This window comes from Bacillus sp. PK3-067, from assembly GCF_056738645.1.
In genome coordinates, this window is the sequence record NZ_CP096490.1 from 12,501 (window position 1) to 70,171 (window position 57,671).

The 57,671-nt window shown below is 37.5% G+C and carries 54 protein-coding genes, 5 tRNA genes, 5 rRNA genes, 1 other RNA gene and 1 other annotated feature (2 of these 66 cut by a window edge); of the genes, 60 read left to right on the forward strand and 5 right to left on the reverse strand.

Translation table 11 applies throughout. The features are described from left to right. Positions 1-978, forward strand: a 23S ribosomal RNA gene (locus M1D73_RS00050); it begins 1,944 nt to the left of the window's first position. 49 nt (positions 979-1,027) lie between these two features. Next, positions 1,028-1,143: ribosomal RNA gene (rrf, locus tag M1D73_RS00055) — 5S ribosomal RNA — on the forward strand. 34 nt (positions 1,144-1,177) lie between these two features. Here rrf (M1D73_RS00055) and M1D73_RS00060 read toward each other — a convergent pair. Continuing rightward, complete coding sequence (locus M1D73_RS00060; protein WP_000554287.1) at positions 1,178-2,179, reverse strand: YaaC family protein; 1,002 nt, start codon at positions 2,177-2,179, stop codon at positions 1,178-1,180. A 115-nt stretch (positions 2,180-2,294) separates the two neighbouring features. On the opposite strand from M1D73_RS00060, the gene guaB reads away from it, so the two are divergent. From guaB to M1D73_RS00095, 7 genes are all read left to right on the forward strand, one after another. After that, the gene (gene guaB / locus M1D73_RS00065; protein ID WP_000264088.1) at positions 2,295-3,758 is read left to right on the forward strand and encodes an IMP dehydrogenase; all 1,464 of its coding nucleotides are present in this window, start codon (positions 2,295-2,297) and stop codon (positions 3,756-3,758) included. A gap of 113 nt (positions 3,759-3,871) precedes the next feature. After that, positions 3,872-5,179: a D-alanyl-D-alanine carboxypeptidase DacA gene (dacA, locus tag M1D73_RS00070; protein ID WP_124749816.1), complete on the forward strand. Its 1,308-nt coding sequence runs from the start codon at positions 3,872-3,874 to the stop codon at positions 5,177-5,179. Between the two features lie 160 nt (positions 5,180-5,339). Beyond that, entirely contained in the window at positions 5,340-6,227 is an 888-nt protein-coding gene (gene pdxS / locus M1D73_RS00075; protein WP_000186165.1) for a pyridoxal 5'-phosphate synthase lyase subunit PdxS, read from the forward strand. 18 nt (positions 6,228-6,245) lie between these two features. Next, positions 6,246-6,836, forward strand: a complete 591-nt coding sequence (gene pdxT, locus M1D73_RS00080; protein ID WP_000238787.1) for a pyridoxal 5'-phosphate synthase glutaminase subunit PdxT — start codon at positions 6,246-6,248, stop codon at positions 6,834-6,836. A 54-nt stretch (positions 6,837-6,890) separates the two neighbouring features. Further along, positions 6,891-7,112: a binding site (T-box leader), on the forward strand. A gap of 51 nt (positions 7,113-7,163) precedes the next feature. Beyond that, positions 7,164-8,438, forward strand: a complete 1,275-nt coding sequence (gene serS / locus M1D73_RS00085; protein ID WP_000884187.1) for a serine--tRNA ligase — start codon at positions 7,164-7,166, stop codon at positions 8,436-8,438. A 154-nt stretch (positions 8,439-8,592) separates the two neighbouring features. Continuing rightward, a tRNA-Ser gene (locus M1D73_RS00090) sits at positions 8,593-8,685 on the forward strand. Positions 8,686-8,851: 166 nt separating this feature from the next. Then, entirely contained in the window at positions 8,852-9,244 is a 393-nt protein-coding gene (locus M1D73_RS00095; protein WP_000364193.1) for a sigma factor-like helix-turn-helix DNA-binding protein, read from the forward strand. 35 nt (positions 9,245-9,279) lie between these two features. On the opposite strand, the gene M1D73_RS00100 is transcribed toward M1D73_RS00095, so the two are convergent. The 3 genes from M1D73_RS00100 to M1D73_RS00110 all read right to left on the reverse strand — a co-directional run bounded on the left by M1D73_RS00100 (position 9,280) and on the right by M1D73_RS00110 (position 11,251). Continuing rightward, positions 9,280-9,948 carry a deoxynucleoside kinase gene (locus tag M1D73_RS00100; protein WP_001053585.1) on the reverse strand — a complete coding sequence of 223 codons (669 nt, stop codon included), beginning with the start codon at positions 9,946-9,948 and terminating at the stop codon, positions 9,280-9,282. Positions 9,949-9,950: 2 nt separating this feature from the next. Continuing rightward, positions 9,951-10,586 (reverse strand): deoxynucleoside kinase, encoded by a 636-nt coding sequence (locus tag M1D73_RS00105; RefSeq protein WP_000148218.1) that lies wholly within the window; start codon positions 10,584-10,586, stop codon positions 9,951-9,953. Positions 10,587-10,711: 125 nt separating this feature from the next. Further along, positions 10,712-11,251, reverse strand: coding sequence for a cysteine hydrolase family protein (locus M1D73_RS00110; protein WP_000798724.1), 540 nt, complete (start codon positions 11,249-11,251; stop codon positions 10,712-10,714). 109 nt (positions 11,252-11,360) lie between these two features. On the opposite strand from M1D73_RS00110, the gene tadA reads away from it, so the two are divergent. The 21 genes from tadA (at position 11,361) to rsmI (ending at position 27,535) form a co-directional block, all read left to right on the forward strand. After that, positions 11,361-11,861 carry a tRNA adenosine(34) deaminase TadA gene (tadA, locus tag M1D73_RS00115; RefSeq protein ID WP_000434329.1) on the forward strand — a complete coding sequence of 167 codons (501 nt, stop codon included), beginning with the start codon at positions 11,361-11,363 and terminating at the stop codon, positions 11,859-11,861. Positions 11,862-11,940: 79 nt separating this feature from the next. After that, an RNA gene (gene ffs / locus M1D73_RS00120) (signal recognition particle sRNA large type) lies at positions 11,941-12,205 on the forward strand. Positions 12,206-12,337: 132 nt separating this feature from the next. Beyond that, complete coding sequence (gene dnaX, locus M1D73_RS00125; protein ID WP_098213267.1) at positions 12,338-14,026, forward strand: DNA polymerase III subunit gamma/tau; 1,689 nt, start codon at positions 12,338-12,340, stop codon at positions 14,024-14,026. 25 nt (positions 14,027-14,051) lie between these two features. After that, positions 14,052-14,378 (forward strand): YbaB/EbfC family nucleoid-associated protein, encoded by a 327-nt coding sequence (locus M1D73_RS00130; protein WP_014894853.1) that lies wholly within the window; start codon positions 14,052-14,054, stop codon positions 14,376-14,378. A gap of 14 nt (positions 14,379-14,392) precedes the next feature. After that, positions 14,393-14,989 carry a recombination protein RecR gene (gene recR / locus M1D73_RS00135; protein WP_481157982.1) on the forward strand — a complete coding sequence of 199 codons (597 nt, stop codon included), beginning with the start codon at positions 14,393-14,395 and terminating at the stop codon, positions 14,987-14,989. Between the two features lie 14 nt (positions 14,990-15,003). Beyond that, a complete protein-coding gene (locus M1D73_RS00140; RefSeq protein ID WP_000466019.1) occupies positions 15,004-15,225 on the forward strand; it encodes a YaaL family protein in 222 nt (73 codons plus the stop codon). 161 nt (positions 15,226-15,386) lie between these two features. Next, positions 15,387-15,656 carry a pro-sigmaK processing inhibitor BofA family protein gene (locus tag M1D73_RS00145; protein ID WP_001089273.1) on the forward strand — a complete coding sequence of 90 codons (270 nt, stop codon included), beginning with the start codon at positions 15,387-15,389 and terminating at the stop codon, positions 15,654-15,656. Between the two features lie 218 nt (positions 15,657-15,874). After that, a 16S ribosomal RNA gene (locus M1D73_RS00150) occupies positions 15,875-17,426 on the forward strand. 130 nt (positions 17,427-17,556) lie between these two features. After that, positions 17,557-17,633 (forward strand) — tRNA-Ile (locus M1D73_RS00155). Positions 17,634-17,641: 8 nt separating this feature from the next. Then, positions 17,642-17,717 (forward strand) — tRNA-Ala (locus M1D73_RS00160). A gap of 80 nt (positions 17,718-17,797) precedes the next feature. Continuing rightward, positions 17,798-20,719: ribosomal RNA gene (locus tag M1D73_RS00165) — 23S ribosomal RNA — on the forward strand. Between the two features lie 49 nt (positions 20,720-20,768). Further along, positions 20,769-20,884 (forward strand): 5S ribosomal RNA (gene rrf, locus M1D73_RS00170). The 16S, 23S and 5S rRNA genes sit together here with 2 tRNA genes alongside, the layout of an rRNA operon. Before the next feature lie 189 nt (positions 20,885-21,073). Then, positions 21,074-21,253 (forward strand): sigma factor G inhibitor Gin, encoded by a 180-nt coding sequence (locus M1D73_RS00175; RefSeq protein ID WP_000776278.1) that lies wholly within the window; start codon positions 21,074-21,076, stop codon positions 21,251-21,253. 71 nt (positions 21,254-21,324) lie between these two features. Then, positions 21,325-22,746: an aminotransferase class I/II-fold pyridoxal phosphate-dependent enzyme gene (locus M1D73_RS00180; RefSeq protein WP_098213263.1), complete on the forward strand. Its 1,422-nt coding sequence runs from the start codon at positions 21,325-21,327 to the stop codon at positions 22,744-22,746. 1 nt (position 22,747) lies between these two features. Further along, complete coding sequence (gene tmk / locus M1D73_RS00185; protein WP_000677221.1) at positions 22,748-23,374, forward strand: dTMP kinase; 627 nt, start codon at positions 22,748-22,750, stop codon at positions 23,372-23,374. A gap of 35 nt (positions 23,375-23,409) precedes the next feature. Further along, positions 23,410-24,393, forward strand: coding sequence for a DNA polymerase III subunit delta' (holB, locus tag M1D73_RS00190; RefSeq protein ID WP_000169561.1), 984 nt, complete (start codon positions 23,410-23,412; stop codon positions 24,391-24,393). A 5-nt stretch (positions 24,394-24,398) separates the two neighbouring features. Beyond that, on the forward strand, positions 24,399-25,226 hold the full coding sequence (locus tag M1D73_RS00195) for a PSP1 domain-containing protein (protein ID WP_000272429.1): 828 nt from the start codon (positions 24,399-24,401) through the stop codon (positions 25,224-25,226). Between the two features lie 14 nt (positions 25,227-25,240). Next, positions 25,241-25,591 carry a DNA replication initiation control protein YabA gene (gene yabA / locus M1D73_RS00200; RefSeq protein ID WP_000412063.1) on the forward strand — a complete coding sequence of 117 codons (351 nt, stop codon included), beginning with the start codon at positions 25,241-25,243 and terminating at the stop codon, positions 25,589-25,591. 82 nt (positions 25,592-25,673) lie between these two features. Then, on the forward strand, positions 25,674-26,414 hold the full coding sequence (locus M1D73_RS00205; RefSeq protein ID WP_001055366.1) for a tRNA1(Val) (adenine(37)-N6)-methyltransferase: 741 nt from the start codon (positions 25,674-25,676) through the stop codon (positions 26,412-26,414). After that, complete coding sequence (locus M1D73_RS00210; RefSeq protein ID WP_000414350.1) at positions 26,401-26,691, forward strand: GIY-YIG nuclease family protein; 291 nt, start codon at positions 26,401-26,403, stop codon at positions 26,689-26,691. The genes M1D73_RS00205 and M1D73_RS00210 overlap by 14 nt, the downstream gene beginning before the upstream one ends. Then, entirely contained in the window at positions 26,660-27,535 is an 876-nt protein-coding gene (gene rsmI, locus M1D73_RS00215; RefSeq protein WP_000267821.1) for a 16S rRNA (cytidine(1402)-2'-O)-methyltransferase, read from the forward strand. The genes M1D73_RS00210 and rsmI overlap by 32 nt, the downstream gene beginning before the upstream one ends. Before the next feature lie 20 nt (positions 27,536-27,555). Here the strand turns inward: rsmI and M1D73_RS00220 are convergent, their stop codons facing one another. Then, the gene (locus M1D73_RS00220) at positions 27,556-27,840 is read right to left on the reverse strand and encodes an AbrB/MazE/SpoVT family DNA-binding domain-containing protein (protein WP_000843036.1); all 285 of its coding nucleotides are present in this window, start codon (positions 27,838-27,840) and stop codon (positions 27,556-27,558) included. Between the two features lie 485 nt (positions 27,841-28,325). Here M1D73_RS00220 and metG point away from each other — a divergent pair, with 485 nt between their 5' ends. The 30 genes from metG to ftsH all read left to right on the forward strand — a co-directional run. Then, a complete protein-coding gene (gene metG, locus M1D73_RS00225) occupies positions 28,326-30,308 on the forward strand; it encodes a methionine--tRNA ligase (RefSeq protein WP_000134132.1) in 1,983 nt (660 codons plus the stop codon). A 166-nt stretch (positions 30,309-30,474) separates the two neighbouring features. Next, the gene (locus M1D73_RS00230) at positions 30,475-31,242 is read left to right on the forward strand and encodes a TatD family hydrolase (RefSeq protein ID WP_000895851.1); all 768 of its coding nucleotides are present in this window, start codon (positions 30,475-30,477) and stop codon (positions 31,240-31,242) included. Between the two features lie 214 nt (positions 31,243-31,456). Continuing rightward, entirely contained in the window at positions 31,457-32,014 is a 558-nt protein-coding gene (gene rnmV, locus M1D73_RS00235; protein ID WP_000692835.1) for a ribonuclease M5, read from the forward strand. Then, complete coding sequence (gene rsmA, locus M1D73_RS00240; RefSeq protein ID WP_000651548.1) at positions 32,011-32,889, forward strand: 16S rRNA (adenine(1518)-N(6)/adenine(1519)-N(6))-dimethyltransferase RsmA; 879 nt, start codon at positions 32,011-32,013, stop codon at positions 32,887-32,889. Before rnmV ends, rsmA begins: the two co-directional genes overlap by 4 nt. Positions 32,890-32,999: 110 nt before the next feature. After that, entirely contained in the window at positions 33,000-33,863 is an 864-nt protein-coding gene (gene yabG, locus M1D73_RS00245) for a sporulation peptidase YabG (RefSeq protein WP_000242868.1), read from the forward strand. Positions 33,864-34,089: 226 nt separating this feature from the next. Continuing rightward, positions 34,090-34,350 (forward strand): biofilm formation stimulator Veg, encoded by a 261-nt coding sequence (veg, locus tag M1D73_RS00250; protein ID WP_000044347.1) that lies wholly within the window; start codon positions 34,090-34,092, stop codon positions 34,348-34,350. A 91-nt stretch (positions 34,351-34,441) separates the two neighbouring features. Then, on the forward strand, positions 34,442-34,621 hold the full coding sequence (gene sspF / locus M1D73_RS00255) for an acid-soluble spore protein SspF (protein ID WP_002094215.1): 180 nt from the start codon (positions 34,442-34,444) through the stop codon (positions 34,619-34,621). A 196-nt stretch (positions 34,622-34,817) separates the two neighbouring features. Then, positions 34,818-35,687 (forward strand): 4-(cytidine 5'-diphospho)-2-C-methyl-D-erythritol kinase, encoded by an 870-nt coding sequence (ispE, locus tag M1D73_RS00260; RefSeq protein WP_000772104.1) that lies wholly within the window; start codon positions 34,818-34,820, stop codon positions 35,685-35,687. Between the two features lie 54 nt (positions 35,688-35,741). Then, positions 35,742-36,590, forward strand: coding sequence for a pur operon repressor (purR, locus tag M1D73_RS00265; RefSeq protein WP_086409621.1), 849 nt, complete (start codon positions 35,742-35,744; stop codon positions 36,588-36,590). A gap of 120 nt (positions 36,591-36,710) precedes the next feature. Then, positions 36,711-37,085, forward strand: a complete 375-nt coding sequence (locus tag M1D73_RS00270) for a RidA family protein (RefSeq protein WP_000869815.1) — start codon at positions 36,711-36,713, stop codon at positions 37,083-37,085. A 153-nt stretch (positions 37,086-37,238) separates the two neighbouring features. Beyond that, on the forward strand, positions 37,239-37,532 hold the full coding sequence (gene spoVG / locus M1D73_RS00275) for a septation regulator SpoVG (protein WP_000454041.1): 294 nt from the start codon (positions 37,239-37,241) through the stop codon (positions 37,530-37,532). A gap of 312 nt (positions 37,533-37,844) precedes the next feature. After that, positions 37,845-39,224, forward strand: coding sequence for a bifunctional UDP-N-acetylglucosamine diphosphorylase/glucosamine-1-phosphate N-acetyltransferase GlmU (gene glmU, locus M1D73_RS00280; protein ID WP_000071041.1), 1,380 nt, complete (start codon positions 37,845-37,847; stop codon positions 39,222-39,224). A gap of 18 nt (positions 39,225-39,242) precedes the next feature. Further along, positions 39,243-40,196, forward strand: a complete 954-nt coding sequence (locus M1D73_RS00285) for a ribose-phosphate diphosphokinase (RefSeq protein ID WP_000107420.1) — start codon at positions 39,243-39,245, stop codon at positions 40,194-40,196. A 72-nt stretch (positions 40,197-40,268) separates the two neighbouring features. Continuing rightward, positions 40,269-40,829, forward strand: coding sequence for an aminoacyl-tRNA hydrolase (gene pth / locus M1D73_RS00290; RefSeq protein WP_000767702.1), 561 nt, complete (start codon positions 40,269-40,271; stop codon positions 40,827-40,829). Positions 40,830-40,899: 70 nt separating this feature from the next. Continuing rightward, a complete protein-coding gene (locus M1D73_RS00295; RefSeq protein WP_000399438.1) occupies positions 40,900-41,124 on the forward strand; it encodes an anti-sigma-F factor Fin family protein in 225 nt (74 codons plus the stop codon). Between the two features lie 105 nt (positions 41,125-41,229). Then, complete coding sequence (gene mfd / locus M1D73_RS00300; protein WP_481157983.1) at positions 41,230-44,760, forward strand: transcription-repair coupling factor; 3,531 nt, start codon at positions 41,230-41,232, stop codon at positions 44,758-44,760. A 136-nt stretch (positions 44,761-44,896) separates the two neighbouring features. Continuing rightward, positions 44,897-45,433 carry a stage V sporulation protein T gene (spoVT, locus tag M1D73_RS00305; RefSeq protein ID WP_000648302.1) on the forward strand — a complete coding sequence of 179 codons (537 nt, stop codon included), beginning with the start codon at positions 44,897-44,899 and terminating at the stop codon, positions 45,431-45,433. 230 nt (positions 45,434-45,663) lie between these two features. Beyond that, the gene (locus tag M1D73_RS00310; protein WP_000387586.1) at positions 45,664-47,265 is read left to right on the forward strand and encodes a putative polysaccharide biosynthesis protein; all 1,602 of its coding nucleotides are present in this window, start codon (positions 45,664-45,666) and stop codon (positions 47,263-47,265) included. Between the two features lie 12 nt (positions 47,266-47,277). Further along, positions 47,278-48,738, forward strand: a complete 1,461-nt coding sequence (gene yabN, locus M1D73_RS00315) for a bifunctional methyltransferase/pyrophosphohydrolase YabN (protein WP_098213262.1) — start codon at positions 47,278-47,280, stop codon at positions 48,736-48,738. A 14-nt stretch (positions 48,739-48,752) separates the two neighbouring features. After that, positions 48,753-49,028 carry an RNA-binding S4 domain-containing protein gene (locus M1D73_RS00320; protein WP_001234876.1) on the forward strand — a complete coding sequence of 92 codons (276 nt, stop codon included), beginning with the start codon at positions 48,753-48,755 and terminating at the stop codon, positions 49,026-49,028. A 58-nt stretch (positions 49,029-49,086) separates the two neighbouring features. Further along, on the forward strand, positions 49,087-49,395 hold the full coding sequence (gene yabP, locus M1D73_RS00325; RefSeq protein WP_001059104.1) for a sporulation protein YabP: 309 nt from the start codon (positions 49,087-49,089) through the stop codon (positions 49,393-49,395). Further along, entirely contained in the window at positions 49,392-50,045 is a 654-nt protein-coding gene (yabQ, locus tag M1D73_RS00330; protein WP_000059772.1) for a spore cortex biosynthesis protein YabQ, read from the forward strand. Before yabP ends, yabQ begins: the two co-directional genes overlap by 4 nt. Further along, entirely contained in the window at positions 50,042-50,401 is a 360-nt protein-coding gene (gene divIC, locus M1D73_RS00335; RefSeq protein WP_001208739.1) for a cell division protein DivIC, read from the forward strand. Before yabQ ends, divIC begins: the two co-directional genes overlap by 4 nt. Positions 50,402-50,488: 87 nt before the next feature. After that, the gene (locus M1D73_RS00340) at positions 50,489-50,974 is read left to right on the forward strand and encodes a S1 domain-containing RNA-binding protein (protein ID WP_000021451.1); all 486 of its coding nucleotides are present in this window, start codon (positions 50,489-50,491) and stop codon (positions 50,972-50,974) included. Positions 50,975-51,133: 159 nt separating this feature from the next. After that, positions 51,134-51,207: transfer RNA gene (locus M1D73_RS00345), tRNA-Met, on the forward strand. Between the two features lie 13 nt (positions 51,208-51,220). Beyond that, positions 51,221-51,292 (forward strand) — tRNA-Glu (locus M1D73_RS00350). A gap of 259 nt (positions 51,293-51,551) precedes the next feature. Beyond that, positions 51,552-54,023, forward strand: a complete 2,472-nt coding sequence (spoIIE, locus tag M1D73_RS00355; RefSeq protein WP_001123540.1) for a stage II sporulation protein E — start codon at positions 51,552-51,554, stop codon at positions 54,021-54,023. 230 nt (positions 54,024-54,253) lie between these two features. Then, a complete protein-coding gene (gene tilS, locus M1D73_RS00360) occupies positions 54,254-55,684 on the forward strand; it encodes a tRNA lysidine(34) synthetase TilS (protein WP_000655465.1) in 1,431 nt (476 codons plus the stop codon). Then, positions 55,681-56,223, forward strand: coding sequence for a hypoxanthine phosphoribosyltransferase (hpt, locus tag M1D73_RS00365; RefSeq protein WP_000981842.1), 543 nt, complete (start codon positions 55,681-55,683; stop codon positions 56,221-56,223). The genes tilS and hpt overlap by 4 nt, the downstream gene beginning before the upstream one ends. 85 nt (positions 56,224-56,308) lie before the next feature. Then, a protein-coding gene (gene ftsH / locus M1D73_RS00370) for an ATP-dependent zinc metalloprotease FtsH (RefSeq protein WP_001079674.1) crosses the window boundary here: on the forward strand, positions 56,309-57,671 show its 5' portion. 539 nt of this gene lie beyond the right edge of the window; only the first 1,363 of its 1,902 coding nucleotides appear in the window; its start codon is at positions 56,309-56,311; its stop codon lies off the right edge, out of view.

Genomic DNA, 57,671 nt, shown 5'->3' on the forward strand with positions numbered 1-57,671 from the left:
GTCCTAAGGTAGCGAAATTCCTTGTCGGGTAAGTTCCGACCCGCACGAAAGGTGTAACGATTTGGGCACTGTCTCAACCAGAGACTCGGTGAAATTATAGTACCTGTGAAGATGCAGGTTACCCGCGACAGGACGGAAAGACCCCGTGGAGCTTTACTGTAGCCTGATATTGAATTTTGGTACAGTTTGTACAGGATAGGCGGGAGCCATTGAAACCGGAGCGCTAGCTTCGGTGGAGGCGCTGGTGGGATACCGCCCTGACTGTATTGAAATTCTAACCTACGGGTCTTATCGACCCGGGAGACAGTGTCAGGTGGGCAGTTTGACTGGGGCGGTCGCCTCCTAAAGTGTAACGGAGGCGCCCAAAGGTTCCCTCAGAATGGTTGGAAATCATTCGTAGAGTGCAAAGGCATAAGGGAGCTTGACTGCGAGACCTACAAGTCGAGCAGGGACGAAAGTCGGGCTTAGTGATCCGGTGGTTCCGCATGGAAGGGCCATCGCTCAACGGATAAAAGCTACCCCGGGGATAACAGGCTTATCTCCCCCAAGAGTCCACATCGACGGGGAGGTTTGGCACCTCGATGTCGGCTCATCGCATCCTGGGGCTGTAGTCGGTCCCAAGGGTTGGGCTGTTCGCCCATTAAAGCGGTACGCGAGCTGGGTTCAGAACGTCGTGAGACAGTTCGGTCCCTATCCGTCGTGGGCGTAGGAAATTTGAGAGGAGCTGTCCTTAGTACGAGAGGACCGGGATGGACGCACCGCTGGTGTACCAGTTGTTCTGCCAAGGGCATAGCTGGGTAGCTATGTGCGGAAGGGATAAGTGCTGAAAGCATCTAAGCATGAAGCCCCCCTCAAGATGAGATTTCCCATAGCGTAAGCTAGTAAGATCCCTGAAAGATGATCAGGTTGATAGGTTCGAGGTGGAAGCATGGTGACATGTGGAGCTGACGAATACTAATAGATCGAGGACTTAACCATATAATATGTAGCAAATGTTATCTAGTTTTGAAGGAATATGCCTTCATAGTTTGGTGATGATGGCAGAGAGGTCACACCCGTTCCCATACCGAACACGGAAGTTAAGCTCTCTAGCGCCGATGGTAGTTGGGACCTTGTCCCTGTGAGAGTAGGACGTCGCCAAGCAACTAAAAACACAAGTCATTTGACTTGTGTTTTTTTATTTCCCATGAAATAGATTTGGTTCCATTAATAAAAAATTTGAAATATAGTAAGGGATTTTTTGAGCAGAAATACTTAGAAATTGATAAATAAATGGATAATCTTCAGAACCATAACTTCCAAGTAAGTCATACCACCAATCTGTTTCATATCTAGAAATCATGCTTAAATTATAGAGCAATAAATAATGAATGAGGAGTTCAGGTAATATTGGCTTAGGATTTCTAGGGTCAGTCGTAAGTGGCAAATAATAAGTATTAGTAAGATGTTCATAGTATAAAGGAGTACTGTACATAGGATTCCATGATTGAATAGGCGCTGTAAAAAGTAAATTCGATTCATTAGTCTTCTCAGGTACGTGTTGTATTGATAAATGCTTACAAGATGTTTCAATGTAACGAGAAAATCTCTCTTTAGTCATATGTAATCGATCTAGTAGGTTGACTGAAAAGGAGAGCTCATTTTTAATTGTTGAATCAATTTTATATAAAGTTGATCCTTTTTGACTATAACGAAATAAATTTTGTAATTCTGGAATATTTCCCATTAGTTCTAACATGTTAAATTTTTCTGCTTCTAAGTGTTTCATGTGAAACAGTTGTTCTGCAACATGAGTAAACAATCCGTTTTTTTGTACCTTCACCTCATCTTCTAAAAATTGATACCCTTGTTTTTTTCGTTTGCGAGTTGTAACGCCATGAGCTAAAACAGTAGTGGATTCAGGATAGTTAGGGTCAATAGTTAGTAGGCATGCTTTAAACAGTTGACTGATTCCATAAAATAACAACATTGGTTGAATGGAAAATGGAGCTGTCTTATATAATTCATAATAATTTTTACCGTGTTCTAAGTAATAAATAAAGGGATAACAATTTTCAAAACTTTTTTTTTCTGCATCCTGAATAGAGGATTTTTCATAACAACGGGCAAGATAACGTTGTACGTTTTGAGATGAAAAAAAGAAACTTAACTGCTGCCAAGTACAAGATGTTTGATGCATATATTACGCTCCTTTTATTGTCTAAAAATTCTAACATATATATACGTCCTTGACAGTATTTTAACCAATTGATAAGCTACTAATAATAATTTCTGGTATCATAGGGGGAACAATTATGTGGGAATCTAAATTTGTTAAAGAAGGTTTGACTTTTGATGATGTATTACTTGTACCAGCTAGGTCAGATATATTACCAAGAGAAGTAAGTGTTAAAACAGTTTTATCTGAAAGCTTACAGCTAAACATCCCGTTAATTAGTGCAGGAATGGATACAGTAACAGAAGCTGACATGGCTATTGCAATGGCTCGCCAAGGTGGTTTAGGAATTATTCATAAGAATATGTCTATTGAGCAACAAGCAGAGCAAGTTGATAAAGTAAAGCGCTCTGAAAGCGGCGTTATTTCAGATCCTTTCTTCTTAACTCCAGAACATCAAGTATATGATGCAGAACATCTTATGGGAAAATATCGTATCTCAGGTGTACCGGTTGTAAATAATTTAGATGAGCGAAAATTAGTTGGTATTATTACAAACCGTGATATGCGCTTCATCCAAGACTACTCAATCAAAATTTCTGACGTAATGACAAAAGAACAATTAATTACAGCTCCAGTTGGTACTACACTGGAAGAAGCTGAAAAGATCCTACAAAAGTATAAAATTGAAAAACTCCCTCTTGTTGATAATAACGGTGTATTACAAGGGCTTATTACAATAAAAGATATTGAAAAAGTAATTGAATTCCCAAACTCTGCTAAGGATAAGCAAGGACGCTTATTAGTTGGAGCAGCAGTTGGTGTAACAGCGGATGCTATGCTTCGCATCGATGCATTAGTAAAAGCTAGTGTAGATGCAATTGTACTTGATACAGCACATGGACATTCTAAAGGTGTTATTGATAAGGTAAAAGAAGTTCGTGCTAAATACCCATCACTAAATATTATCGCTGGAAATGTTGCTACTGCTGAAGCAACGAAAGCATTAATTGAAGCTGGTGCAAACGTAGTTAAAGTTGGTATTGGACCAGGTTCTATTTGTACAACACGCGTTGTAGCCGGTGTTGGTGTACCACAATTAACTGCAGTTTATGATTGTGCAACAGAAGCTCGTAAACACGGTATTCCAGTTATTGCTGATGGTGGTATTAAGTACTCTGGTGATATGGTGAAAGCTTTAGCGGCAGGAGCACATGTTGTTATGCTAGGTAGCATGTTTGCAGGTGTTGCAGAAAGCCCTGGAGAAACTGAAATTTACCAAGGTCGTCAATTTAAAGTGTATCGTGGTATGGGTTCTGTCGGTGCGATGGAAAAAGGAAGTAAAGATCGTTACTTCCAAGAAGGTAATAAAAAGCTTGTCCCAGAAGGTATTGAAGGACGAGTGCCATATAAAGGACCTTTAGCAGATACAGTTCACCAATTAGTTGGTGGCTTACGTGCAGGTATGGGATATTGCGGAGCACAGGATTTAGAATTCTTACGCGAAAATGCACAATTCATTCGTATGTCAGGTGCTGGCTTACGTGAAAGTCATCCTCATCACGTACAAATTACAAAAGAGGCTCCAAACTACTCATTATAATGTCTTATATACAAATAGACAGAGATTTGATATCTCTGTCTATTTTTTTTTGATTATGTTAGAATAACGGTTATGTGAGTACATAGATATTGGGGGTAGCAAAAGTGAAAGGTATGTTTTGCAAAAGATTCATTGCTTTGGTAACAGTGCTTACACTAGCTTGTAGCATTTTTATGCCATATAGCAATGCATCAGCTGAAACAGGAGCCGCTTTAAACATTGAAGCAGGTGCGGCAATTTTAGTAGAAGCGAATTCTGGGAAAATTTTATATCAAAAGAATGCAGATGAATTATTATCCATTGCTAGTATGACAAAGATGATGAGTGAATATTTAGTTCACGAAGCAGTGGATAAAGGAAAACTTAAGTGGGACCAGAAAATTAAGGTTTCTGAATATGCATATAAGGTTTCACAAGATGCTTCATTATCAAATGTTGCATTAGAAAATGGTGGCTCTTATACAGTAAAAGAGTTATACGAAGCAATGGCAATCTTTTCTGCAAATGGTGCAACAATTGCATTAGCAGAAGCAATTGCAGGTAAAGAAGTAGACTTCGTAAAAATGATGAATGACAAATCGAAAGAACTAGGGTTAAAAAATTATAAATTTGTCAATTCTACAGGTTTAACGAATAAAGATTTAAAGGGAATGCATCCTGAAGGAACAACAGCGGATGAAGAAAATAAAATGTCTGCAAAGGATGTTGCAACTTTAGCACAACATTTAATTAAAGATTATCCAAAAGTGTTAGATACAGCAAAAATCCCTAAAAAAGAATTCCGTCCAGAAAAAGAGAAGTTTGGAATGTCGAACTGGAACTGGATGTTAAAGGGCTTAGTTAAAGAATATGATGGCGTAGATGGCCTAAAAACAGGCTCAACTCCAGAAGCAGGAGATTGCTTCACTGGTACGGTTGAAAGAAACGGAATGCGTTTTATTTCTGTAGTTATTAAAACAAGTTCTCATACAGCACGTTTTGATGAAACAAAGAAGCTATATGATTATGGATTTGCTAACTTTGAAGTGAAACAAATGTATAAAAAAGGTTCTTCAGTAAAAGGACAAGAAACAGTACGAGTAGAAAATGCGAAAGATAAAGATGTAGCAGTTCAAACGAAACAAGCTATTTCACTTCCAGTGCCAAAAGGAAGTAAAGATGTTTATAAAACAGAATTAAAAGAATCAAGTAAGGGACAAGAAGCACCTATTAAAAAGGGAGCTGCGCTTGGTCAAATGGTAATTACGCCAAAAGATACAAACGACCCTGGATTTTTAACCGGTAAGTCACTGCAAGTGGATCTTGTAACGACATCTGAAGTAGAAGAAGCAAACTGGTTTACTCGTGCTATGCGCGGAATTGGTTCATTCTTTAGTGGTATGTGGAATAGTGCTGTTGATACAGTAAAAGGTTGGTTTTAAAAGCTCCTCACGATAGGAGCTTTTTTTTATTCCTATTTTTCATACCGACTTTATGAAAAAGTAGTAGACAAGCATCTGATAGTTAGTGGTAGAATGTAAGAGTATTCTTAATTTTCGCCTTTAACGGGGGAAAGCAATTCACCTAGGGGGGTTTTTGTACATGACAAATGTAACAGGGACAGAACGTGTAAAACGTGGAATGGCAGAAATGCAAAAAGGCGGCGTTATTATGGACGTAGTTAACGCTGAACAAGCAAAAATTGCAGAAGAGGCAGGCGCAGTTGCCGTTATGGCATTAGAGCGTGTACCAGCAGATATTCGTGCAGCAGGTGGCGTTTCTCGTATGGCAGACCCAACAATTGTTGAAGAAGTTATGGGTGCGGTGTCAATTCCGGTTATGGCAAAATGCCGTATCGGTCACCTTGTAGAAGCACGTGTATTAGAATCATTAGGGGTAGACTATATCGATGAGAGTGAAGTATTAACTCCTGCTGATGAAGTATACCATTTAAATAAACGTGATTACACAGTTCCATTTGTATGTGGTTGCCGTGATATCGGAGAAGCTGCACGTCGTATTGCAGAAGGTGCATCTATGCTTCGTACAAAAGGTGAACCAGGAACAGGAAACATTGTAGAGGCAGTGCGTCATATGCGCCAAGTCAATGCAGAAATCCGTCAAGTTGCGAGTCTACGTGAAGATGAGTTAATGACATATGCAAAAAATACTGGCGCTCCTTACGAAGTATTACTTGAAATTAAACGTCTTGGTCGCTTACCAGTTGTAAACTTTGCGGCAGGTGGTGTAGCAACACCAGCAGATGCAGCATTAATGATGCAACTTGGTGCTGATGGGGTATTTGTTGGATCTGGTATCTTCAAATCAGAAAACCCAGAGAAATTTGCACGTGCAATCGTTGAAGCAACGACTCATTATGAAGATTACGAACTAATTGCAAGCCTTTCTAAAGGATTAGGTAATGCAATGAAGGGTGTCGAAATTTCAACGTTATTACCAGAACAACGCATGCAAGAGCGTGGATGGTAATTAAAGGAGAACTTTAAAATGGTGAAAATCGGTGTACTAGGTCTTCAAGGTGCAGTTCGTGAGCATGTAAAATCAGTTGAAGCAAGTGGTGCAGAAGCTGTTGTTGTAAAGCGTATAGAGCAACTTGAAGAGATTGATGGTCTTATTTTACCGGGCGGTGAAAGTACAACAATGCGCCGTCTTATTGATAAGTATGCTTTCATGGAACCACTTCGTACATTTGCAAAGTCTGGTAAACCAATGTTTGGTACATGTGCAGGGATGATTCTTCTTGCGAAAACACTTATTGGCTATGAAGAAGCACATATTGGGGCTATGGATATTACAGTTGAGCGCAATGCGTTCGGACGCCAAAAGGATAGTTTTGAGGCTGCGCTTTCAATTGAAGGCGTGGGTGAAGACTTCGTTGGTGTATTTATCCGTGCGCCGTATGTTGTAGAAGTAGCTGATAATGTTGAAGTGCTTTCTAAACATGGTGACCGAATGGTAGCGGTAAGACAAAATCAGTTTTTAGCTGCTTCATTCCATCCGGAATTAACAGATGATCATCGTGTAACAGCATACTTTGTTGAAATGGTAAAAGAAGCGAAAATGAAAAAAGTTGTATAAGTAACTTGCAACTTGTATAAGATTATAGTAAATTGATGGTAACAATTTTATAAAATAAGCGTGTTGATAGGAAATAGTAACAAATGTCGTTTCTTATAGAGAGTCGATGGTTGGTGGAAATCGATAGAAACAGTTTGTGAATCCATCCTGGAATGGAATGTGGAATATCTTTTGGATTAGTAAGCATTCCCGGTGAAGAGCCGTTATTTCTACTTGAGAGGAAAGCGGTAATGCTTTCAACTAGGGTGGCAACGCGGGTTAACTCCCGTCCCTTTATATAGGGACGGGAGTTTTTTGTGTTTTATAAAATAAAAGGAGGAGTATATAATGCTTGATATTAAATTTTTACGTACAAACTTTGAAGAAGTAAAAGCGAAATTACAGCATAGAGGCGAAGATTTAACTGATTTCGGACGTTTTGAAGAACTTGATACGAGAAGAAGAGAACTACTTGTTCAGACAGAAGAATTAAAAAGTAAACGTAACGAAGTATCTCAACAAATTTCTGTATTAAAGCGCGAAAAGAAAGATGCAGAAGCTCTAATTTTAGAAATGCGTGAAGTTGGAGAAAAAGTAAAGGATCTTGATAACGAACTTCGTACAGTTGAAGAAGACTTAGAAAGATTAATGTTATCTATTCCAAATATCCCTCATGAATCTGCTCCAGTTGGTGAAACAGAGGATGATAATGTAGTAGCACGTACTTGGGGAGAAGTGAAAGAATTTACTTATGAGCCAAAACCACATTGGGATCTTGCTACTGATTTAGGAATTTTAGATTTTGAACGCGCTGGGAAAGTAACAGGAAGCCGCTTCGTATTTTACAAAGGTGCTGGTGCAAGATTAGAGCGTGCTTTAATTAGCTTTATGCTTGATCTTCATACTGATGAGCATGGATATGAAGAAGTATTACCTCCATATATGGTAAACCGTGCAAGTATGACAGGAACAGGACAACTTCCAAAGTTTGAAGAAGATGCATTCCGTATTGAAAGTGAAGATTACTTCTTAATTCCAACAGCTGAAGTACCTGTAACGAATATGCATCGTGATGAGATTTTAAATAAAGAGCAATTGCCTATAAGATATGCTGCATTTAGCTCTTGCTTCCGTTCTGAAGCAGGTTCAGCTGGGCGTGATACACGTGGTTTAATTCGCCAGCATCAGTTCAATAAAGTAGAGCTTGTGAAGTTCGTAAAACCAGAAGATTCTTATGAAGAGTTAGAAAAGTTAACAAATGATGCAGAACGCGTGTTACAATTATTAGAGTTGCCATATCGCGTTATGAGCATGTGCACAGGCGATTTAGGATTTACAGCAGCGAAGAAATACGATATTGAAGTATGGATTCCAAGCTATGGCACATATCGTGAAATTTCTTCTTGTAGTAATTTTGAAGCTTTCCAAGCGAGACGTGCAAATATCCGTTTCCGCCGTGAACCAAATGGAAAACCAGAACATGTTCATACATTAAATGGATCTGGTCTTGCAATTGGACGTACGGTTGCAGCTATTTTAGAGAACTACCAACAAGAAGATGGTACAATTATAATTCCAGAAGTTCTTCGCCCTTATATGGGAGGAAAAACAGTTATTAAGTAAATTTAAACATTCATCGGTATGAGTGATTGGTAATTATGAGCGTTGTCAGTACTGTAATGTAGGAAGGGGAAAGTGAAATTTTCCTTTCCTCATAATTTATTTTAGTAGGGTTGACTAACTGTTTTTCTTTTGATATTATATTTGATGTCAATATGGAGGTATACCCAAGTCTGGCTGAAGGGATCGGTCTTGAAAACCGACAGGCGGCGAGAGTCGCGCGGGGGTTCGAATCCCTCTACCTCCTCCAGATATAATTGACAACAGCGCATATAAGTGGAGATTGGAGAACTCGTTACCAACACGTAACGAGTTTTTATTTTAAAACCAATCATAAAGTATGGTGTAAGGTAATTTTGTCCTTATTACACACTCATATTCCGATGATTATCTTCATAGATATGAAAGGAGTCAACATGGATCTTATTATACAAACGTTTCCTTTAGATGGAAAAACTTTATATTATGTACAATGTCCTGTCTGTAAGAACAATAGAATTTTAAACAGTGGTGCAAACGTATCACGCATTATTAGTGATGATACATTCCGTAAACTTTGTGGTTGTACTTGTGATGTAAAACCAGCTACGAGTAAAGTAGAGGCGCCAAAACAAGTTAAAAAAGCAGCTGTAAAGAAAGAAGCAGCTCCAAAACGTACAGGTAAAGTATTAACGGCAGTAATTAACGGGAAAGAAATGACTGTTAAAGAGATTGCTGAAGCATACGATATTAGTACAAGTACTGTTCGTCAGCGCATTAACGCAGGAAAACCTGAGAGTGAAATTATTGCTCCAACAAAGAAGAAGTAATTTAATAGGAAAACCCGTGCATATGCACGGGTTTTTTATTTTACAAGTTTACGTGTTTGTTTTAAAAAATGGCCAATTTTTTTTATGATTGGTTCGATTGAATCACCATCTTTTAAAATATCGTACTCATTAATATTTAAGCGTAATACAGGGCATGAATTAAAGTTGTTAATCCAGTTTTCATAACGTCCATGCATTTCTTTCCAGTACTCAATTGGTGTTTGCTGTTCCATTGGGCGCCCGCGTTCTTGAATACGATCGACAATATCATCGAAAGAACCTTCTAAGTAAATTAATAAGTCTGGATGAGGGAAGTAAGGAGTCATGACCATAGCGTCAAATAAACCTTTGTATGTTTCATAATCAGTTTCCGTCATTGTTCCTTTTTCATGATGCATCTTTGCGAAAATTCCAGTGTCTTCGTAAATGGAACGATCTTGAACAAAACCGCCACCATATTCAAAAATTCTTTTTTGTTCTTTAAATCGTTCTGCTAAAAAGTACACTTGTAGGTGGAAGCTCCAGCGAGTGAAGTCCGCATAGAACTTGTCCAAATATGGATTGGAATCTACTTTTTCAAATGATGTGCGATAACCTAAAGCATTAGCTAATGCAGTTGTCATAGTTGATTTACCCACACCTACTGTTCCGGCGATAGTGATTACTGCGTCATTGGGTATATCATATTTTTGCCTTAAATTCATTATTATTTCGACTCCTTTAAGAGAGTATTTTGAAGGGCAGATAGGATAACGTTTAAATCATCAGGATTTTTTACAAAATCCATATCGTCGCCATTAAATTTCAATACTGGTATTTCCGGATGATCTTTTTTAAAAGCATCCATTGCTGTTTCATAATCTTTTGTGAGCTGTAGTAAGTAATTTGGATCCATGTTTTTTTCAAATTCTCTTCCGCGCATGGCGATTCGTTTTTGCAATGTCTCTAGGCTAGCTGTTAAATAAACAATGACATTTGGCACAGGCATATCTTGTGTAAGGATACGATAAATTTGCATGTATTTGTCATATTGAGAGTCTTTTAATGTGCGGGATGCAAAAATTAAATTTTTAAAGATATGGTAATCCGCTACTACTGGTTTCCTTTGATTCAAGTACTTTATGTTAATGTCTTCTAATTGTTTGTATCTATTACAAAGAAAGAACATCTCTGTTTGAAAACTCCATTCGTCGATGTCTTCATAGAACTTTCCTAAAAAGGGATTTTCATCAACAATCTCTTTTAGTAAGTGGAGTTGCATGTGAGTTGAAATTTCCTTCGCAAGTGAAGTTTTTCCAACACCAATTGGTCCTTCAACCGTGATAAATGGTACTCCGGTCACGCTGTTTCCTCCTTTCAATCAGTGATTTACCGTGACTACTAAAAACACAAAACAGAATTATTGTAGCACAAGAGGGAAGCGAGCGGGTTAATTTGATATAAAAAGTTAGAAAATAGATATATGTATTAATTAAATTTTATTTTGGTTGATGATGTTATATTTGCTTTCAATGTAGTTTCCATTATTTTTAAAGCATGTATATTATCTTGGTCGTTGTTAGAGGCGATACAATCCTGTGGTACATACAATTTATAATTTCTCATATGAGCATCATTAGCTGTAAATAGGATACATATATTTCCGGCAACCCCTGTTAATATTAGATTTTCTATTTTTAAATAACCTAGTAATGAATTTAAAGGTGTTTCATAAAAAGCGGAATAATGTGGTTTAATAAAAATGTACTCATCAAAACTTGGAGCAATCTTATGGATTATATTTTCGCTATATTCATTTGTGCAATGAGTAATAAGTTGGTCGATATCAGATCTCCAAAGTTGATAATGGTCATTAACGTAAATTATAGGATAGCCGAAGGATTTCATTTTTTTCTTTAATTGTAAAATAGGGTTTGTTATAGTTTCGCATTTTTTAGCTAGAATGGGTCCGTGGGAAAATTGAAAGTCATTAATCATATCGATAATGAGCAAGGCGGTATTTTTCATATGTAATCCCCTCTCTTTTTTCTTTTAGGGTGGATTGAATTTGTAAAAGTTATCCCCTGTGTAGTAAATGGAAATAAGTGTACTTTATTTGTAATGAAAGGACTATGTTATGGAACAAGATCAAGATATTTATTTTATGCAATTAGCGATAGAAGAAGCTAAAAAGGCAGAGGAAATACAGGAAGTACCAATTGGAGCAGTTATAGTGTTAGATGGTGAGGTAATTAGTGTTGCCCATAATTTAAGGGAAACTGAGCAAAGATCAATAGCTCATGCTGAGTTGCTAGCGATAGATGATGCATGTAAAAAATTAGGGACATGGCGTTTAGAAGATGCAACATTGTATGTAACATTAGAACCTTGTCCAATGTGTGCGGGTGGAATTGTTTTATCACGAGTGAAGCGAGTTGTATATGGTGCAAGTGATCCGAAGGGCGGATGTGCAGGGACATTGATGAATCTTTTAACGGATGAACGCTTCAATCATCAATGTGAAGTAGTATCTGGTGTACTAGAGGAAGAATGCGGTACGTTGTTAACAAACTTTTTTAGAGAGCTTCGTAAAAAAAGAAAAGCAATAAAAAAATTAGAGAAGAATACTGGGAACTAACGTATTTGCATTTTCTAAAGAAACAAGTTATACTGATAATGCCTTTAATGAAGGCAACCGAATATTGGTTTTAACTTTGCCGTGCTAAGCGGGGAGGTAGCGGTGCCCTATACTCGCAATCCGCTCTAGCGAGGCCGAATCCCCTCTCGAGGTTATGTTGCTGTAAGGTCTGCCTTAAGTAAGTGGTGTTGACGTTTGGGTCCTGCGCAACGGGACCCCGTGAACCTTGTCAGGTCCGGAAGGAAGCAGCAATAAGCGGGTCTTCTCGTGTGCCGCAGGAGTGCCTGAACCGAGCTAACTGCTTGAGTAACGCTTATGGTACGTAATCGACGGAGGGTGCACGGCAGTTATATATGTATACAAAACTCACCTTAATACAAAGGTGAGTTTTTTGTATAGAAAATAACTTTTGGAATCTATAAACAGAATGGGTTATAATAAATGAGATAATAACCTTTGAGGGAGGCCGTATTTTCGTGTCATACCAAGCGTTATACCGAACATGGAGACCGCAAAAGTTCGAAGATGTAGTCGGTCAAAAGCACGTGACAAAAACGTTGCAAAATGCCCTTCTTCAAGAGAAAGTTTCACATGCTTATTTATTTTCTGGCCCGAGGGGAACAGGAAAAACGACAATTGCAAAAGTATTTGCAAAAGCAATTAACTGTGAACATGCTCCGGTAGCTGAACCTTGTAATGAATGTCCTTCTTGTTTAGGAATCACACAAGGATCCATTTCAGATGTATTAGAAATTGATGCGGCTTCAAATAACGGTGTAGATGAAATTCGAGATATTAGAGATAAAGTAAAATACGCTCCAAGTGCTGTAGAATATAAAGTATACATTATTGATGAAGTTCACATGCTTTCTATGGGTGCATTCAATGCGCTTTTAAAAACCTTAGAAGAGCCGCCAGGACATGTTATCTTTATTTTGGCGACAACAGAACCTCATAAGATCCCACCTACAATCATTTCACGTTGTCAGCGCTTTGAATTCCGAAAAATATCAGTGAATGATATTGTTGAGAGATTATCAACGGTCGTGACAAATGAAGGTACGCAAGTGGAAGGTGAAGCATTACAAATTGTTGCGCGTGCTGCCGAAGGTGGTATGCGTGATGCGCTTAGTCTTATTGATCAGGCTATATCTTATAGTGATGAGATTGTTACGACAGAAGATGTATTGGCCGTAACAGGATCTGTTTCTCAGCAATACTTAGGCAATTTAGTAGAGTGCATACGTGAAAATGATGTATCAAGAGCATTGCAAATCATAGATGAAATGATGAGTAAAGGGAAGGATCCAGTTCGTTTTATGGAGGATTTCATTTACTATTATCGTGATATGCTTTTATATCAAACTTCACCAAAACTAGAACATATGTTGGAACGAGTAATTGTAGATGATCAATTCCGTAAGTTGAGTGAAGAAATGCAACCGGAAGTGATCTATGAGATTATTCATACCCTTAGTAAGGGACAACAGGAAATGAAGTGGACAAATCATCCGCGTATTTTCTTAGAAGTTGTTATGGTGCAATTGTGTCAACAGTTTATGATGCAAGCAAATGGTACAGATCGTTTGCAAGCAATTATGAACAGGATGCAGCAACTGGAGAAAGAGTTAGAGCAAGTCAAAAAGAACGGTGTGCCAGCAGGTGTACAACAGGAAGTAAGAGAGACACGTGCAACACCAAAACCGGTACGAACAGGAAGTATGAAAATTCCTGTCGGACGTGTAAATGAAGTATTAAAACAAGCGAAGCGTCAAGATTTAGAACAATTAAAAGCTGTATGGGGTGAGTTGTTAGGAAGACTCAAATCATATAACAAAGTAGCGTTTGCCGTTTTACTTGAAAATAGTGAACCAGTGGCAGCTTCAGATGACACTTACGTTTTAGCATTTCAATATGAGATTCACTGTAAGATGGCGAGCGAAAATCGAGAAGCTATGGATACAGTAGAACAAGCTTTATTTGAATTGCTAAGTAAAAGGTTAAATATGATTGCCATTCCAAAAAGTGAATGGGGTAAAATCCGTGAAGACTTTTTACAACGTGAAGGTGGAGAGTCTGAAGAAAGCCCGGAGAAAAAGGAAGACCCTCTTATAGAAGAGGCAGTGAAGTTAGTAGGGCAAGAACTCATTGAAATAAAAGAGTAATAATAATTAGGAGGAATTAATTATGATGCGTGGCGGAATGGGAAATATGAATAACATGATGAAACAAATGCAAAAGATGCAAAAGGACATGGCGAAAGCACAAGAAGAGCTTGGTGAAAAAACAGTTGAAGGTACAGCTGGCGGCGGAATGATTACAGTTATTGCAAATGGTCACAAGCAAATTCTTGAAGTGAAGATTAAAGAGGAAGTTGTAGATCCAGAAGATATCGAAATGTTACAAGACTTAGTATTAGCTGCAACAAATGATGCACTTAAAAAGGCTGATGAGCTTTCAAACTCTACAATGGGTAAATTTACAAAAGGCTTAAACTTACCAGGTGGAATGTTCTAGGAGGATATTGATACATGCATTATCCAAAACCAATATCAAAACTAATCGATAGTTTTATGAAGTTGCCAGGTATCGGACCGAAAACAGCGGTTCGATTGGCATTTTTCGTATTAGATATGAAAGAAGATGATGTGTTAGGTTTCGCGAAAGCACTTGTAAATGCGAAGCGAGATTTAGCGTACTGTTCTGTATGCGGACATATTACTGATCGTGATCCTTGTTATATTTGTAATGATTCACATCGAGATCAATCAGTTGTTTGTGTCGTGCAAGAACCGAAAGATGTAATCGCGATGGAAAAAATGAAAGAGTATCAAGGTGTATATCATGTGTTACGTGGTGCGATTTCTCCTATGGAGGGAATTGGACCGGAAGACATTAATATCCCGCAACTCTTAAAGCGACTACATGATGAAACGGTACAAGAAGTGATATTAGCAACAAACCCTAATATTGAAGGGGAAGCTACAGCGATGTATATCTCCCGCCTCTTAAAACCTACAGGCATTAAAGTAACTCGTATTGCACATGGTCTGCCAGTTGGTGGAGATTTAGAATATGCAGATGAAGTGACATTATCCAAAGCGTTAGAAGGACGCAGAGAAGTATAAGAGGAGAAACAAAAATGTTCTTTCAAAAAAAGGGTAAATTGCGTAAAGAGTATGACGATAAGTTAATTGTACTTTTGGAAAAAGTGAAGAATGAGTGGTTACGTCAGAAGAGAATGGTCGAACAAAGTGTAGAACCATCTCAAGATGTCATTTGTTCTTTGAAAATAGCAGAGGCGAAATATTTCTTTTTGTTGAAAGAAGCAAAGCGTCGTCCTGTAAAAATGGAACAATGGTAAAAGGTTCTGCTTTCTAAGCAGGCCTTTTTATTTTGTTTTTTAAGTGCTGAGGTATTGTTTTATTTAGTGTATATGAAAGAGATGCTGCATATGATAACTGTTCTTTTTTATTGTCTTGTCCCATACAAATAGATGTATAGGTCATTCATAAGGAGGAAAAAATGAATTCTACAATTATTATTGTTGGTATTCTTACTTTAGTATTTATTTTTCTTGTTTTTGGTGTTGCCTCTAAGCCATTACGTTTTATAGGTAAGGTGATTTTTCATGTTACTTTAGGAATAGCATTGCTTTTTATCGTAAATGTTGTAGGGACATATTTTGATTTTCATATCCCAATTAACATGGGTACAGCAGCAATAACGAGTTTATTAGGTCTACCGGGTGTGGCAGCATTAGTGATTATTAAGCTTTATATCATGCCAAGATAAAATTATTTTGGCATTTTTTTAAAAAGTGTTGACTATTAAATGATTAATATGGTAAATTAATAAGCGTCGTCAGGAACGAAAGAAAAAAGTTGTTGACAGATTTAACGCAAAATGTTAAATTATAAAAGTCGCTGAAACGCGATATTGAACTTTGAAAACTAAACGAAACAAACAACGTGAAACGTCAATTTTTATTTTAGATGCTAGACAAACTAACTTTATTGGAGAGTTTGATCCTGGCTCAGGATGAACGCTGGCGGCGTGCCTAATACATGCAAGTCGAGCGAATGGATTGAGAGCTTGCTCTTATGAAGTTAGCGGCGGACGGGTGAGTAACACGTGGGTAACCTGCCCATAAGACTGGGATAACTCCGGGAAACCGGGGCTAATACCGGATAACATTTTGAACCGCATGGTTCGAAATTGAAAGGCGGCTTCGGCTGTCACTTATGGATGGACCCGCGTCGCATTAGCTAGTTGGTGAGGTAACGGCTCACCAAGGCAACGATGCGTAGCCGACCTGAGAGGGTGATCGGCCACACTGGGACTGAGACACGGCCCAGACTCCTACGGGAGGCAGCAGTAGGGAATCTTCCGCAATGGACGAAAGTCTGACGGAGCAACGCCGCGTGAGTGATGAAGGCTTTCGGGTCGTAAAACTCTGTTGTTAGGGAAGAACAAGTGCTAGTTGAATAAGCTGGCACCTTGACGGTACCTAACCAGAAAGCCACGGCTAACTACGTGCCAGCAGCCGCGGTAATACGTAGGTGGCAAGCGTTATCCGGAATTATTGGGCGTAAAGCGCGCGCAGGTGGTTTCTTAAGTCTGATGTGAAAGCCCACGGCTCAACCGTGGAGGGTCATTGGAAACTGGGAGACTTGAGTGCAGAAGAGGAAAGTGGAATTCCATGTGTAGCGGTGAAATGCGTAGAGATATGGAGGAACACCAGTGGCGAAGGCGACTTTCTGGTCTGTAACTGACACTGAGGCGCGAAAGCGTGGGGAGCAAACAGGATTAGATACCCTGGTAGTCCACGCCGTAAACGATGAGTGCTAAGTGTTAGAGGGTTTCCGCCCTTTAGTGCTGAAGTTAACGCATTAAGCACTCCGCCTGGGGAGTACGGCCGCAAGGCTGAAACTCAAAGGAATTGACGGGGGCCCGCACAAGCGGTGGAGCATGTGGTTTAATTCGAAGCAACGCGAAGAACCTTACCAGGTCTTGACATCCTCTGAAAACCCTAGAGATAGGGCTTCTCCTTCGGGAGCAGAGTGACAGGTGGTGCATGGTTGTCGTCAGCTCGTGTCGTGAGATGTTGGGTTAAGTCCCGCAACGAGCGCAACCCTTGATCTTAGTTGCCATCATTAAGTTGGGCACTCTAAGGTGACTGCCGGTGACAAACCGGAGGAAGGTGGGGATGACGTCAAATCATCATGCCCCTTATGACCTGGGCTACACACGTGCTACAATGGACGGTACAAAGAGCTGCAAGACCGCGAGGTGGAGCTAATCTCATAAAACCGTTCTCAGTTCGGATTGTAGGCTGCAACTCGCCTACATGAAGCTGGAATCGCTAGTAATCGCGGATCAGCATGCCGCGGTGAATACGTTCCCGGGCCTTGTACACACCGCCCGTCACACCACGAGAGTTTGTAACACCCGAAGTCGGTGGGGTAACCTTTTTGGAGCCAGCCGCCTAAGGTGGGACAGATGATTGGGGTGAAGTCGTAACAAGGTAGCCGTATCGGAAGGTGCGGCTGGATCACCTCCTTTCTATGGAGAATTGATAAGCGCTGCTTATCAATATAAGTTTCCGTGTTTCGTTTTCGTTTAGTTTTGAGAGTTCAATTCAGTATTGACTCTTAAATGAGGATATGATATAAATAAATCCTGCAATTTGTATGGGCCTATAGCTCAGCTGGTTAGAGCGCACGCCTGATAAGCGTGAGGTCGATGGTTCGAGTCCATTTAGGCCCACCATACATTTTGGGGCCTTAGCTCAGCTGGGAGAGCGCCTGCCTTGCACGCAGGAGGTCAGCGGTTCGATCCCGCTAGGCTCCACCAAAAAGCTATTTTAAATAGCAAATGGTATGTTCTTTGAAAACTAGATAACAGTGTAGCTCATATTTTTTAATTTTTAGTTTGGTTAAGTTAGAAAGGGCGCACGGTGGATGCCTTGACACTAGGAGTCGATGAAGGACGGGACTAACGCCGATATGCTTCGGGGAGCTGTAAGTAAGCTTTGATCCGAAGATTTCCGAATGGGGAAACCCACCATACGTAATGGTATGGTATCCTTATCTGAATACATAGGGTAAGGAAGACAGACCCAGGGAACTGAAACATCTAAGTACCTGGAGGAAGAGAAAGCAAATGCGATTTCCTGAGTAGCGGCGAGCGAAACGGAACATAGCCCAAACCAAGAGGCTTGCCTCTTGGGGTTGTAGGACATTCTATACGGAGTTACAAAGGAACGAGGTAGACGAAGCGACCTGGAAAGGTCCGTCGTAGAGGGTAACAACCCCGTAGTCGAAACTTCGTTCTCTCTTGAATGTATCCTGAGTACGGCGGAACACGTGAAATTCCGTCGGAATCTGGGAGGACCATCTCCCAAGGCTAAATACTCCCTAGTGATCGATAGTGAACCAGTACCGTGAGGGAAAGGTGAAAAGCACCCCGGAAGGGGAGTGAAAGAGATCCTGAAACCGTGTGCCTACAAATAGTCAGAGCCCGTTAACGGGTGATGGCGTGCCTTTTGTAGAATGAACCGGCGAGTTACGATCCCGTGCGAGGTTAAGCTGAAGAGGCGGAGCCGCAGCGAAAGCGAGTCTGAATAGGGCGTTTAGTACGTGGTCGTAGACCCGAAACCAGGTGATCTACCCATGTCCAGGGTGAAGTTCAGGTAACACTGAATGGAGGCCCGAACCCACGCACGTTGAAAAGTGCGGGGATGAGGTGTGGGTAGCGGAGAAATTCCAATCGAACCTGGAGATAGCTGGTTCTCCCCGAAATAGCTTTAGGGCTAGCCTTAAGTGTAAGAGTCTTGGAGGTAGAGCACTGATTGGACTAGGGGTCCTCATCGGATTACCGAATTCAGTCAAACTCCGAATGCCAATGACTTATCCTTAGGAGTCAGACTGCGAGTGATAAGATCCGTAGTCAAAAGGGAAACAGCCCAGACCGCCAGCTAAGGTCCCAAAGTGTGTATTAAGTGGAAAAGGATGTGGAGTTGCTTAGACAACTAGGATGTTGGCTTAGAAGCAGCCACCATTTAAAGAGTGCGTAATAGCTCACTAGTCGAGTGACTCTGCGCCGAAAATGTACCGGGGCTAAATACACCACCGAAGCTGCGGATTGATACCAATGGTATCAGTGGTAGGGGAGCGTTCTAAGGACAGTGAAGTCAGACCGGAAGGACTGGTGGAGTGCTTAGAAGTGAGAATGCCGGTATGAGTAGCGAAAGACGGGTGAGAATCCCGTCCACCGAATGCCTAAGGTTTCCTGAGGAAGGCTCGTCCGCTCAGGGTTAGTCAGGACCTAAGCCGAGGCCGACAGGCGTAGGCGATGGACAACAGGTTGATATTCCTGTACCACCTCTTTATCGTTTGAGCAATGGAGGGACGCAGAAGGATAGAAGAAGCGTGCGATTGGTTGTGCACGTCCAAGCAGTTAGGCTGATAAGTAGGCAAATCCGCTTATCGTAAAGGCTGAGCTGTGATGGGGAAGCTCCTTATGGAGCGAAGTCTTTGATTCCCCGCTGCCAAGAAAAGCTTCTAGCGAGATAAAAGGTGCCTGTACCGCAAACCGACACAGGTAGGCGAGGAGAGAATCCTAAGGTGTGCGAGAGAACTCTGGTTAAGGAACTCGGCAAAATGACCCCGTAACTTCGGGAGAAGGGGTGCTTTCTTAACGGAAAGCCGCAGTGAATAGGCCCAAGCGACTGTTTAGCAAAAACACAGCTCTCTGCGAAGCCGTAAGGCGAAGTATAGGGGGTGACACCTGCCCGGTGCTGGAAGGTTAAGGAGAGGGGTTAGCGTAAGCGAAGCTCTGAACTGAAGCCCCAGTAAACGGCGGCCGTAACTATAACGGTCCTAAGGTAGCGAAATTCCTTGTCGGGTAAGTTCCGACCCGCACGAAAGGTGTAACGATTTGGGCACTGTCTCAACCAGAGACTCGGTGAAATTATAGTACCTGTGAAGATGCAGGTTACCCGCGACAGGACGGAAAGACCCCGTGGAGCTTTACTGTAGCCTGATATTGAATTTTGGTACAGTTTGTACAGGATAGGCGGGAGCCATTGAAACCGGAGCGCTAGCTTCGGTGGAGGCGCTGGTGGGATACCGCCCTGACTGTATTGAAATTCTAACCTACGGGTCTTATCGACCCGGGAGACAGTGTCAGGTGGGCAGTTTGACTGGGGCGGTCGCCTCCTAAAGTGTAACGGAGGCGCCCAAAGGTTCCCTCAGAATGGTTGGAAATCATTCGTAGAGTGCAAAGGCATAAGGGAGCTTGACTGCGAGACCTACAAGTCGAGCAGGGACGAAAGTCGGGCTTAGTGATCCGGTGGTTCCGCATGGAAGGGCCATCGCTCAACGGATAAAAGCTACCCCGGGGATAACAGGCTTATCTCCCCCAAGAGTCCACATCGACGGGGAGGTTTGGCACCTCGATGTCGGCTCATCGCATCCTGGGGCTGTAGTCGGTCCCAAGGGTTGGGCTGTTCGCCCATTAAAGCGGTACGCGAGCTGGGTTCAGAACGTCGTGAGACAGTTCGGTCCCTATCCGTCGTGGGCGTAGGAAATTTGAGAGGAGCTGTCCTTAGTACGAGAGGACCGGGATGGACGCACCGCTGGTGTACCAGTTGTTCTGCCAAGGGCATAGCTGGGTAGCTATGTGCGGAAGGGATAAGTGCTGAAAGCATCTAAGCATGAAGCCCCCCTCAAGATGAGATTTCCCATAGCGTAAGCTAGTAAGATCCCTGAAAGATGATCAGGTTGATAGGTTCGAGGTGGAAGCATGGTGACATGTGGAGCTGACGAATACTAATAGATCGAGGACTTAACCATATAATATGTAGCAAATGTTATCTAGTTTTGAAGGAATATGCCTTCATAGTTTGGTGATGATGGCAGAGAGGTCACACCCGTTCCCATACCGAACACGGAAGTTAAGCTCTCTAGCGCCGATGGTAGTTGGGACCTTGTCCCTGTGAGAGTAGGACGTCGCCAAGCAACTAAAAACACAAGTCATTTGACTTGTGTTTTTTTGTATTGTTAAAAAGAATGGGAAAGAAGTAATGGAAATACAAACACGTTGCCCAAGAGTTAATCATATTATATAAAAGATGGGTGTATATTTTTCTGTAAATTGTTAAGGATTAGAAGTATAAAATAGGTTCACTTAAATAGGGAGGGAAGATTATGAAATTACAAAGTGAAGTTTGTATTGTTTGTGAGACAAAAAGAAAAGAAGGTATATATGTTTATAATAATTTAATATGCCATGAATGTGAAAAGGATATGGTGAATACAGAGACAGATGATCCGAAATATATATATTATTTAAAGCAACTTCGAAAATTAGAAGTATCATATTTTTAAATAGGCATATGCCTATTATTTTTTTTGTTCTGTATAATAGATAGAGAATGAATAATAAGGAAGAGATGTAGATGAATCAAAATCGTATGCCTTTATATGAGGCGTTAATAGAGTTTAAAGAAAGAGGGCCGTTATCCTTTCATGTTCCTGGTCATAAGAATGGTTTAAACTTCCCTCAGGAGGTAATAAGAGAGTTTAAAGGTATTCTATCTATTGATGTAACTGAATTAGCAGGACTAGATGATTTGCATAGTCCGTTTGAATGTATAGATGAGGCACAACAATTATTGGCTGAAGTTTATAATACAAAGAGAAGTTATTTTTTAATTAATGGTTCAACAGTCGGGAACTTAGCAATGATTTTGTCTTGTTGCGGGGAACATGATATTGTTCTTGTACAAAGAAATTGTCATAAATCAATTATTAATGGTTTAAAACTTGCGGGAGCAAATCCCATTTTTTTAGATCCATGGATTGATGAAGCTTATAACGTACCAGTGGGAGTTCGTAATGAAATTATTAAGAACGCAATTGGAAAGTATCCAAATGCGAAAGCACTTATTTTAACGCATCCTAATTATTATGGTATGGGGATGGATTTAGAGGCAAGCATCGCTTTTGCACATGCACATAAAATCCCTGTTTTGGTAGATGAGGCACATGGGGCACATCTATGTTTGGGAGAACCATTTCCGAAGTCAGCATTAACATATGGTGCAGATATTGTAGTTCATTCTGCACATAAAACATTACCCGCAATGACAATGGGTTCCTATTTACATATAAATAGTCATTTAGTAGACGAAGATAAGGTTACTACTTATTTAAGTATGCTACAATCTAGTAGTCCATCGTATCCAATTATGGCTTCCTTGGATATAGCACGCTTTACAATGGCGCGTATAAAAGAAGAAGGTCACAGTGAAATTGTTGAGTTTTTACGAAGATTTAAGGAACAATTACGTTCTATTCCCCAAATCGCCATTTTAGAATATCCGTTGCAAGATGAGTTAAAGGTCACCGTACAAACTCGTTGTCAGTTATCAGGGTACGAATTACAGTCTGTATTTGAAAAGGTCGGTATATATACAGAGATGGCTGATCCGTACAATGTCCTATTTATTTTACCCTTACAAGTAAATGAGGGATATATGAAGGTTATAGAGATGATCCGAGTAGCATTGCAACATTATGAGGTGAAAGACAAGAGGGAATCTATTCGTTATACTTATAATGGTGAATTCTCTCTTTTACCGTATACGTATAAACAACTAGACGGATATGAAACAAGGATAGTATCTATAGAAGAGGCTGTTGGAATGATTGCGGCGGAAATGGTGATTCCGTATCCACCTGGAATTCCATTAATTATGTATGGAGAGAGAATTACTTCAGAGCATAAAGAGCAAATTATGTATTTAGAAAGAGCAGGAGCTCGTTTTCAAGGTAATACGAAATATATGAAAGTGTATGATATAGAAAGTAGGTTTTAGGATGAAGGGATTATTTGTAACAATTGAGGGCCCAGAAGGTTCAGGTAAAACAACGTTAATTAAAAGCTTATTGCCATATTTTGAACAAAAAGCACAGAAGGTAATGGCGACAAGGGAACCAGGCGGTATTGCAATTTCTGAGGACATTAGGACGATTTTACATAAACAAGAATATACGATGATGGAAGCACGTACAGAAGCGCTTCTTTATGCTGCTGCGCGCAGACAACATTTAGTAGAAAAAGTTATGCCAGCACTTAATGAGAACTACCTCGTGTTATGTGATCGTTTTATAGATAGCTCTTTAGCATACCAAGGCTATGCAAGAGGATTGGGTATGGATAAGGTATTTGAAATAAATCGTTTCGCAACAGAGGACTGTATGCCTAGTTTAACAATTTATCTAGACATTGAGCCTGAGGTTGGTTTGGCTCGGATTGAAAAAGATGCAGGACGTGAAGTAAATCGACTAGATATGGAAGATATCTCTTTCCATAAAAGTGTGCGCGAAGGGTATTTACAAGTTGTAGAACGTTTCTCGGATCGTATTGTATTGGTAAATGCTGATCAACCGATGGAAAAACTTATAGAAGAAGTTGTTCAGATTATAGAAGATAAATTGTTATAATAGAAGGAAAGAATGAAATAAGTGAGGTATGCATTATGACGAAGACGTGGGAGCAGCTTTCTGCTATACAACCCATCGGTGTAAAAATGTTGATGAATAGCATTGCAAAAGAGCGTATATCCCACGCTTACTTGTTAGAGGGAGGGAAAGGGACAGGAAAGTTTGCGACAGCAATTCAAATGGCAAAGAGTTTCCTCTGTTCTGAGCGGAATGGAGTAGAGCCCTGCCATGTATGTACAAACTGTAAGCGAATTGATTCAGGTAACCACCCTAACTTACATATTGTAAAACCAGACGGATTATCTATTAAGAAGCAGCAAATTCATGATTTACAAGAAGAGTTTTCCAAAACAGGATTAGAGGCAAATAAAAAAATATATATTATTGAGCACGCAGATCGTATGACAGCAAATGCGGCAAATACACTTTTGAAATTTTTAGAAGAACCAAGTAGTGATACAACTGCTATTTTACTTACTGAACAAAGTCATCAAATTTTAAATACGATTTTATCTCGCTGCCAAGTTGTTACGTTTAGACCGTTACCTACAGAATCTTTAATTAGAAGATTACAGGATGAAGGGATTACAGCATCTTTATCGACACTTGCTGCTCAACTTACAAATAGTTTTGATGAAGCTTTAGCTTTATGTAGTGATGAATGGTTTGCACAAGCACGAGCTTTAGTGATAAAATTATGTGAAGCGCTCGAAAAAGATAAAACCTCTATTTTTTTTGTACAAGAAAAATGGGGAAAACACTTTGGAGAGAAAGAACAATTACAGCAAGGTTTAGATATGTTACTCCTTATTTATAAGGATTTATTATATGTTCAACTTGGAGAAGAAGATCGTCTTGTTTTTCATGAGCAGAAAGAGATGTTTGAATCGTTTTCCTATGCTCAGAAGCGCATTGTATCAGCTCTCTTTAATATATTAGAGGCAAAAAATAGAATCAACGCTAATGTAAATGCGCAGCTTGTGTTCGAACAGTTAGTGTTGCGGTTGCAGGAGGGATGACCGTTTTGTATGATGTAGTAGGTGTTCGCTTTAAGAAGGCCGGAAAGGTATATTACTTTGATCCAAACCAGTTCGATATCTCTGAAAATGAGTTTGTCATTGTAGAAACGGTAAGAGGTATTGAATACGGAAAAGTAGTTATTACCAAAAAACAAGTTGATGAAAACGACGTTGTATTACCGCTAAAAAAGGTTATTCGTATTGCAAATGAAAATGATCGTACCATTGTTGAAGAGAACAAACATGCTGCCAAAGAAGCATATCAAGTCTGTCAACAAAAGGTAGTAGAGCATAATCTTGATATGAAACTTGTAGATGTAGAGTATACATTCGATCGCAATAAGATTATTTTCTATTTTACTGCGGATGGTCGGATCGATTTCCGCGAACTAGTGAAGGACTTAGCCGCAATTTTTAGAACAAGAATTGAACTAAGACAAATTGGTGTTCGTGATGAAGCGAAGATGCTAGGTGGTATTGGTCCATGTGGTCGTATGCTTTGTTGTTCTACTTTTTTAGGGGATTTTGAACCTGTATCCATTAAAATGGCAAAGGATCAAAATTTATCATTAAATCCTGCAAAAATCTCTGGTTTATGTGGTCGCTTAATGTGTTGCTTAAAATATGAGAATGATGAATATGAGGCAGCAAAGGAACAACTTCCTGATTTAGATCAACGTATACAAACCCCGCATGGTACTGGCCGTGTTATCGGATTAAATATTTTAGAAAGATTAATTCAAGTGGAACTAGTAGACAAGGAACGGATAGTAGAATATACGTTAGATGAGTTAGTGAATAAAGGGGTCGTTTCGAGTCAAACCACAGATTAATGAGGTGGGTGCTTGTGGAGAAAAAAGATATTTTTGAATCGGTTTCTAGTATGGAAGAGCAAATTGGACATTTATATAAACAGTTGGGAGAGTTAAAACAGCATCTTGCAGAGTTGTTGGAAGAAAACCAGCATATAAAAATGGAAAATAACAATTTGCGACACCGTTTTGAAGAAGTGCAGAATAAAGAAAAACAAAAAACTCAAAAACGTAAAGAAGTGAAGCCGAAAACAGATATTGGTGAAGGCTATGACAATTTAGCGAGACTATATCAAGAAGGTTTTCATATTTGCAATCTACATTATGGAAGTGTACGTAAAGAGGGAGATTGTTTGTTCTGTCTTTCATTCTTAAATAAAAAGTGAAATTACCTTTCCAATTATAATTGGAAAGGTAATTTTTTATACATGAAATAGGGTAGGTTAAGGGTAAGAAAAGGAGCAGTATATGAATTTATATGAAGATGAACGTTTAGATTACTTATTAGCACAAGACATGAAGATTATACAAAGCCCATCAGTATTTAATTTTTCTTTAGATGCCGTTTTACTTGCAGATTTTGCATGGGTACCAATTCAAAAGGGGAATTTACTTGATTTGTGTACAGGTAACGCTGTTGTTCCCCTTCTATTAAGTACAAGAACAAAAGGAAATATTACTGGTGTGGAAATTCAAGAACGCTTATATGATATGGGAGTAAGAAGTGTTCAATACAATGGGTTGGAAGAAAGAATTCACCTCATACATGGAGATTTGAAAGATATGCCAGAGAAACTTGGACGTCATCAATATGATGTTGTTACATGTAATCCACCATATTTTCAAACACCTCAAACTTCAGAGAAAAATATGAATGAACATTTAGCGATAGCTCGTCATGAAATTATGTGTACATTAGAAGATGTTGTATCTGCAAGTAGTCAGTTAGTAAAACAAGGTGGGAAAGTAGCGTTTGTACATCGTCCAGGGCGATTACTAGACATTGTCACATTAATGCGTAAATATAAAATTGAACCAAAGCGTGTGCAATTTGTTTATCCTAAGGTTGGAAAAGAAGCAAATACATTGTTAATTGAAGGAATTAAGGATGGAAATGCAGATTTGAAAATTTTACCGCCTCTCGTTGTATATGAGAACAATAACGAATATACAAAGGAGCTACGTTCAATTTTATATGGAGAAGAATAAGCACTTTTTTTATGTGGTAGAGTGCTCTGATGGAAGTTATTATGCTGGATATACAAACCATATAGAAAAGAGAATTCAGACTCATAATAGCGGCAAAGGGGCTAAGTATACACGCGTCAGGCTTCCTGTCGTTTTAAAATATGTAGAGACCCACGATGATAAGCGTACAGCTATGCAAGCGGAGTATTACTTTAAGCAATTAACGAGAAAACAAAAAGAGGCATATATGCAAAAAGGAGAACGCTATGTGGCAACAAAAAAGCTTTCAACAAAATGAAAAGGGAGTTTTATATTTAGTACCAACTCCTATTGGAAATCTAGAAGATATGACATTTCGTGCAATCCGAATTTTAAAAGAAGTTGATTTAATTGCTGCTGAAGATACGAGACAAACGAAAAAACTTTGTAATTATTTTGAAATTGAAACACCTGTCACGAGTTATCATGAGCACAATAAAGAAGTAAGTGGGAAGAAACTATTAGAGAAATTAGAGGATGGAAAGAATGTAGCACTTGTTAGTGACGCTGGTATGCCGTGTATTTCTGATCCAGGTTACGATATTGTCGTTGAGGCAGTAGCTGAGCAATATCATGTAATTCCGCTTCCTGGAGCAAATGCAGCCCTTACAGCATTAATTGCATCCGGTCTTGAAACAAAGCAGTTTTATTTCTATGGTTTCTTGCAGAGAAACAAAAAGGAACGGAAGATGGAGTTAGAAAAGCTTCGTTATGTACAAACTACAATGATGTTTTATGAAGCACCTCATCGTTTAGATGATACTTTAATTTCGATGCAGGAAGTGTTGGGAAATAGAGAGATTGTATTATGTCGAGAGTTAACGAAAAAATTTGAGGAATTTATTCGAGGAACAATCGAAGAAGCAATTGAGTGGACGAAGCAAAATGAAGTACGTGGTGAGTTTTGTATTTTAGTAGCTGGTTCAACAGAAGAACCTGCTCCAGAAGAACAATGGTGGGAATCTCTTTCGGTATATGATCATATTGAATATTATATAAATGAAAAAAGTATGAATTCAAAAGAAGCGATTAAAACAGTCGCTAAAGATCGAGATTTGTCGAAAAGAGATGTATATCAAATCTATCATGTCGATAAAAAATAAGCTTCTCATAATTGAGAAGCTTATTTTGCTGTTTCGATATAATCTTGAAGTTCGTTTAAGATTTGCTCAGCGCCTTCTTTGCTTAAGATGATTTTACCTTCAGCTAAAGAAAGGTTACCGTCAGATACTTCACCAGTTACTTGGCAAGTCATGTTTGGTTTATATTTCTTTAAGATGATTTTTTCGTCATCAACATAGATTTCAAGAGCGTCCTTTTCTGCAATACCTAAAGTACGGCGTAATTCGATTGGAATTACTACACGACCTAATTCATCAACTTTACGAACAATACCAGTAGATTTCATAATTTTTTTCCTCCTAAATAAATAGTTTATAAGTTTCGAGTCTATTTTTAGATTCGTCATTTTTCGACAAAATACCCTATGGACATATGATACCAATCATTTACATTTCCGTCAATTCTTAAATTCTATATTTTTTAAAAAGATTTATAGATTTCTTATTTCTTATATATAATAGATTGAGAGGAAATTCCACAATTATTTACATTATTTTCTGAAAAAATAATAAATTAAAAGTGGATATTGTATATTTTTTTGAAATATGAGCAATAGATGATAAAGATATTGAGCATTAAGACCTAAATTGAAAATTAGGTTGGCGTAAAGAAGATAAGTTAGATTTGGGCTGCTCGTAAAAGCCCAATTAACGTGGGCTAATAATTAGTGGGGAGGAACAAAAACCCTACTGATTAAAGTTTCACTTTATATATGAGTTTTTGATATACTGTTTATAAATACATATGAGGTTATTCGGGAGGTCCAAAACAATGACAGAGGAAAATAAGTCCTTTTATATTACTACCCCAATTTATTATCCAAGTGGAAAATTACACATTGGACATGCTTATACGACAGTAGCAGGAGATGCGATGGCACGATATAAGCGTATGCAAGGTTATAATGTGCATTATTTAACAGGAACTGATGAACATGGACAGAAGATCCAAAAGAAAGCAGAAGAGTTAAATATTACGCCACAGGCATATGTTGATAACATTGTTGCAGGAATTAAAGAGCTTTGGGAGAAGATGGATATTTCTTATGATGATTTTATTCGTACAACTGAAGATCGTCATAAAGATGTTGTCGAAAAAATCTTTAAACAATTAGTAGATCAAGGTGACATTTATCTTGATGAATATGAAGGTTGGTATTCTGTACAAGATGAGACGTTCTATACAGAGCATCAATTAGTAGATCCAATTATGGAAGGCGACAAAGTAGTTGGAGGAAAAAGCCCAGATAGTGGTCATGATGTAGAACTTGTTCGTGAAGAATCTTATTTCTTTAGAATGGGTAAATATGTCGACAGACTATTAAAGTTCTATGAAGATAATCCACATTTCATTCAGCCGGAGTCTCGTAAAAATGAAATGATTAATAATTTTATTAAACCGGGATTAGAAGATTTAGCAGTTTCTCGTACTTCATTTGACTGGGGAGTTCGTGTTCCTGGTAACCCAAAACACGTTATTTACGTATGGGTTGACGCATTATCTAACTATATTACGGCGTTAGGTTATGGAACAGCAAATGAAGAGAAATATAAAAAATTCTGGCCTGCAGATGTGCATTTAGTTGGGAAAGAAATTGTTCGTTTCCATACAATTTATTGGCCGATAATTTTAATGGCATTAGATTTACCTCTTCCGAAGAAAGTCTTTGCTCATGGCTGGATTTTAATGAAGGATGGAAAGATGAGTAAGTCAAAAGGAAACGTAGTAGATCCAGTTACATTAATCGATCGTTACGGATTAGATGCATTACGTTATTACCTACTTCGTGAAGTTCCATTTGGATCTGATGGCGTATTTACACCAGAAGGATTTGTGGAGCGTATTAATTTCGACTTAGCAAATGACTTAGGTAATTTATTAAATCGTACAGTAGCTATGATTGATAAGTACTTTAACGGAGAAATCCCTGCATTTAAAGCAAATGTGACGGAATTTGATGAAACGTTAGTAGCGTTTGCACAAGATACTTTGAAAAAAGTAGAAGAAGCAATGGAGAATATGGAGTTCTCTGTAGCGTTAGGATCTATTTGGCAACTAGTTAGTCGTACGAATAAATATATTGATGAAACACAACCATGGGTATTAGCAAAAGATGAGAATGATCGTGAAAAGTTAGCCTCTGTAATGGCTCATTTAGCAGAAGTACTTCGTCAAACAGGTATTATGCTTATGCCATTCTTAACAGTAGCACCAAGCAAGATGTTTGCTCAGCTTGGCCTTACTGATGAAGCTCATAAATCTTGGGAAAGTCTATCTACAATTGGCTGCATTCCAGCTGGAACAAAAGTAGAAAAAGGAAACCCAATTTTCCCTCGTTTAGAAATGGAAGTGGAAGTAGAGTACATTAAAGAACAAATGAAAAGCTCTGCTCCTAAAGTAGAAGAGAAAAAAGAAGAAGAACCGAAGGCAGAAGAAATTACAATTGATGATTTCTTTAAAGTAGAATTACGCGTAGCTGAAGTACTATCTGCTGAACCTGTGAAAAAAGCAGACAAGCTGTTAAAAATTCAACTAGACTTAGGTACAGAAAAGCGTCAAGTTGTTTCTGGAATTGCAAAATTCTATTCGCCGGAAGACTTAAAAGGTAAAAAGGTTATTTGTGTAACAAACTTAAAACCTGTAAAATTACGCGGTGAATTATCGCAAGGTATGATTTTAGCGGGTGAAGAGAATGGCGTATTGTCATTAGCATCAATTGACCAAAATCTACCAAATGGTACAAAAATCAAGTAATTAAGACAAGAAAAGAGATGTTTCACGTGTAACATGTGTGAAGCGTCTTTTTTCTTTTTACACTCTCTATTTTTGCATTAAGATTGTAGTATTGTTATCGTTAAGTTATTAAAGAACTTATTTTTGTAGAATAAACTTGATTTCAATATAAAAGGAGTTATGTATTATGTTGTTTGATACACATTCACATTTGAATGCAGAGCAATTCGAAGGGGATTTGCAAGAGGTTATTGCCCGAATGAAAGAAGCGGGAGTTACTTATACAGTTGTTGTTGGTTTTGATGAAGTAACGATAAAAAAGGCGATGGAATTAGCTGAAGCCTATGATTTTATTTACGCTGCGGTTGGGTGGCACCCAGTTGATGCAATCGACATGACAGAAGAACATTTAGCTTGGTTAGAAGAACTTGCTTCTCATCCTAAAGTCGTTGCACTTGGAGAAATGGGCTTAGATTATCACTGGGATAAGTCTCCAAAAGAAATACAGAAAGAAGTATTCCGTAAACAAATTGCATTAGCGAAAAAAGTAAAATTGCCGATTATTATACATAACCGCGATGCAACTCAAGATATTGTTGATATTCTAGAAGAAGAGAATGCAGCTGAAGTAGGAGGCATTATGCATTGCTTTAGCGGCAGCGTAGAGGTAGCAGAGCGATGTGTTGATATGAACTTTTTAATTTCGTTAGGTGGACCAGTTACATTTAAAAACGCTAAGAAGCCGAAAGAGGTTGCTACGGAGATTCCATTAGAGAAATTGTTAATAGAGACGGATTGTCCGTATTTAACACCGCATCCATTTCGAGGGAAACGAAATGAACCGAGTTATGTAAAACTCGTGGCAGAAGAAATTGCGAATTTAAAAGGAATTTCTTATGAGGAAGTAGCAGAAATGACAACTAAAAATGCAAAAGTTTTATTTGGTGTTGAATAAAAAAGAATGGGGAAACCTGTTCTTTTTTATTTTGAGAAAAACTAGTAGAAGTGATGAAGAAAATAAATGTGAATGATGAAGTGTTACAATAAGGACAGAGAACAAAGATTTTTCTATTCTATTTTTTAAAATATAAGAATGGGGAAAATAATAATGGAAAAGTCGTCATTTTTTTGTTTTACTAAGTAGAGACGAAATGAGTGTGGAGGCAAGCATGAAAATAAAAGAGATTATCGTTGTAGAAGGTAAAGATGATACAGTTGCGATTAAGCGTGCTGTTGATGCGGATACAATTGAAACGAACGGTTCAGCAATCGGTGATCATGTTATTGAGCAAGTTAAATTAGCGCAGCAAAAAAGGGGCGTTATTATTTTCACAGATCCGGATTATCCTGGAGAGCGTATTCGAAAAATTATTTCTGACAAGGTTCCTGGCTGTAAGCATGCCTTTTTACCGAAGGAAGAAGCGCTTGCTAAAAGGAAAAAGGGTGTTGGGATCGAACACGCTTCTAATGAGTCGATTCGCCGCGCTCTAGAGAATATACATGAAGAAATGGAAGCTTACACAAGTGAAATTAGTTGGAGTGATTTAGTCGATGCAGGCTTAGTGGGCGGAGAAATGGCAAAGAGCCGCAGAGAAAGAATGGGTAAGCTATTAAAGATTGGTTATACAAATGCAAAACAGTTACATAAACGATTACAGATGTTTCAAGTTTCAAAGGAATCATTTGCAGAAGCTTATAAGCAAGTAATACAGGAGGAAAAAAAATGAAGGATATCGCAACGCCAAATCGTACAAAAGACATTGTTGAAAAGTATGGATTTTCATTCAAAAAAAGTTTAGGACAAAACTTTTTAATTGATACAAATGTATTAAATCGTATTGTCGATCATGCAGAAATTGGTTCAGAAAGTGGTGCAATTGAAATTGGACCAGGTATTGGTGCATTAACAGAGCAATTAGCAAAGCGTGCTAAAAAAGTAGTGGCTTTTGAAATTGATCAAAGACTATTACCAATTTTAGATGAGACGTTAGCGCCATATGGTAACGTTACAGTTATTAATAAAGACGTACTAAAAGCAGATGTACATGAAGTATTTAATGAGCAATTTGAAGAAGGGCAAGATGTAATGGTAGTAGCTAACTTACCATACTATATTACAACGCCAATTTTATTTAAATTGCTTGAAGAAAAGTTACCAGTTCGTGGATTTGTTGTTATGATGCAAAAAGAAGTTGGAGATCGTTTAGCTGCTAAACCTGGAACGAAAGAGTATGGTTCTTTATCGATTGCTATTCAGTATTATACAGAAGTTGAAACAGTTATGACTGTACCGCGTACAGTGTTTGTACCACAGCCAAATGTTGATTCTGCAATTATTCGCCTTCTAAAGCGTCCGAAACCGGTTGTAGAGGTGACAGATGAAACATTCTTCTTTGAAGTAGTACGAGCAAGTTTCGCACAGCGCCGTAAAACTTTGATGAATAATTTATCAAATAATTTAAATGGTTTCCCGAAAGATAAGGAATTATTGGATCGAATTTTAACAGAAGTAGGAATTGATCCAAAGCGAAGAGGCGAAACGCTATCTATTGAAGAGTTTGCAACATTAAGTAATGCATTAGTTCTTCATAAATTATCATAAGAATATGAAAGGGACAGTTCAAGTTGAACTGTCCCTTTTGTCACCTTTCTCTCTTTAAATTCATACTTTAAAAACAGGTAAGATGGCCTAATGAGTTTGGAGGTAGGAGAATGGTTTTACATGTTGGAGAATTAGTGGAACGATATTCTCATAAGAGGGATATTCTTTTTCGTATTATAGAAATAAAAGGCGAGATAGCTATATTGTTTGGAGAGGAAATTAGACTGGTGGCGGATGCGCCACTTGAAGATTTAATTAGTATAGATCAAAGAGAACATAAAAAAAGGGTGAAGCGTGAGAAAGAAACAATGGAGCGCACGTATCGTTTGTTTCAACAAGATTATGTACTGATGAAACAAAGGCATGAACATACTTCAACTGGTGGATACACAAGTGAGGTGAATTATTTTCAAATGCCGGGACGTGTATTGCATATAGATGGAGACCCTTTATATTTGCGCAAGTGCTTAGATTTATATAATAAAATTGGCGTTCCTGTTCAAGGTATTCATTGTAAAGAAACGGAGATGCATGAAAAAGTAGTAGACTTAATAGATCACTTTCGCCCAGACATTCTCGTTATTACAGGGCATGATGCATATACAAAATCAAAAGGAGTGAAGGGAGATTTAGCGGCATATAGGCATTCAAGACATTTTGTACAGGCTGTTCGTGAAGTGCGAAAAAAATATCCATCATTGGATCAACTTGTTATTTTTGCTGGGGCATGTCAATCACATTTTGAGGCACTAATTCGTGCAGGGGCCAATTTCGCTAGTTCACCATCTAGAATTAATATTCATGCACTAGATCCTGTATATGTAGTTGGTAAAATTAGTTTTACTTCATTTATGGAGAGAGTCAATGTATGGGATGTCGTACGTAATACAATTACTGGTGAAAAGGGACTAGGTGGAATTGAAACGAGAGGGATTTTACGAACGGGATTACCTTTTCAACATTACGAAGAGTAAGCAGGATACATATGTATCTTGCTTTTTTGTATGGAAGGATTTAAATGAATTTGGATAAAAAGAGGTAAGAACGTGCAGACTACGTAATGATACTTTTACAATATAGTATTTCTCCTATCTATTCAAACGCAGGATGATATTAGCTGTGAATCGCGGTTAATAATTAGGATAGATATATCGTGCTTTAAGTGTTCAATCTAAATTACAGCGAGGTGTAGCGAAGTATATGTCAAAACGTTTAGATGAAATTAAAAGCGAATTAGATCACCATCTTGGACAGCGACTTATGTTAAAAGCAAATAGTGGAAGAAGAAAAACTGTGGAGCAATCAGGTGTACTAGCAGAAACATACCGTTCCGTTTTTGTTGTACAATTAGATCAACAAGAAGATGCGTTGCAACGTGTATCTTATAGTTATGCAGATGTTTTAACAGAGACAGTAGAGTTAACATTTTATGGAGACCCTCATAATGAGGTCATTTTATAATCCGTATATCATTACATATATTCCCATAAATGAAAAGCTATATTATTTTGCATACTAACTATACCGTAGCAAAATAAGGAGGGACTCTGCATTGAGTAGACGAAGAGGTGTCATGTCAAACCAATTTAAAGAAGAGCTAGCAAAAGAGCTTGGCTTTTATGATGTTGTTCAGAAAGAAGGATGGGGCGGAATTCGTGCGAAAGATGCTGGTAACATGGTGAAACGTGCTATAGAAATTGCAGAACAGCAATTAATGAAACGAAACCAGTAGTTGTAAGATACTTTCTATGCTACGGTAGCCGAGGAGACATTCCTCGGCTTTTTGTACTCTAAAAGGTGCCATCATTTTACATAAGTAGTTTCATTCTGAATGCTTTTCGTTATAATTAGGGAAGTGTCATCGTCTTACTATAAATTTATGGTAAAATAAACGATAAAAGATTGAGTACATAGAGTGGGTGAATAGATTGAAGCTACTAGTGAAAGCACCAGCAAAGATTAATCTGTCGTTAGATGTACTGGGAAAAAGACAAGACGGATATCATGAAGTGAAAATGATTATGACAACCATTGATTTAGCAGATCGTCTAGAACTAACGGAATTAGCAGAAGACCGTATTGAAATTTTATCCCATAATCGGTATGTCCCAGACGACCAACGAAATTTAGCTTATCAGGCAGCGAAATTATTAAAAGAGAAGTTTAATGTAAAAAAAGGTGTATCTATTACTATTGAAAAAACGATTCCAGTAGCAGCTGGATTAGCAGGTGGAAGTAGTGATGCAGCAGCCACATTACGTGGTCTTAATAAATTATGGAATTTAGGGCTTACAATTGATGAGTTAGCAGAGCTTGGCGCAGAAATTGGATCAGATGTATCGTTCTGTGTATACGGAGGCACAGCAATTGCCACTGGAAGAGGAGAAAAAATTGAGCATATAAAGACTCCGCCTTCTTGTTGGGTTATTTTAGCGAAACCACATATAGGTGTATCTACTGCTGATGTGTATGGAAATTTAAAGTTAAATCGAGTTACACATCCGAATGTAGATAAAATGGTTGATGTCATAAATTCTGGTGATTATAAAGGAATTTGTGATACTGTTGGTAACGTTTTAGAAGATGTAACATTTGGAATGCATCCTGAAGTTGCCCGTATTAAATCACAGATGAAGCGATTTGGAGCGGATGCTGTATTAATGAGTGGAAGTGGTCCAACTGTATTTGGACTTGTACACCATGATTCACGAATGCATCGCATTTATAACGGATTAAAAGGATTTTGTGAACAAGTCTATGCGGTACGTTTATTAGGAGAGCGAGAAACGCTTGAATAAAGACGTATAATACGTTATGATTTGTTTAGAATATTCGTGATTTGAGGTGAGAGTATGAAAATTAGAAGAAGTACAAGATTAGTCGATATGACTTATTACTTGCTACAAAACCCTCGTCAGCTAGTATCTCTCACTTTTTTTGCTGAAAGGTATCAATCGGCTAAGTCTTCCATTAGTGAAGATTTAGTTATTATTAAGCAAACGTTTGAACAACAAGGGGTCGGCACATTGCAAACGGTACCAGGAGCAGCAGGAGGAGTGAAATATATACCGTATATAAGTGAAGAAGAGGCAGATCTAATTATTGATGAGCTTTGTGGCTTATTTGAAAACCCAGATCGTATTTTGCCTGGCGGTTACTTATACATGACAGATTTATTGAGTAATCCTCGCCATATTAATGGCGCAGGTCGTTTGTTTGCTTCTGTTTTTGCTAGGCAACCAATTGATGCAGTTATGACGGTGGCAACGAAGGGGATTCCACTTGCTTATGCAGTGGCAAATTACTTAGATGTACCAGTTGTAATTGCAAGGAAAGATAATAAGGTAACAGAAGGTCCGACTGTTAGTATTAACTATGTGTCGGGTTCTTCTAAACGAATTCAAACAATGACGTTAGCAAAACGCAGTCTTCCAGAAGGGTCGAATGTTTTAATTATTGATGACTTCATGAAAGCTGGCGGAACAATTCAAGGTATGATGAGTATGTTAGAAGAGTTCAAGGCTAATGTTGTTGGTATTGGTGTATTAGTAGAATCCACAGATATTGAAGAACGACTAATTAATAATTTTGTATCATTAATTCGTCTATCGGAAGTTGATGTGAAAGAAAAAACGATTCAAGTGGAAAAAGGGAATTATTCTCTTGCGCCATTTGATGAAGGGCTTGTAGAGGCGGAATAAAAGATAGAGCAGATAGCTCTATCTTTTTTTATTTTATTTATAGATTATAAAATAGATGGACAAACTGCCTTTCGTACACTATTTTTAAAGAGTAAAATAAATAATAAAAGGGTGAAAAGTATGAAAGTTGTTCAAACAAGCAAGGCACCACAAGCAATTGGACCTTATTCACAGGGGATTATTGTAAATAACATGTTCTATAGCTCAGGACAAATTCCATTGACGGCAAATGGGGAGCTTGTAACAGGAGATGTAACAGTACAAACAGAACAAGTATTTCAAAATTTACAAGCGGTATTAGAGGAAGCAGGTGCTTCATTTGATACAGTCGTAAAAACAACAGTATTTTTAAAGGACATGGATGATTTTAATGCTGTGAATGAAGTGTATAGCTCTTATTTCTCTACTCATAAACCAGCTCGATCTTGTGTGCAAGTAGCAAAATTACCGAAAGATGTTTCCGTTGAAATTGAAGTAATCGCCCTAGTTAAGTAACCTTTTGTAAGCGATAACCTCCACTAATCTCTATATTCAACTACTTTAAAAATTTTTATCTTAAAAATTTTTAAAAAAATTAAAGGGAAAATAGAAAATTTGTGGAATTTATACAAATATATCGCTTATTTAGAAAAGGGTGGTGAACACAAGATGGAAGTGACTGACGTAAGATTACGCCGCGTAAACACAGAAGGCCGCATGAGAGCAATTGCCTCTATTACTCTAGACCATGAATTTGTTGTTCATGATATTCGTGTAATTGATGGTAATAATGGATTATTTGTAGCAATGCCAAGTAAACGTACTCCAGATGGAGAGTTCCGTGACATTGCACATCCAATTAATTCTGGTACACGCTCTAAAATTCAAGATGCGGTTTTAACAGAGTATCATCGTTTAGGCGAGTTAGAAGAGGTTGAGTTTGAAGAAGCAGGTGCTTCGTAAAATTCGAATGAAAAGGGCTTTTGACAAAAAGCCTTATAATTTTGTAGCAAACTCCTGTAAGCATTTACAGGGGTTTGTTTTTTTTGCTTTATATTTGGAAACTGCATAATTTATTAACATAAAAAGAAGAAACTACTAATTTTTTCAAAATCATTTTAAATAGTATAGCTTATTTCTTAAAAAAGATACTAAAGAGTAAAACATCTTATAAGAATTATGGTAAAATTTAATAGTTAAAATGTGTTTCTTGAAATATATGATGATTTAGGATAATATCTTTAATGGATAAATAGGTTGCGATGGAGGGTCTATATGTCAAACAGATTTGCAGTGATTCTAGCTGCAGGTAAAGGCACACGTATGAAGTCTAAGCTATACAAAGTGCTGCATCCTGTATGTGGAAAACCTATGGTACAACACGTAGTCGATCAAGTATCTCAATTAGGATTGCAGAAACTTGTAACGGTTGTTGGACATGGTGCTGAAATGGTACAAGAACAGCTAGGGAACGTAAGTGAATTTGCATTACAAGCAGAACAACTTGGTACAGCACATGCTGTAGATCAAGCTGCAAGTGTACTTGCAAATGAAGAAGGAACAACTTTAGTTATTTGTGGTGATACGCCTCTAATAACTGCTGAAACAATGGAAGCATTACTTCAGCAACATAAAGAAGCAGGAGCAATGGCGACGGTGCTAACAGCATACATAGAAGAGCCTGCTGGATATGGCCGTATTGTTCGTAATGAGAATGGTCATGTTGAAAAGATTGTTGAGCATAAAGATGCAAATGAGAAAGAATTAGCTATTAAAGAAATCAATACAGGTACGTATTGTTTTGATAATAAGGCTTTATTTGCTTCACTTTCTAAAGTTTCAAATGATAACGTGCAAGGTGAATATTACCTTCCAGATGTTATTGAGATTTTAAAAAATGAAGGTCATATCGTATCAGCTTATCAAACAGAGCAGTTCGACGAAACGTTAGGTGTTAACGACAGAGTCGCTCTATCGCAAGCGGAAATTATTATGAAAAACCGTATCAACCGAAAGAACATGGTAAACGGTGTTACAATTATTGATCCAAGTAACACTTATATTTCTGCTGATGCAGTTATCGGTAGTGATACAGTTCTTCATCCAGGAACAATTATTGAGGGGAACACTGTAATTGGCTCTGATTGTGAAATTGGACCGCATACAGTAATTCGCGATAGTGAAATTGGAGATCGTACGACAATTCGACAATCTACTGTACATGATAGTAAGCTTGGTACAGAAGTATCGGTTGGTCCATTTGCACATATTCGCCCAGATTCAGTTATTGGAGACGAAGTACGCGTTGGAAACTTCGTGGAAATCAAAAAAACTGTCTTTGGTAATAGAAGTAAAGCTTCACACTTGAGTTATATCGGGGATGCACAAGTTGGAGAAGACGTGAATCTTGGTTGTGGTTCAATTACGGTGAACTATGACGGTAAGAATAAATTCAAAACTGTGATTGGTAATGGGGTATTTATTGGATGTAATTCAAACCTTGTTGCTCCAGTAACAGTTGAAGATGGTGCTTATGTGGCAGCAGGCTCTACAATTACAGAGAATGTTCCATCAAAAGCATTATCGGTAGCACGTGCACGTCAAGTTAACAAAGAAGACTATGTTGATCAATTGCTGAATAAGAAAAAATCATAATGTGGAGGGTTAATCTAGATGTCGACTCAATATCTAAATTCTAATTTGAAAGTATTCTCTTTAAACTCTAATAAGGAACTTGCTGAGCAGATTGCAAAGCATATTGGAGTAGGGCTAGGAAAATGTTCTGTTGATCGTTTTAGTGATGGAGAAGTTCAAATTAACATTGAAGAAAGTATCCGTGGTTGCGATGTATTCATTATTCAATCTACAAGCTTCCCAGTAAACGAACATATCATGGAATTACTTATTATGATTGATGCATTAAAACGTGCATCTGCGAAAACAATTAATATTGTTATTCCTTACTATGGTTATGCGCGTCAAGACCGTAAAGCGCGTTCTCGTGAACCAATTACATCGAAACTTGTAGCAAACTTGCTTGAAACAGCAGGTGCAACTCGTGTAATCACTCTAGATTTACATGCTCCACAAATTCAAGGATTCTTTGATATCCCAATCGACCACTTAATGGGTGTACCGATTCTTTCAGATTACTTTGAAACAAAAGGTCTTAAAGATATCGTAATCGTGTCTCCTGACCATGGTGGTGTAACTCGTGCAAGAAAAATGGCAGATCGTCTAAAAGCGCCAATCGCTATTATTGATAAGCGTCGTCCTCGCCCGAACGTATCAGAGGTAATGAACATTATCGGTAATATTGAAGGTAAAACAGCGATTTTAATTGATGACATCATTGATACAGCTGGTACAATTACATTAGCAGCAAACGCTCTTGTTGAGAACGGTGCTTCTGAAGTATATGCTTGCTGTACACACCCAGTATTATCTGGTCCAGCAATTGAGCGTATTCAAAATTCAAATATTAAAGAGTTAGTTGTAACGAACTCTATCGTATTACCAGAAGAGAAGAAAATCGACAAAGTACATGAACTTTCAGTTGCTCCATTAATCGGAGAAGCAATCATTCGTGTATACGAAGAAGAATCTGTGAGTGTATTATTCAATTAATTGGATAGAATGAGACGTAACCAAAATTGGTTACGTCTTTTCGTATCGAAAAAAGAAAGTAGTGGTACAAGAATGAAATTGATAGTAGGACTTGGGAACCCAGGTAGAGAATATGAATTAACAAGGCATAATATTGGATTTATGGCCATTGATGAACTTGCGAAGCGTTGGAACATTTCTTTGAATGAACAAAAATTTAAAGGTGTATTTGGTGCAGGGTTTGTTAACGGAGAAAAGGTAATCTTATTAAAGCCGCTAACATACATGAACTTATCTGGGGAAAGTATTCGTCCACTCATGGATTATTATAAAATTGATGTTGAGGACTTCGTTGTTATGTACGACGATTTGGACATTCCTGTAGGTAAATTGCGTCTTCGCATGAAAGGTAGTGCTGGTGGACATAATGGTGTAAAGTCAACGATTTCGCACCTAGGAACACAAGAATTTCAACGTATCCGTATGGGAATCGATCGCCCGAAAAATGGAATGAAGGTAGTCGATTATGTATTAGGACGCTTTACATCTGAAGAGATTCCGGATGTTAACCATTCTATTGAAAAAGCAGCGGATGCATGTGAAGAGTGGCTAAATAAGCCTTTTCTCCAAATCATGAATACTTTCAATAGTTAAAAATGAGATTGGGAATATTTCTCTTTTGTTTTACCCATACTAGTAGTAATTGAATTTTTAGGAGGCTAGTATGGAAGGGTATTATTATTGCAGACACTGCGGAGGTAATGTAGGCTCCATTAACGCAGAAAAAGTATATAGCGACGTTTTATTTCAACTAACAGAGCAAGAAGTAGTAGAAATGATTCATTTTCATGAGAATGGAAATATATATATAAAAACGATTTGTGAATCGTGTCAAGAAACGCTCGCATCTTATCCTGAGTATTATGAGTATGAAAAATTTCTGCAATAAAATGTTGTCGCTTTGGCATGTCCAAAGCATTTTTCTGTTTTCCTTTTCCGAAATATTTGCATAAAATAGAATGACTTGCTCTTTATGTTGAGAGGAGTTTTAAAAATGATAGGTTTATTAGAGCAATTTTATAAAAATGAAGAGATACAATCGGTTATTAATGGATTAGAAGATGGGTTAAAAGAACAACTTATATCAGGGATGGCAACGTCTTCTCGTTCGTTATTAATGGCGGCTTTATATAAAAAAACAAAAAAATCACAATTAATCGTGACACATAACTTATACCAAGCACAAAAAGTACATGAAGATTTAGTGGCGTTACTTGGTGAAAAAGATGTGTGGCTATATCCAGTGAATGAACTGATAGCATCGGAAATTGGGGTTGCAAGTCCAGAATTGAAGGCGCAACGTATAGAAGTGTTAAATCGCTTGGCTGCGGGAGAGAATGGAATCATTGTAGCGCCAGTGGCAGGATTGCGTAGATTTTTACCAATAAAAGAATTGTGGAAGCAAAAGCAAGTTGAAATCAATCTAGGGCAAGAGATTGATTTAGATGCGCTCTTGCATACTTTACATCATATTGGCTATGAACGTAAGTCGATGGTAGAAGCTCCAGGGGAGTTCAGTTTGCGTGGGGGAATATTAGATATTTATCCTTTAACTGAAGAACTACCATTTCGTATTGAATTCTTTGATACAGAAGTCGATTCTATTCGATTATTTGATGTGGATGAACAGCGTTCTCAAGGTAAAAAAGAAAGCGTTAGGTTTGGTCCGGCAACAGAGTTTTTATTTTCACAGGAAGAATTAAAATCAGGAATTCAGCATCTTGAAGAAGGTTTAACTAAGACGATGCAAAAACTTTCTGATGATAAACTAAAGACTACAGTGCTTGAGACGGTAAGTCATGAAATTGAGATGTTGAAAAACGGGCAAAGTATAGAACAGATGTTTAAATACTTATCTATTTTCTATAAAGAACCTGCTAGTCTGATAGATTATTTACCAGAAGACGGTGTTGTAATTTTAGACGAGATTTCCCGTATTCAAGAAACAGCATCGCATCTTGAAACAGAAGAGGCGGAATGGTATATATCACTTCTTGGTGAAGGAACAATTATTCAAGATTTATCTTTCTCTCACCCATTCGAGGGGTTTCTTCATCATAAAAAAAGAAGTTTTGTATATTTAACGTTATTCTTGCGTCATATCGCACACACACATCCGCAAAATATTGTTAATGTAACATGTAAAACAATGCAAGATTTCCATGGACAGATGAATTTGTTAAAAACAGAAATTGATAGATGGAATGAAGGGCATTTTACGACTGTTGTACTTGGAACAGATGATGAACGTGTGAAAAAATTACAACATATTTTAAGTGATTATGATATTGAGGCAGATATTGTAGAAGGTACAGATATCTTATTGCCTGGAAGGTTACAAATTGCTGTAGGTGATTTACATGCAGGATTTGAAATGCCGATGCAAAAGCTTGTTGTCATTACTGAAAAGGAGCTTTTTCATAAGAAAGTTAAAAAATCACAACGTAAACAAAAGTTATCGAATGCTGAACGTATTAAAAGTTATTCGGAATTAAAAGTTGGAGATTATGTAGTTCACGTAAATCATGGTATAGGTAAATTTTTAGGTATTGAGACATTAGAGATTAATGGTGTTCACAAAGATTATTTAAATATTAAATATCAAGGTAATGATAAGCTATACGTTCCAATTGAACAAATTGATCAAGTCCAAAAATATGTAGGATCTGAAGGTAAGGATCCGAAAGTTTATAAATTAGGCGGTAATGATTGGAAAAAGGTTAAAACGAAAGTTGAAAAATCTGTACAAGACATTGCGGATGACCTAATTAAACTATATGCTGAGCGCGAAGCTTCAAAAGGCTATGCATATACGCCAGATACGGCAGAACAACAAGAGTTCGAATCCTTTTTCCCATATCAAGAGACAGAGGATCAGTTACGTTCTATTGACGAGATTAAAAAAGATATGGAACGCGGACGCCCGATGGATAGGCTCCTTTGTGGTGACGTAGGGTATGGAAAGACTGAAGTGGCTATTCGTGCGGCATTTAAAGCAATTATGGATGAAAAACAAGTTGCAATTTTAGTACCGACAACGATTCTTGCGCAGCAACACTATGAAACAATTCGAGAGCGTTTTCAAGATTATCCGATCAATATAGGCTTATTAAGTAGATTCCGTACGAGAAAACAACAAAATGAAACAATTAAGGGCTTAAAGGATGGAACAGTAGATATCGTAATCGGAACACATCGTATTTTATCTAAAGATGTTACGTATAAAGATTTAGGGCTTCTTATTATTGATGAAGAACAAAGATTTGGTGTAACACATAAAGAAAAAATTAAACAATTGAAGGCAAATGTTGACGTATTAACATTAACGGCAACTCCGATTCCGCGGACGCTTCATATGTCTATGCTTGGTGTGCGCGACTTATCTGTTATTGAGACACCACCAGAAAATCGTTTCCCAGTCCAAACGTATGTAGTAGAGTATAATCCAGCGTTAATGCGAGAGGCAATAGAGCGAGAGCTTGCAAGAGGTGGTCAAGTTTACTTCCTATATAACCGTGTAGAGGATATTGAAAGAAAAGCAGATGAAATTTCGATGTTAGTTCCAGATGCCCGCGTAACGTACGCACATGGGAAAATGAACGAAAGCGAATTAGAGTCTGTTATGCTATCATTTTTAGAAGGACAGCATGATGTTCTTGTAAGTACAACAATTATTGAGACGGGTGTAGATATTCCGAATGTAAATACGTTAATTGTATTTGATGCAGATCGTATGGGATTATCACAGTTGTATCAGCTTCGTGGGCGTGTTGGACGTTCTAATCGTGTTGCGTATGCATACTTTGCATATAAACGTGACAAAGTGCTGTCAGAGGTTGCAGAGAAGCGTCTACAAGCAATTAAAGAGTTCACGGAACTTGGATCTGGTTTCAAAATTGCGATGAGAGATTTATCTATTCGTGGAGCAGGTAATTTGTTAGGGGCAGAACAGCATGGATTTATTGATTCTGTCGGATTTGATCTATATTCGCAAATGTTAAAAGATGCAATTGAACAGCGTAGAGGAACAGATGGGGCTGAAAATATAGTTAATGTTGAAATTGACTTAGAGGTAGATGCATATTTACCAGATGCTTATATTTCAGATAGTAAGCAAAAAATTATGATGTATAAACAATTTAGAGGTGTTTCTGCAATTGAGGATATTGAAGAATTGCAGGAAGAAATGATCGATAGATTTGGCGATTATCCACAAGAAGTTGGTTATTTATTACAAATTGCAAATATTAAAGTGTTGGCAATGAAAGAACAAATTGAATTAATTAAGCAGAATAAATTTGAAGTAACATTCCTATTTTCTGAACAAGCAAGTCAAAATATTGATGGTGGAAAATTATTCATGCTCGGAAATAGTTTTGGACGTATGATCGGTTTAGGAATGGAAGGATCACAATTGAAAATTGTTATGAAAACAAATGGCTTAGAGACATTGAAGTGGTTAACAATTGCTGAAAATTTATTAAAAGGCTTACCAGATGTAAAAAAAGAAGTAATAAATGCCTAAAATAAGATAAAAAAATACAATTCGACGTGCATAGAAGAACTAATGTGTAAAATACTATGTCTAACAGTTGGTGATTTTTACATGAACAGGTAAATTCACCACTTTGATCATCAGTAGAAAGTGAGGCAGCATTAGAATGAAAGCAACTGGAATCGTACGTCGAATTGATGATTTAGGCAGGGTAGTAATCCCGAAGGAAATTCGTAGAACTTTACGTATTCGAGAAGGAGACCCACTAGAAATATTTGTTGATCGCGATGGAGAGGTAATTTTAAAGAAGTATTCTCCAATTAGTGAGCTAGGTGATTTTGCGAAAGAATATGCTGATGCTTTATATGATAGCTTAGGACATAATGTGCTTGTGTGTGATCGAGATTCTATCATCGCAGTATCAGGCGTATCGAAAAAAGAATACTTAAATAAAAGTGTTGGCGATCTAATTGAAAAAACGATGGAAGAACGAAAGTCTGTTATTATGACGGATGAAAGTGATATTTCCATTATTGATGGTGTAACAGAAAAGGTTCATTCTTATACAGTTGGACCGATTGTTGCAAACGGAGATCCGATTGGAGCCGTCATTATTTTTTCAAAAGAAGCCATTATAAGCGAGATCGAGCATAAAGCGGTTAATACTGCTGCCAGTTTCTTAGCGAAACAAATGGAACAGTAAGGGTATATTGATTTTAGAAGTAGCAATCTTTCCTAATTATGATCTTTCTTTTTGAGAAATCAATTATTTGGAGATATATGTATATTGAATGAAGGTAGCACTTTGCTACCTTTTTTCGTTGAATATTTTTAACATTTAGGAACTCATTATTACCCGTGTTGGTAAGGGAGTTTGTTCTTTTCTTTATGATATAATACGAGAGGTGAGAATAGAAAAAGGAGTTTTCTTGTATGGAAGCGAAGAAGTATCAAGCCTTTTGGCGTGGGGCTATTATATTAACGATTGCAAGTTTCGTTACAAAAGTATTAAGCGCTTTTTACCGTATTCCATATCAAAATATAGCGGGGGATATTGGGTTTTATATTTACCAACAAATTTACCCGTTTTATGGATTTTGTTTAATTTTAGCTACTTATGGATTTCCTGTTATCATTTCGAAAATGGTTGCAGAACGACTAGAGCGGGGAAAACAAAAAGAAGCAGAAGAAATTATTTGTGTATCTTTTTGGTTCTTATTAGGGATTGGTTTTATAGGCTTCTTTACACTGTTTTTTGGGGCCGAAACAATTGCGGTAGCTATGGGCGATATACACTTAGATAAGTTACTACGTGTTATTTCATTTTCATTCTTATTGATGCCATTTTTGTCTGTAGCAAGAGGGTATTTTCAAGGATTCAATAATATGATGCCAACGGCTGTTTCGCAAGTAATAGAACAAACAATTCGAGTTTCTATTATTGTATTTTTATCGCTATTCCTAATTGCTCACGGATTTGATTTATATACAGTTGGTGCAGGGGCTATGTTAGGCTCAATTGCGGGTGGACTTATTGGGATTATTGTACTTATATTGTATATGCGTCAAGATTTTCGTTCTATATTCTTCAAAAGTGCAGCGAGAATTAAGGGTAAAAGGAAGATAGTTAAAATCCTTTTTTGGCAGGGGTTAGCGATTTGTGTTAGTAATTTAGTGCTTATTTTTATACAGATGGCTGATTCAGTGTCCTTTTACAGCTTACTTATTGGTGCGGGAGAACAGGCTGAAAATGCAAAGGTATTAAAGGGTGTTTATGATAGAAGTATTCCGCTAATGCAATTAGGTACTGTTGTGACGACTTCTTTCTCGTTGTCACTTATTCCGATTATTACAGCGGCGAAGGAAAGAGGAGATCTTTCCTTTATTCAAGAAAAGGTAAAGTTAGCAATGAAAATAACATTTGTTATTGGACTTGCAGCAGCTATTGGACTAACTTGTATTATTCAACCTACCAATATTATGTTGTTTGAAAACAGTGATGGATCAGATGTTTTATCTATTTTATCGTTATCTATTTTATTTAGTTCATTGTCAATTACGACAGCTTCTATTTTACAAGGATTAGGGCAAACGTTTAAGCCAGCGTTATTTGTTGTATTTGGAGGTTGCTTAAAGTTAGCGTTAAATTATATATTCATGCCTTATTTTGGTGTGAAAGGTGCAGCTTTTGCGACTTTATGTGCGTTAATTATAATCTCTGGATTAAATAGTTTGTTGCTTACGAGAGCTGTATCAGGGTCACTTATCAATAAGCGAAATATGTTAGGGATAGTAATTAGTGGTATCTGTATGGGGTTTGTATTAATGATGTTCACACGTGTGTTACAGATGTCTGGATTAGTAATTAATACGGAACATAGAGGAAGCGCGACGCTTGAAGCGTTGTTAGGTGTAGCCATCGGCGGATTGACATATATGTTTTTTATTTTGAAATTACGTGTATTTACAAAAAAAGAATTAGGAACCGTTATGAAACAAGAGAAAAAAGAAGGTTCATTGAAGAAGAGTGGATAGAGGTGACTGGTTGTGAGTGGAATCATTACTATTTTAGGTTTAGGAGCTGGTGAATTAGATCAGCTAACGATGGGTGTATATCGAAAAATAAAAGAAGCAGACCATCTGTTTGTTAGAACGAAGGAACATCCAGTTATAGAAGAATTGGAGAAAGAAGGCGTACAATATACGTCTTTTGATGCTGTATATGAAGCGCATGATACGTTTGAAATTGTATATGAAACAATTGCGAATAAATTGCTAGAACAAGCTGAAGGTACAGAAATTATCTATGCTGTTCCCGGGCATCCACTTGTAGCAGAAAGAACAGTTCAGCTGCTGTTAGAAAAAGGGGAAGTTTCAAATGTTGAAGTGCGAATTGAGGGTGGACAAAGTTTCCTTGATCCTATGTTTGCAAGTCTAAAGATTGATCCGATTGAAGGACTCCAATTACTTGATGCTACATCATTTGAAAGAGGGCAATTAGAACTGCGTCAACATTTAATCTTTTGCCAAGTATATGATGCATTCGTTGCATCTGATGTGAAATTAACATTAATGGAGATGTTACCAGATGATTATGAAGTGTATATCGTATCAGCTGCAGGAACTTCATTTGAACAAGTAAAGAAGGTACCGTTGTACATGTTAGATCATGAAACGGAATTGAATAATTTAACGAGTGTGTACGTGCCGCCAGTTCAGGAGCGTGCGTCCTTGTATCAACAGTTTGATGTTCTTAGAGAAATTATTGCGGAACTTCGTGGTCCAAATGGTTGTCCGTGGGATAAAAAGCAAACACATCAATCATTAAAGAAATATTTAATTGAGGAAGCTTATGAAGTGTTGGAAGCAATCGATGAAGAGGATGATGATCACTTAGTAGAAGAATTAGGTGATATATTATTACAAGTTATGCTTCATGCTCAAATCGGAGAAGATGAAGGTTGGTTCTCTATAGATGATATCATTCGAACTCTATCTGAGAAAATGGTTCGTCGCCATCCGCATGTGTTTGGAAATACGGATGTAAACAGCGCTGATGAAGTGATTGCAAATTGGGAAGAAATTAAAAAACAAGAAAAAGGATTCGTGAAAGAATCTGTTTTAAATGGCGTTCCAAAAAGTTTGCCACAGTTACTACGCGCCTATGAAATTCAGAAGAAAGCTGGTAAGGTTGGATTTGATTGGGTTGATGTGCAACCGATGATAGAGAAAGCTTTGGAAGAATGGCAAGAGTTCCAACAAGAGGTTACAAATATGGATGAGGAAAAGATGCTGGGTGAGTTTGGTGATTTACTATTTGCATTTGTTAATATAGCTCGTCATTACAAAATAGATCCAGAAGAGGCGTTACGTTCAACTAATGAGAAATTTACTGGTCGTTTTTTATACATGGAGGCAAAAGTAGCTGAAATGAATAAAGAGATGAAAGATTTATCATTAGAACAGTTAGATGTTTTATGGGAAGAAGCGAAACAAACAGAGCGTTAATAGGGGGATTTGATATGCGTCTAGATAAGTTTTTAAAAGTATCACGTTTAATTAAAAGAAGAACATTAGCGAAAGAAGTAGCTGATCAAGGAAGAATATCTATTAATGGTCAAGTGGCAAAAGCGAGTTCTGATGTGAAAGTAGCTGATGAATTAACAATTCGTTTTGGTCAAAAAATAGTGACTGTGAAAATAAATGAATTAAAAGAAACAACTAAAAAAGAAGATGCAGCAAATATGTATAGCTTAGTTCGTGAAGAAAAAGTAAAAGCGGAAGAAGGCTTGTTCTAAAATCATGTATCCCCTCATACATTACTATTAGCTAGTAAAAACCTATGGGGGGATTTACGTGAATAATGGTTACTCACCTACGTCTTCTAATCAACAAAATGTTTCTGTAGAGCATGACATTATTATGCGTGGCAGGCGTATAATTGATATTACCGGTGTGAAGCAGGTAGAGAGTTTTGATAGCGAAGAGTTTTTACTAGAGACCGTAATGGGTTTTTTAACGATTCGTGGTCAAAATTTACAAATGAAAAATTTAGATGTGGAAAAAGGTATTGTGTCGATTAAAGGGAAAGTTAATGAGATGCTGTATATTGATGAAAATCAAGGGGAAAAAACTAAAGGTTTCTTTAGTAAGTTGTTTAAATGAGCTTAACAATTCAGTTGTATACAATGCTTTCAATGATTGGAATGGGTGCTTGGATTGGAGCGTCTTTAGATACATATCAACGTTTTTTAAAGCGCCAAGAACGTAAACGTTGGCTTGTATTTATACATGATATATTATTTTGGATTGTCCAAGCATTATTCGTCTTTTATGTATTGCTTCTCGTAAATGAAGCTGAGCTACGTATATATGTGTTTTTGGCATTATTATGTGGTTTTGCGGCATATCAAAGCTTATTGAAGGCACTATACATGAAGCTGTTAAATTTTCTCATCTATATTTTTATGCAAACAACATATTTTTTTGTTCGAATTATACAGCTACTCATGATAAAACCTGTTATTATTATAGCGCAGCTATTTATTGCATTTATATTATTCTTATTTCGTATACTGCTTTCAATTGGACATGTGTTATGGAAAATGGTGATTTGGATATTACTTTTCATATGGAAAGTTTTTTTCTGGCCTGTTCGATTTATTGCTTCGCTCATATGGAAACTTCTCCCTAATCGTGTTAAACTTTTTATAGTGAAACATATAGGGTTCCTGCAATATATAGCAAAATTGAAGGGACATATCTTCCAACTATGGGAGCATATAAAAAAGAAGTTAGGGGGACCTCGGAAATGAGGGAACTGAGACAAAGAACAATCGAAAAACAGAGTCCAAATCCTGTTAAAGAGCATATAATACAAACGGATGAGAACAGGAAGCGACTTTATCGCCGTTTAGCGGTTTTTCTTGTCTTTACTTTTACAATTATTGCGAGTATTAGTGTAACGTTTTATCAACAAAACAGTTCCATTAAAGCAAAAGAAGCAAAAGTTAAGGACATGAAAAAAGAACTGGATTCATTAACGAATAAAGAAAAAAGTCTAAAAGACGAAGTTCAAAAGTTAAATGATGAAGAGTACGTATTAAAGATTGCTAGAAGGGATTATTTCTTCTCTGGTAAAGGGGAGATAATTTTTCCTGTTTCTAAGTAGAGTATGTCTTATTGACACTATATTTTAGGATTATATATAATAAAGTAAAATTTGACTTTTTAACCACTAAGGAGGAGCATTTTTTTTATGTCAATCGAGGTAGGCAGCAAGTTACAGGGTAAAGTAACAGGTATTACAAATTTTGGGGCTTTTGTGGAGCTGCCAGAGGGCTTAACGGGTCTTGTTCATATTAGTGAAGTTGCTGATAACTATGTAAAAGATATTAACGATCACTTAAAAGTGGGCGACCAAGTAGAAGTAAAAGTTATTAATGTTGAAAAAGATGGAAAGATTGGTTTATCTATCAAAAAAGCGAAAGAACGTGAAAAAACAGAAGGAGATCGTCCACGTGGTGAATACCAACGCGGTGGTGATCAACAACGTTCTGGACGTCCACAACGTAATAATCGCTCTTTCAACAGAGATAATCGCGGTGGCGGTAACGACCGAGCTCCGAAAGAAACATTTGAGCAAAAGATGGCACGCTTCTTAAAAGATAGCGAAGATCGTTTAACTTCTTTAAAGCGTAACACAGAGTCTAAACGTGGTGGCCGTGGCGCGCGTCGCGGATAATAAGGACGTTTAGTTTTTAACATATAGAGAGGTACCCAGAGTAATGTCTCAGGGTGCTTTTTTATATGTAAAAAATATTTTCAAAAAAGTTTTTGAGATGTGTTGACTTTAATTAGTATCTGATGTAAGATACTAATTGTCCGTTAAATAAGACGACATGGCGGTGTAGCTCAGCTGGCTAGAGCGTACGGTTCATACCCGTGAGGTCGGGGGTTCGATCCCCTCCGCCGCTATATTTAATTTAACGGCCCGTTGGTCAAGTGGTTAAGACACCGCCCTTTCACGGCGGTAACACGGGTTCGAATCCCGTACGGGTCATCTAAAAAGATCATGCAAATTTGCATGATCTTTTTTTGTTAAATAAATTAAGATATACAACACTTCTACAAAATCACCCTATATTTTCTGAATGTTTAATTAAAATCTCGAAAATAACTTACATACCCTGTATATCTGTAGAGTTATTTCGAATAAAAAGTCGAACGATTATAAAAGTGAAAACTGTTGTTTTGACAAAAAAACCAACAATCATCTTTTATAATGACAGTAATTAAACTATGCAGGTGGTGTTAAAAATATGCCTAAAGCAGGAAGGAATACTATGAATACAAGTGCATTGGCAATGAATGAGAGTCAGCTTGATGGAATAAAGTGGACGAGTAAGTTGCGAATAAAATTTGAGCAAGTTTTCTTTAGATGGGGATTTATTATTGTTGTTATTGGTTTTCTTTTGGGACGAGCATATATATTAACAAATATTTTACCGTTTGCACTGCCATTTTTTGCTGCTGTTTATGTTATGAAGCGGGATAAGATGCCGCTAGCATTTTTAGCTCTAATGGGAGGAGCTCTTTCAGTATCGATAGATAATTTGTTTTTTACCTTTGCATCTATCTTTACCTTCTTCATTTATAATATCTTCTTTAGTCGATTTACACGTAAAACTGTTGGACTTGTTCCATTTCAAGTATTTATCTCCGCATTAACCGCACACTTAGTTGTTGTATATTTTGCACAACAAACTGTCACCATGTACGATTTACTCGTTAGTACCATTGAGGCTGGGCTTAGTTTTGTATTAACTATGATATTTTTACAAAGTGTCCCACTTTTAGTGGAAAGGAAAGGAAAACAACAGGCATTAGAGACGGAAGAAATTGTTTGTTTGATTATATTACTAGCATCTGTTTTAACGGGTACAACAGATTGGTTTGTATATGATGCTTCTATTCAACATATTTTTACAAGGTATTTAGTGCTAGTATTTGCATTTATTGCGGGTGCTGCCACAGGGTCTACAGTGGGGGTTGTAACAGGACTAATATTAAGTTTAGCAAATGTGTCTAGCTTGTCTCAGCTTAGCCTTCTTGCTTTTTCTGGATTGCTTGGTGGATTGTTAAAAGAAGGAAAGCGTTTAGGTGTTAGTTTAGGTTTATTAATTGGGACAAGCTTAATTACATTATATGTAGACAAACAGACAAATATTGTAACAACTTTAATTGAGTCAGGTGTAGCGATTGTTATCTTCTTATTAACACCGAAGCTTGTTTTGGATCGTATTGCTAAATTTATGCCAGGTACACAAGAGCATTCGCAAGATCAACAACAATATTTAAGAAGGATGCGTGATGTTACAGCAAATAAAATCAACCAATTTGCAAATGTATTTGCTGCTTTATCTAATAGCTTTTCTGTATATGGGTATGTAGAGGAAGAAGATAAAGAGACAGAAGCAGATTTGTTTTTGAGTACAATTACTGCGAAAACATGTCAAACATGCTTTAAAAAGGATCAATGCTGGGTAGTGAATTTTGATAAAACGTACGATTATATGAAACAAATAATGAATGAAACGGAAGGAGGAACCCTGCAACATAATCGTAAATTAGTTCGTGAGTGGGACAAGCATTGTGTGAGAGGGAAAAAAGTGACGGATTTAGTAGCCGGTGAATTAGATCACTTCTATGAGGGACAAAAATTACGAAAACAAATGAAGGAAAATCGTAGAATAGTAGCGGAGCAACTATTAGGTGTATCAAAGGTTATGGAGGATTTTGCTAAGGAGATACAACGAGAGCGTGAAAATCATCAAGTGCAGGAAGAACAGATTATGCAAGCGTTCCGAGATTTTGGTGTCGAAGTAGAGCATGTTGATATTTATTGTTTAGATAGAGGAAGTATTGATATTGAAATGTTAATTCCAGTTGCATCTAATGAACATGGTGAGTGTGAAAAGTTAGTTGCACCGATGCTTTCAGATATCCTTAAAGAAAATATTGTCGTTAAACATGAAGAAAAGTCTTCTTATCCAAATGGCCATAGTTTAATATCATTTGGTTCGGCGAAGACGTATTCTCTTGATACAGGATTGGCTACAGCTGCAAAAGGCGGTGGATTTGTTTCGGGTGACTCTTATGCGATGATGGATTTAAGTGTTGGTAAATATGCACTTGCGATTAGTGATGGTATGGGTAATGGGCAAAGAGCTCATATGGAAAGTAAGGAAACGGTGAAATTATTACAAAAAATACTCCAATCAGGCATTGATGAAGAAATAGCAATTAAGTCTATCAATTCAATTCTTTCTTTGAGAACGACAGAAGAAATGTTTACGACATTAGATTTAGCTATGGTAGATTTGCGGGATGCGAGTGCAAGGTTTTTAAAGATTGGATCAACGCCGAGTTTTGTTAAACGCGCAAATAATATTTTGAAAATTGAAGCAAGTAATTTGCCGATGGGAATCATCGAAGATGTTGAAGTTGATGTGGTGGGTGAACAATTAAAAACGGGCGATATTCTTATTATGATGAGTGATGGGATTTTTGAAGGAGCACAGCATGTGGAGAATCATGAATTGTGGATGAAACGAAAAATTAAAGAATTGCAAACCGAAGACCCGCAAGAAATTGCTGATATCATTATGGAAGAAGTGATTCGCTCTTGTGATGGTTATATAAATGATGATATGACTATTGTAGTGGCAAAAGTGAAGAAAAATATGCCGAAGTGGGCTACGATTCCGATTGTAGGAATGCAAGCGCAGTAAAATATAAGTGGAATGTTTATCTATAATTTGATTTTAAAAACCTAGGTGAATACCTAGGTTTTTTTGTGGGAAAAGGTAATGTTATTAATTTTGTGAATATACACGGAGGATGTAAGATAAAAATGTAATTTTTGTATATCTTTTTTTTGCACAATGTTTGTAAAAGTTGTACCATTGTAGACAAGGTGACTAAGGTTGCTGTTCTTGTTTAATGAAAGGTGATTGCGAAGTTGAAAGATACATTTGTTGAAAAAGTAGATGACTTTGTAAAGCAGCATGATGTATTAAAGAATGATTCAACAATTGTTGTGGGAGTTTCTGGTGGTCCTGACTCGTTAGCGCTTTTATATTATTTATTAGAAAAAAGAGCGGAAAAACAGTTGGAAATTGTAGTTGCTCATGTGGATCATATGTTTAGAGGTGATGAATCTTATGAGGATTTACAGTTTGTGCAGGGCCTTTGTGAAGAACTGGGAATTATTTGTGAAACGATAAGGATTAATGTATCACAATATCAACAGCAATACGGAATGAATGCACAGGTTGCTGCGAGAGAATGCAGATATGCATTTTTGGAAAGAATAATGAAGAAATACGATGCGAGATATGTTGCTCTTGGACATCATGGAGATGATCAAGTCGAGACAATTTTAATGCGTCTTGTAAGAGGGAGTACTCCGAAAGGATATGCAGGAATTGCAGTGAAGCGTCCTTTTCATAATGGATATTTAATTAGGCCGTTACTTGGCGTAACGAAGGAAGAAATTGTTGATTACTGTAATAAGCTAAATTTAATGCCACGTATAGATCCGAGTAATAAAAAGGAAGTATATACAAGGAATCGATTACGTAAATATGTCCTTCCTCATTTGAAAGAAGAAAATCCACAAATGCATGAGAAATTCCAAAAATTTAGCGTGCAGATGCAAGAGGATGAGGCTTATTTGCAGGAATTAGCTTTTGAGAAAATGAATAAAGTAATTACAAAAAAAAGTGATAAACAAATTAGCTTATCAATTCCTGCCTTTGAATCCATGTCTATGCCTTTACAAAGAAGAGGGATTCAACTAATATTAAACTATCTTTATGAATATAAGATTCCATCTTCTCTTTCTTCTATACATATTGACAAGTTGATTGAGTTTTTTAAGCGGACACAACCTTCAGGTTCACTTGATTTTCCGGGTGATTTGAAAATTGTTCGTTCATACGAGGAGTGTAGCTTTAGATTTAAACAAGAAATTGTCTCTCCTTTTTCACAAGATTTATTAGTACCCGGGACCATTACGCTATTGAACGGGGATAAATTTGTAACAGAGGTGAGCGAAGATATACCAAGTAACATGAATGAAACAGTATTTGTTGCTAAGTATAATGATATATCATATCCACTTCGTATTCGTTCTAGAGAAAATGGAGATCGCATGTCAATACAAGGTATGAATGGCACGAAAAAGATAAAAGCTATTTTTATCGAAGCGAAAGTACCGAAAGAAAAAAGAGAAGAATGGCCGGTCGTTTGTGATGCAAGTGGGACTATTATTTGGGTACCCTTGTTGAAACGATCTGCATTTGCAATTTCGAAAGAGATGGCAAAGAAGGATAAATATATGATTATTCACTACAAAAGCAAGGAGTCTTCCGGGAGGATAATGAAATGATGAATCAAGATATCGAAAAAGTATTAATTTCTGAAGAGCAAATACAAGAAAAGGTGCGCGAACTAGGTGCAATTATTGCAGAGGATTATAAAAACACAGTACCTCTTGCAATTGGTGTATTAAAAGGCGCAATGCCATTCATGGCAGATTTATTAAAGAGAACAGATACATATCTTGAAATGGATTTTATGGCTGTATCTAGTTACGGTCACTCTACAGTTTCAACAGGCGAAGTGAAAATTTTAAAAGATCTTGATACTTCTGTAGAAGGTCGCGATATTTTAATCGTCGAAGATATTATTGATAGTGGTCTTACACTAAGCTACTTAGTAGACTTATTCAAATATCGTAAAGCGAAGTCTGTAAAAATTGTTACATTATTAGATAAGCCAACAGGCCGTAAGGTTGATCTGAAAGCGGATTATGTTGGATTTACTGTTCCACATGAATTTGTAGTAGGATATGGATTAGATTATAAAGAGCAATACCGTAATCTTCCTTATGTAGGCGTATTAAAACCAAGCGTTTACTCAAATTAATTAAATATAGGCTTCACAATTGTATAGGAAAGTTTTTCTATGTTACGATTTACTATAGTGTTTATGCCGTGAGAGGAGGTTAGGAATGAATCGTATCTTCCGTAATACCATCTTTTATTTACTGATATTCTTAGTAGTAATTGGAATCGTGAGCTATTTTAATGGTTCGACACAAAAAACGACATCAGTTAGCTACGACAAATTCATTACTAAACTAGAAAGCGGTGAAGTGCGTAATGTGCAACTTCAACCGAAAAATGGTGTATTTGAGGTAAAAGGACAATTTAATAACTCTAGCCAAGGAGAACAATTTGTTACTTATGCACCAAATACTGAGGAATTACAAAAGAAAATTAATGATAAAGCGAAAGGTGCCGAAGTTAAGTATCAACCAGCAGAAGAAACAAGTGCTTGGGTAACATTCTTTACTTCAATCATTCCATTTGTCATCATCTTCATTTTATTCTTCTTCTTATTAAACCAAGCTCAAGGCGGCGGTAGCCGTGTTATGAACTTCGGGAAAAGTAAGGCGAAGTTATATAATGATGAAAAGAAAAAAGTTCGTTTCAGAGATGTTGCTGGTGCGGATGAAGAGAAACAAGAACTTGTTGAGGTAGTTGAATTCTTGAAAGACCCTCGTAAGTTCTCTGAAGTTGGTGCTCGTATTCCAAAGGGTGTCCTATTAGTTGGACCTCCAGGTACAGGTAAAACTTTATTAGCACGTGCTGTTGCAGGTGAGGCTGGCGTTCCATTCTTCTCTATCAGTGGTTCTGACTTCGTAGAGATGTTTGTCGGTGTCGGTGCATCACGTGTACGTGATTTATTTGAAAATGCAAAGAAAAATGCTCCTTGTATCATTTTCATTGATGAAATTGATGCAGTAGGTCGTCAACGTGGCGCAGGTCTTGGTGGTGGTCATGATGAGCGTGAGCAAACATTGAACCAATTACTTGTTGAAATGGATGGATTCGGTGCAAACGAAGGTATTATTATCGTTGCTGCGACAAACCGTCCAGACATTCTTGACCCAGCGTTATTACGTCCAGGTCGTTTTGACCGTCAAATTACAGTAGATCGTCCAGATGTAAATGGCCGTGAAGCTGTACTGAAAGTACATGCGCGTAATAAACCACTTGATGAGCATATTAATTTAAGAGCAATTGCGACTCGTACACCAGGATTCTCTGGTGCGGATCTTGAAAACTTATTAAACGAAGCTGCTTTAGTAGCTGCACGTCAAGATAAGAAGAAAATTGATATGAGTGATATCGATGAAGCGACGGATCGTGTTATTGCAGGTCCAGCTAAGAAAAGTCGTGTTATCTCTGAAAAAGAACGTAATATCGTTGCTTTCCATGAAGCAGGTCATACTGTAATTGGTGTTGTTCTTGATGAAGCAGATGTCGTTCATAAAGTAACAATTGTCCCTCGTGGTCAGGCTGGTGGAT

Excerpts from the sequence above, each read along its gene's own strand:
- M1D73_RS00060 (WP_000554287.1), bottom strand. The coding sequence starts at position 2,179 with ATGCATCAAACATCTTGTACTTGGCAGCAGTTAAGTTTCTTTTTTTCA.
- guaB (WP_000264088.1), top strand. The coding sequence starts at position 2,295 with ATGTGGGAATCTAAATTTGTTAAAGAAGGTTTGACTTTTGATGATGTA.
- dacA (WP_124749816.1), top strand. The coding sequence starts at position 3,872 with ATGTTTTGCAAAAGATTCATTGCTTTGGTAACAGTGCTTACACTAGCT.
- pdxS (WP_000186165.1), top strand. The coding sequence starts at position 5,340 with ATGACAAATGTAACAGGGACAGAACGTGTAAAACGTGGAATGGCAGAA.
- pdxT (WP_000238787.1), top strand. The coding sequence starts at position 6,246 with ATGGTGAAAATCGGTGTACTAGGTCTTCAAGGTGCAGTTCGTGAGCAT.
- serS (WP_000884187.1), top strand. The coding sequence starts at position 7,164 with ATGCTTGATATTAAATTTTTACGTACAAACTTTGAAGAAGTAAAAGCG.
- M1D73_RS00095 (WP_000364193.1), top strand. The coding sequence starts at position 8,852 with ATGGATCTTATTATACAAACGTTTCCTTTAGATGGAAAAACTTTATAT.
- M1D73_RS00100 (WP_001053585.1), bottom strand. The coding sequence starts at position 9,948 with ATGAATTTAAGGCAAAAATATGATATACCCAATGACGCAGTAATCACT.
- M1D73_RS00110 (WP_000798724.1), bottom strand. The coding sequence starts at position 11,251 with ATGAAAAATACCGCCTTGCTCATTATCGATATGATTAATGACTTTCAA.
- tadA (WP_000434329.1), top strand. The coding sequence starts at position 11,361 with ATGGAACAAGATCAAGATATTTATTTTATGCAATTAGCGATAGAAGAA.
- M1D73_RS00130 (WP_014894853.1), top strand. The coding sequence starts at position 14,052 with ATGCGTGGCGGAATGGGAAATATGAATAACATGATGAAACAAATGCAA.
- recR (WP_481157982.1), top strand. The coding sequence starts at position 14,393 with ATGCATTATCCAAAACCAATATCAAAACTAATCGATAGTTTTATGAAG.
- M1D73_RS00140 (WP_000466019.1), top strand. The coding sequence starts at position 15,004 with ATGTTCTTTCAAAAAAAGGGTAAATTGCGTAAAGAGTATGACGATAAG.
- M1D73_RS00145 (WP_001089273.1), top strand. The coding sequence starts at position 15,387 with ATGAATTCTACAATTATTATTGTTGGTATTCTTACTTTAGTATTTATT.
- M1D73_RS00175 (WP_000776278.1), top strand. The coding sequence starts at position 21,074 with ATGAAATTACAAAGTGAAGTTTGTATTGTTTGTGAGACAAAAAGAAAA.
- M1D73_RS00180 (WP_098213263.1), top strand. The coding sequence starts at position 21,325 with ATGAATCAAAATCGTATGCCTTTATATGAGGCGTTAATAGAGTTTAAA.
- tmk (WP_000677221.1), top strand. The coding sequence starts at position 22,748 with ATGAAGGGATTATTTGTAACAATTGAGGGCCCAGAAGGTTCAGGTAAA.
- holB (WP_000169561.1), top strand. The coding sequence starts at position 23,410 with ATGACGAAGACGTGGGAGCAGCTTTCTGCTATACAACCCATCGGTGTA.
- M1D73_RS00205 (WP_001055366.1), top strand. The coding sequence starts at position 25,674 with ATGAATTTATATGAAGATGAACGTTTAGATTACTTATTAGCACAAGAC.
- M1D73_RS00210 (WP_000414350.1), top strand. The coding sequence starts at position 26,401 with ATGGAGAAGAATAAGCACTTTTTTTATGTGGTAGAGTGCTCTGATGGA.
- rsmI (WP_000267821.1), top strand. The coding sequence starts at position 26,660 with ATGTGGCAACAAAAAAGCTTTCAACAAAATGAAAAGGGAGTTTTATAT.
- M1D73_RS00220 (WP_000843036.1), bottom strand. The coding sequence starts at position 27,840 with ATGAAATCTACTGGTATTGTTCGTAAAGTTGATGAATTAGGTCGTGTA.
- metG (WP_000134132.1), top strand. The coding sequence starts at position 28,326 with ATGACAGAGGAAAATAAGTCCTTTTATATTACTACCCCAATTTATTAT.
- M1D73_RS00230 (WP_000895851.1), top strand. The coding sequence starts at position 30,475 with ATGTTGTTTGATACACATTCACATTTGAATGCAGAGCAATTCGAAGGG.
- rnmV (WP_000692835.1), top strand. The coding sequence starts at position 31,457 with ATGAAAATAAAAGAGATTATCGTTGTAGAAGGTAAAGATGATACAGTT.
- rsmA (WP_000651548.1), top strand. The coding sequence starts at position 32,011 with ATGAAGGATATCGCAACGCCAAATCGTACAAAAGACATTGTTGAAAAG.
- yabG (WP_000242868.1), top strand. The coding sequence starts at position 33,000 with ATGGTTTTACATGTTGGAGAATTAGTGGAACGATATTCTCATAAGAGG.
- veg (WP_000044347.1), top strand. The coding sequence starts at position 34,090 with ATGTCAAAACGTTTAGATGAAATTAAAAGCGAATTAGATCACCATCTT.
- purR (WP_086409621.1), top strand. The coding sequence starts at position 35,742 with ATGAAAATTAGAAGAAGTACAAGATTAGTCGATATGACTTATTACTTG.
- M1D73_RS00270 (WP_000869815.1), top strand. The coding sequence starts at position 36,711 with ATGAAAGTTGTTCAAACAAGCAAGGCACCACAAGCAATTGGACCTTAT.
- spoVG (WP_000454041.1), top strand. The coding sequence starts at position 37,239 with ATGGAAGTGACTGACGTAAGATTACGCCGCGTAAACACAGAAGGCCGC.
- glmU (WP_000071041.1), top strand. The coding sequence starts at position 37,845 with ATGTCAAACAGATTTGCAGTGATTCTAGCTGCAGGTAAAGGCACACGT.
- M1D73_RS00285 (WP_000107420.1), top strand. The coding sequence starts at position 39,243 with ATGTCGACTCAATATCTAAATTCTAATTTGAAAGTATTCTCTTTAAAC.
- pth (WP_000767702.1), top strand. The coding sequence starts at position 40,269 with ATGAAATTGATAGTAGGACTTGGGAACCCAGGTAGAGAATATGAATTA.
- M1D73_RS00295 (WP_000399438.1), top strand. The coding sequence starts at position 40,900 with ATGGAAGGGTATTATTATTGCAGACACTGCGGAGGTAATGTAGGCTCC.
- mfd (WP_481157983.1), top strand. The coding sequence starts at position 41,230 with ATGATAGGTTTATTAGAGCAATTTTATAAAAATGAAGAGATACAATCG.
- spoVT (WP_000648302.1), top strand. The coding sequence starts at position 44,897 with ATGAAAGCAACTGGAATCGTACGTCGAATTGATGATTTAGGCAGGGTA.
- M1D73_RS00310 (WP_000387586.1), top strand. The coding sequence starts at position 45,664 with ATGGAAGCGAAGAAGTATCAAGCCTTTTGGCGTGGGGCTATTATATTA.
- M1D73_RS00320 (WP_001234876.1), top strand. The coding sequence starts at position 48,753 with ATGCGTCTAGATAAGTTTTTAAAAGTATCACGTTTAATTAAAAGAAGA.
- yabQ (WP_000059772.1), top strand. The coding sequence starts at position 49,392 with ATGAGCTTAACAATTCAGTTGTATACAATGCTTTCAATGATTGGAATG.
- divIC (WP_001208739.1), top strand. The coding sequence starts at position 50,042 with ATGAGGGAACTGAGACAAAGAACAATCGAAAAACAGAGTCCAAATCCT.
- M1D73_RS00340 (WP_000021451.1), top strand. The coding sequence starts at position 50,489 with ATGTCAATCGAGGTAGGCAGCAAGTTACAGGGTAAAGTAACAGGTATT.
- spoIIE (WP_001123540.1), top strand. The coding sequence starts at position 51,552 with ATGCCTAAAGCAGGAAGGAATACTATGAATACAAGTGCATTGGCAATG.
- hpt (WP_000981842.1), top strand. The coding sequence starts at position 55,681 with ATGATGAATCAAGATATCGAAAAAGTATTAATTTCTGAAGAGCAAATA.